Annotated in this window: 64 protein-coding genes and 1 tRNA gene (2 of these 65 running past the window's edge); 41 read left to right on the top strand and 24 right to left on the bottom strand. The window is 72.9% G+C overall.

All coding sequences use genetic code 11. The features are described 5' to 3' along the window. On the top strand, positions 1–779 hold the 3' portion of the coding sequence (locus ACGF4F_RS08030) for a dynamin family protein (RefSeq protein WP_357437330.1). 688 nt of this gene lie to the left of the window's left edge; 779 of the gene's 1,467 nt are visible here — the last part of the coding sequence; its start codon lies off the left edge, out of view; it ends in the stop codon at positions 777–779. Here the strand turns inward: ACGF4F_RS08030 and ACGF4F_RS08035 are convergent. The 3 genes from ACGF4F_RS08035 to trxA form a co-directional block, all read right to left on the bottom strand. Further along, a complete protein-coding gene (locus tag ACGF4F_RS08035; protein WP_357437333.1) occupies positions 693–1,595 on the bottom strand; it encodes an MFS transporter permease in 903 nt (300 codons plus the stop codon). The two genes, ACGF4F_RS08030 and ACGF4F_RS08035, sit on opposite strands and share 87 nt — an antisense overlap. Next, on the bottom strand, positions 1,592–2,032 hold the full coding sequence (locus tag ACGF4F_RS08040) for a hypothetical protein (RefSeq protein ID WP_357437335.1): 441 nt from the start codon (positions 2,030–2,032) through the stop codon (positions 1,592–1,594). Before ACGF4F_RS08040 ends, ACGF4F_RS08035 begins: the two co-directional genes overlap by 4 nt. 159 nt (positions 2,033–2,191) lie before the next feature. Beyond that, on the bottom strand, positions 2,192–2,554 hold the full coding sequence (gene trxA, locus ACGF4F_RS08045; RefSeq protein WP_357437338.1) for a thioredoxin: 363 nt from the start codon (positions 2,552–2,554) through the stop codon (positions 2,192–2,194). A 545-nt stretch (positions 2,555–3,099) separates the two neighbouring features. Here trxA and ACGF4F_RS08050 point away from each other — a divergent pair. From ACGF4F_RS08050 to ACGF4F_RS08100, 11 genes are all read left to right on the top strand, one after another. Continuing rightward, a complete protein-coding gene (locus ACGF4F_RS08050; protein ID WP_073840021.1) occupies positions 3,100–3,615 on the top strand; it encodes a MaoC family dehydratase in 516 nt (171 codons plus the stop codon). Between the two features lie 175 nt (positions 3,616–3,790). Further along, positions 3,791–4,282, top strand: coding sequence for a hypothetical protein (locus ACGF4F_RS08055; RefSeq protein WP_357437341.1), 492 nt, complete (start codon positions 3,791–3,793; stop codon positions 4,280–4,282). 49 nt (positions 4,283–4,331) lie between these two features. Beyond that, the gene (locus tag ACGF4F_RS08060) at positions 4,332–4,955 is read left to right on the top strand and encodes an RNA methyltransferase (RefSeq protein ID WP_357437343.1); all 624 of its coding nucleotides are present in this window, start codon (positions 4,332–4,334) and stop codon (positions 4,953–4,955) included. A gap of 74 nt (positions 4,956–5,029) precedes the next feature. Beyond that, the gene (locus ACGF4F_RS08065; RefSeq protein WP_357437882.1) at positions 5,030–5,716 is read left to right on the top strand and encodes a DUF6758 family protein; all 687 of its coding nucleotides are present in this window, start codon (positions 5,030–5,032) and stop codon (positions 5,714–5,716) included. Between the two features lie 114 nt (positions 5,717–5,830). Continuing rightward, a complete protein-coding gene (locus ACGF4F_RS08070) occupies positions 5,831–5,989 on the top strand; it encodes a hypothetical protein (protein ID WP_007455302.1) in 159 nt (52 codons plus the stop codon). A 6-nt stretch (positions 5,990–5,995) separates the two neighbouring features. Continuing rightward, positions 5,996–6,871: a PH domain-containing protein gene (locus tag ACGF4F_RS08075; protein WP_357437346.1), complete on the top strand. Its 876-nt coding sequence runs from the start codon at positions 5,996–5,998 to the stop codon at positions 6,869–6,871. Between the two features lie 104 nt (positions 6,872–6,975). Continuing rightward, a complete protein-coding gene (locus ACGF4F_RS08080; RefSeq protein WP_357437348.1) occupies positions 6,976–7,668 on the top strand; it encodes a SigE family RNA polymerase sigma factor in 693 nt (230 codons plus the stop codon). A gap of 67 nt (positions 7,669–7,735) precedes the next feature. Next, on the top strand, positions 7,736–9,004 hold the full coding sequence (locus ACGF4F_RS08085) for a hypothetical protein (protein ID WP_357437351.1): 1,269 nt from the start codon (positions 7,736–7,738) through the stop codon (positions 9,002–9,004). Positions 9,005–9,059: 55 nt separating this feature from the next. Beyond that, on the top strand, positions 9,060–9,926 hold the full coding sequence (locus tag ACGF4F_RS08090; RefSeq protein ID WP_357437353.1) for a PHP domain-containing protein: 867 nt from the start codon (positions 9,060–9,062) through the stop codon (positions 9,924–9,926). Between the two features lie 31 nt (positions 9,927–9,957). Further along, positions 9,958–10,572: a MarC family protein gene (locus ACGF4F_RS08095; RefSeq protein ID WP_357437356.1), complete on the top strand. Its 615-nt coding sequence runs from the start codon at positions 9,958–9,960 to the stop codon at positions 10,570–10,572. A gap of 168 nt (positions 10,573–10,740) precedes the next feature. Continuing rightward, positions 10,741–11,568, top strand: a complete 828-nt coding sequence (locus tag ACGF4F_RS08100) for a PD-(D/E)XK nuclease family protein (RefSeq protein WP_357437884.1) — start codon at positions 10,741–10,743, stop codon at positions 11,566–11,568. Positions 11,569–11,603: 35 nt separating this feature from the next. Here ACGF4F_RS08100 and map read toward each other — a convergent pair whose 3' ends face one another. After that, positions 11,604–12,386 (bottom strand): type I methionyl aminopeptidase, encoded by a 783-nt coding sequence (map, locus tag ACGF4F_RS08105; protein ID WP_357437358.1) that lies wholly within the window; start codon positions 12,384–12,386, stop codon positions 11,604–11,606. A 66-nt stretch (positions 12,387–12,452) separates the two neighbouring features. Here map and ACGF4F_RS08110 point away from each other — a divergent pair, with 66 nt between their 5' ends. Continuing rightward, positions 12,453–12,755, top strand: coding sequence for a helix-turn-helix transcriptional regulator (locus tag ACGF4F_RS08110; RefSeq protein ID WP_357437361.1), 303 nt, complete (start codon positions 12,453–12,455; stop codon positions 12,753–12,755). A 129-nt stretch (positions 12,756–12,884) separates the two neighbouring features. Here ACGF4F_RS08110 and ACGF4F_RS08115 read toward each other — a convergent pair whose 3' ends face one another. Together ACGF4F_RS08115 and ACGF4F_RS08120 are read right to left on the bottom strand one after the other, a co-directional pair. Then, entirely contained in the window at positions 12,885–13,739 is an 855-nt protein-coding gene (locus ACGF4F_RS08115) for an oxygenase MpaB family protein (RefSeq protein WP_357437364.1), read from the bottom strand. Between the two features lie 93 nt (positions 13,740–13,832). Next, complete coding sequence (locus ACGF4F_RS08120; protein ID WP_357437366.1) at positions 13,833–14,261, bottom strand: Fur family transcriptional regulator; 429 nt, start codon at positions 14,259–14,261, stop codon at positions 13,833–13,835. Positions 14,262–14,466: 205 nt separating this feature from the next. Between ACGF4F_RS08120 and ACGF4F_RS08125 the strand changes: the two genes are divergently transcribed. The 3 genes from ACGF4F_RS08125 to ACGF4F_RS08135 all read left to right on the top strand — a co-directional run bounded on the left by ACGF4F_RS08125 (position 14,467) and on the right by ACGF4F_RS08135 (position 15,779). Further along, entirely contained in the window at positions 14,467–14,949 is a 483-nt protein-coding gene (locus tag ACGF4F_RS08125) for a DUF2231 domain-containing protein (protein ID WP_357437368.1), read from the top strand. Positions 14,950–15,082: 133 nt separating this feature from the next. Continuing rightward, positions 15,083–15,397: a hypothetical protein gene (locus tag ACGF4F_RS08130; protein ID WP_357437371.1), complete on the top strand. Its 315-nt coding sequence runs from the start codon at positions 15,083–15,085 to the stop codon at positions 15,395–15,397. Positions 15,398–15,617: 220 nt separating this feature from the next. Beyond that, entirely contained in the window at positions 15,618–15,779 is a 162-nt protein-coding gene (locus ACGF4F_RS08135; protein ID WP_357437373.1) for a hypothetical protein, read from the top strand. A 52-nt stretch (positions 15,780–15,831) separates the two neighbouring features. Here the strand turns inward: ACGF4F_RS08135 and ACGF4F_RS08140 are convergent, their stop codons facing one another. The 3 genes from ACGF4F_RS08140 to ACGF4F_RS08150 form a co-directional block, all read right to left on the bottom strand. Then, positions 15,832–16,329: a flagellar biosynthesis protein FlgA gene (locus ACGF4F_RS08140; protein ID WP_357437375.1), complete on the bottom strand. Its 498-nt coding sequence runs from the start codon at positions 16,327–16,329 to the stop codon at positions 15,832–15,834. Positions 16,330–16,604: 275 nt separating this feature from the next. Then, on the bottom strand, positions 16,605–16,937 hold the full coding sequence (locus tag ACGF4F_RS08145) for an FmdB family zinc ribbon protein (RefSeq protein WP_393075857.1): 333 nt from the start codon (positions 16,935–16,937) through the stop codon (positions 16,605–16,607). 97 nt (positions 16,938–17,034) lie between these two features. Next, on the bottom strand, positions 17,035–17,664 hold the full coding sequence (locus ACGF4F_RS08150) for a 5-formyltetrahydrofolate cyclo-ligase (RefSeq protein WP_357437378.1): 630 nt from the start codon (positions 17,662–17,664) through the stop codon (positions 17,035–17,037). A gap of 83 nt (positions 17,665–17,747) precedes the next feature. On the opposite strand from ACGF4F_RS08150, the gene ACGF4F_RS08155 reads away from it, so the two are divergent. The 7 genes from ACGF4F_RS08155 (at position 17,748) to ACGF4F_RS08185 (ending at position 24,979) form a co-directional block, all read left to right on the top strand. Continuing rightward, positions 17,748–19,961, top strand: a complete 2,214-nt coding sequence (locus ACGF4F_RS08155; RefSeq protein WP_393075860.1) for a diguanylate cyclase — start codon at positions 17,748–17,750, stop codon at positions 19,959–19,961. 9 nt (positions 19,962–19,970) lie between these two features. Then, positions 19,971–20,963 (top strand): UTP--glucose-1-phosphate uridylyltransferase, encoded by a 993-nt coding sequence (locus ACGF4F_RS08160; RefSeq protein ID WP_357437384.1) that lies wholly within the window; start codon positions 19,971–19,973, stop codon positions 20,961–20,963. Beyond that, positions 20,960–22,273, top strand: coding sequence for a gephyrin-like molybdotransferase Glp (gene glp, locus ACGF4F_RS08165; RefSeq protein WP_357437387.1), 1,314 nt, complete (start codon positions 20,960–20,962; stop codon positions 22,271–22,273). The genes ACGF4F_RS08160 and glp overlap by 4 nt, the downstream gene beginning before the upstream one ends. Positions 22,274–22,361: 88 nt before the next feature. Then, positions 22,362–22,970, top strand: a complete 609-nt coding sequence (locus ACGF4F_RS08170) for a GNAT family N-acetyltransferase (RefSeq protein ID WP_393076090.1) — start codon at positions 22,362–22,364, stop codon at positions 22,968–22,970. A gap of 180 nt (positions 22,971–23,150) precedes the next feature. Beyond that, the gene (locus tag ACGF4F_RS08175) at positions 23,151–23,945 is read left to right on the top strand and encodes a hypothetical protein (RefSeq protein ID WP_357437887.1); all 795 of its coding nucleotides are present in this window, start codon (positions 23,151–23,153) and stop codon (positions 23,943–23,945) included. Between the two features lie 224 nt (positions 23,946–24,169). Continuing rightward, positions 24,170–24,727: a dihydrofolate reductase family protein gene (locus tag ACGF4F_RS08180; RefSeq protein WP_357437392.1), complete on the top strand. Its 558-nt coding sequence runs from the start codon at positions 24,170–24,172 to the stop codon at positions 24,725–24,727. 178 nt (positions 24,728–24,905) lie between these two features. Further along, positions 24,906–24,979 (top strand) — tRNA-Ala (locus ACGF4F_RS08185). A gap of 227 nt (positions 24,980–25,206) precedes the next feature. On the opposite strand, the gene ACGF4F_RS08190 is transcribed toward ACGF4F_RS08185, so the two are convergent. Then, complete coding sequence (locus ACGF4F_RS08190) at positions 25,207–25,422, bottom strand: GntR family transcriptional regulator (RefSeq protein ID WP_357437396.1); 216 nt, start codon at positions 25,420–25,422, stop codon at positions 25,207–25,209. 179 nt (positions 25,423–25,601) lie between these two features. Between ACGF4F_RS08190 and ACGF4F_RS08195 the strand changes: the two genes are divergently transcribed. The 5 genes from ACGF4F_RS08195 (at position 25,602) to ACGF4F_RS08215 (ending at position 27,827) form a co-directional block, all read left to right on the top strand. Further along, a complete protein-coding gene (locus tag ACGF4F_RS08195) occupies positions 25,602–26,042 on the top strand; it encodes a hypothetical protein (RefSeq protein ID WP_357437398.1) in 441 nt (146 codons plus the stop codon). After that, a complete protein-coding gene (locus ACGF4F_RS08200) occupies positions 26,039–26,257 on the top strand; it encodes a hypothetical protein (protein WP_357437400.1) in 219 nt (72 codons plus the stop codon). The genes ACGF4F_RS08195 and ACGF4F_RS08200 overlap by 4 nt, the downstream gene beginning before the upstream one ends. Then, complete coding sequence (locus tag ACGF4F_RS08205) at positions 26,254–26,427, top strand: hypothetical protein (protein ID WP_357437402.1); 174 nt, start codon at positions 26,254–26,256, stop codon at positions 26,425–26,427. The genes ACGF4F_RS08200 and ACGF4F_RS08205 overlap by 4 nt, the downstream gene beginning before the upstream one ends. An 87-nt stretch (positions 26,428–26,514) precedes the next feature. Further along, a complete protein-coding gene (locus ACGF4F_RS08210; protein ID WP_357437405.1) occupies positions 26,515–27,057 on the top strand; it encodes a DUF4396 domain-containing protein in 543 nt (180 codons plus the stop codon). A gap of 131 nt (positions 27,058–27,188) precedes the next feature. Continuing rightward, a complete protein-coding gene (locus tag ACGF4F_RS08215) occupies positions 27,189–27,827 on the top strand; it encodes a GNAT family N-acetyltransferase (protein WP_393075866.1) in 639 nt (212 codons plus the stop codon). On the opposite strand, the gene ACGF4F_RS08220 is transcribed toward ACGF4F_RS08215, so the two are convergent. Together ACGF4F_RS08220 and ACGF4F_RS08225 are read right to left on the bottom strand one after the other, a co-directional pair. Beyond that, complete coding sequence (locus ACGF4F_RS08220; RefSeq protein WP_357437411.1) at positions 27,793–28,731, bottom strand: aminoglycoside phosphotransferase family protein; 939 nt, start codon at positions 28,729–28,731, stop codon at positions 27,793–27,795. The genes ACGF4F_RS08215 and ACGF4F_RS08220 overlap by 35 nt on opposite strands. Positions 28,732–28,771: 40 nt before the next feature. Continuing rightward, positions 28,772–29,413, bottom strand: a complete 642-nt coding sequence (locus ACGF4F_RS08225) for a hypothetical protein (RefSeq protein ID WP_357437414.1) — start codon at positions 29,411–29,413, stop codon at positions 28,772–28,774. 986 nt (positions 29,414–30,399) lie between these two features. Here ACGF4F_RS08225 and ACGF4F_RS08230 point away from each other — a divergent pair. Both ACGF4F_RS08230 and ACGF4F_RS08235 read left to right on the top strand, forming a co-directional pair. After that, positions 30,400–30,582 carry a hypothetical protein gene (locus tag ACGF4F_RS08230; RefSeq protein ID WP_357437417.1) on the top strand — a complete coding sequence of 61 codons (183 nt, stop codon included), beginning with the start codon at positions 30,400–30,402 and terminating at the stop codon, positions 30,580–30,582. Between the two features lie 91 nt (positions 30,583–30,673). Beyond that, positions 30,674–31,318, top strand: coding sequence for a hypothetical protein (locus tag ACGF4F_RS08235; protein ID WP_357437419.1), 645 nt, complete (start codon positions 30,674–30,676; stop codon positions 31,316–31,318). Between the two features lie 167 nt (positions 31,319–31,485). On the opposite strand, the gene ACGF4F_RS08240 is transcribed toward ACGF4F_RS08235, so the two are convergent. Genes ACGF4F_RS08240 through ACGF4F_RS08250 form a run of 3 tightly spaced genes read right to left on the bottom strand, consistent with a single transcriptional unit; the run spans position 31,486 to position 33,221 of the window. Next, entirely contained in the window at positions 31,486–31,767 is a 282-nt protein-coding gene (locus tag ACGF4F_RS08240) for a GNAT family N-acetyltransferase (protein ID WP_357437421.1), read from the bottom strand. After that, a complete protein-coding gene (locus ACGF4F_RS08245) occupies positions 31,734–32,279 on the bottom strand; it encodes a hypothetical protein (protein ID WP_357437424.1) in 546 nt (181 codons plus the stop codon). Before ACGF4F_RS08245 ends, ACGF4F_RS08240 begins: the two co-directional genes overlap by 34 nt. A gap of 54 nt (positions 32,280–32,333) precedes the next feature. After that, entirely contained in the window at positions 32,334–33,221 is an 888-nt protein-coding gene (locus ACGF4F_RS08250) for a LysR family transcriptional regulator (RefSeq protein WP_357437427.1), read from the bottom strand. Positions 33,222–33,291: 70 nt separating this feature from the next. On the opposite strand from ACGF4F_RS08250, the gene ACGF4F_RS08255 reads away from it, so the two are divergent. Further along, positions 33,292–34,170, top strand: coding sequence for a dihydrodipicolinate synthase family protein (locus tag ACGF4F_RS08255; protein ID WP_357437430.1), 879 nt, complete (start codon positions 33,292–33,294; stop codon positions 34,168–34,170). A 168-nt stretch (positions 34,171–34,338) separates the two neighbouring features. Here ACGF4F_RS08255 and ACGF4F_RS08260 read toward each other — a convergent pair whose 3' ends face one another. Together ACGF4F_RS08260 and ACGF4F_RS08265 are read right to left on the bottom strand one after the other, a co-directional pair. After that, a complete protein-coding gene (locus ACGF4F_RS08260) occupies positions 34,339–35,373 on the bottom strand; it encodes a DUF4352 domain-containing protein (RefSeq protein WP_357437433.1) in 1,035 nt (344 codons plus the stop codon). 75 nt (positions 35,374–35,448) lie between these two features. Next, on the bottom strand, positions 35,449–36,105 hold the full coding sequence (locus tag ACGF4F_RS08265; RefSeq protein ID WP_357437436.1) for a 4'-phosphopantetheinyl transferase superfamily protein: 657 nt from the start codon (positions 36,103–36,105) through the stop codon (positions 35,449–35,451). Positions 36,106–36,294: 189 nt separating this feature from the next. Here ACGF4F_RS08265 and ACGF4F_RS08270 point away from each other — a divergent pair, with 189 nt between their 5' ends. After that, on the top strand, positions 36,295–36,564 hold the full coding sequence (locus ACGF4F_RS08270) for a hypothetical protein (protein ID WP_357437439.1): 270 nt from the start codon (positions 36,295–36,297) through the stop codon (positions 36,562–36,564). A gap of 54 nt (positions 36,565–36,618) precedes the next feature. Here the strand turns inward: ACGF4F_RS08270 and ACGF4F_RS08275 are convergent, their stop codons facing one another. The 3 genes from ACGF4F_RS08275 to ACGF4F_RS08285 form a co-directional block, all read right to left on the bottom strand. Then, on the bottom strand, positions 36,619–37,392 hold the full coding sequence (locus tag ACGF4F_RS08275) for a peptidase (RefSeq protein ID WP_357437442.1): 774 nt from the start codon (positions 37,390–37,392) through the stop codon (positions 36,619–36,621). 2 nt (positions 37,393–37,394) lie between these two features. Further along, positions 37,395–38,672, bottom strand: a complete 1,278-nt coding sequence (locus ACGF4F_RS08280) for a VWA domain-containing protein (protein WP_393075874.1) — start codon at positions 38,670–38,672, stop codon at positions 37,395–37,397. Between the two features lie 556 nt (positions 38,673–39,228). Beyond that, a complete protein-coding gene (locus tag ACGF4F_RS08285; RefSeq protein WP_357437447.1) occupies positions 39,229–40,938 on the bottom strand; it encodes a phospholipid carrier-dependent glycosyltransferase in 1,710 nt (569 codons plus the stop codon). Between the two features lie 92 nt (positions 40,939–41,030). On the opposite strand from ACGF4F_RS08285, the gene rsmI reads away from it, so the two are divergent. Then, positions 41,031–41,870 (top strand): 16S rRNA (cytidine(1402)-2'-O)-methyltransferase, encoded by an 840-nt coding sequence (gene rsmI / locus ACGF4F_RS08290; protein WP_393076094.1) that lies wholly within the window; start codon positions 41,031–41,033, stop codon positions 41,868–41,870. Between the two features lie 83 nt (positions 41,871–41,953). After that, positions 41,954–43,756 carry a methionine--tRNA ligase gene (gene metG, locus ACGF4F_RS08295; RefSeq protein ID WP_393075877.1) on the top strand — a complete coding sequence of 601 codons (1,803 nt, stop codon included), beginning with the start codon at positions 41,954–41,956 and terminating at the stop codon, positions 43,754–43,756. Positions 43,757–43,815: 59 nt separating this feature from the next. Here the strand turns inward: metG and ACGF4F_RS08300 are convergent, their stop codons facing one another. Then, a complete protein-coding gene (locus ACGF4F_RS08300) occupies positions 43,816–44,667 on the bottom strand; it encodes an alpha/beta hydrolase (RefSeq protein WP_357437455.1) in 852 nt (283 codons plus the stop codon). Between the two features lie 58 nt (positions 44,668–44,725). Continuing rightward, positions 44,726–45,964, bottom strand: coding sequence for a hypothetical protein (locus ACGF4F_RS08305; RefSeq protein WP_393075880.1), 1,239 nt, complete (start codon positions 45,962–45,964; stop codon positions 44,726–44,728). 158 nt (positions 45,965–46,122) lie between these two features. On the opposite strand from ACGF4F_RS08305, the gene ACGF4F_RS08310 reads away from it, so the two are divergent. From ACGF4F_RS08310 to ACGF4F_RS08335, 6 genes are all read left to right on the top strand, one after another. Continuing rightward, positions 46,123–47,031 carry a TatD family hydrolase gene (locus ACGF4F_RS08310; protein WP_357437459.1) on the top strand — a complete coding sequence of 303 codons (909 nt, stop codon included), beginning with the start codon at positions 46,123–46,125 and terminating at the stop codon, positions 47,029–47,031. Positions 47,032–47,098: 67 nt separating this feature from the next. Continuing rightward, positions 47,099–47,968: a 16S rRNA (adenine(1518)-N(6)/adenine(1519)-N(6))-dimethyltransferase RsmA gene (gene rsmA / locus ACGF4F_RS08315; protein ID WP_357437461.1), complete on the top strand. Its 870-nt coding sequence runs from the start codon at positions 47,099–47,101 to the stop codon at positions 47,966–47,968. Between the two features lie 84 nt (positions 47,969–48,052). Beyond that, on the top strand, positions 48,053–49,006 hold the full coding sequence (locus ACGF4F_RS08320) for a 4-(cytidine 5'-diphospho)-2-C-methyl-D-erythritol kinase (protein ID WP_357437463.1): 954 nt from the start codon (positions 48,053–48,055) through the stop codon (positions 49,004–49,006). A gap of 338 nt (positions 49,007–49,344) precedes the next feature. Next, positions 49,345–51,144: an ABC-F family ATP-binding cassette domain-containing protein gene (locus ACGF4F_RS08325; RefSeq protein ID WP_357437465.1), complete on the top strand. Its 1,800-nt coding sequence runs from the start codon at positions 49,345–49,347 to the stop codon at positions 51,142–51,144. A gap of 93 nt (positions 51,145–51,237) precedes the next feature. Beyond that, a complete protein-coding gene (locus tag ACGF4F_RS08330) occupies positions 51,238–51,693 on the top strand; it encodes a DUF4383 domain-containing protein (protein WP_357437467.1) in 456 nt (151 codons plus the stop codon). A gap of 113 nt (positions 51,694–51,806) precedes the next feature. Continuing rightward, a complete protein-coding gene (locus ACGF4F_RS08335; protein WP_357437469.1) occupies positions 51,807–52,280 on the top strand; it encodes a DUF4383 domain-containing protein in 474 nt (157 codons plus the stop codon). Between the two features lie 12 nt (positions 52,281–52,292). On the opposite strand, the gene ACGF4F_RS08340 is transcribed toward ACGF4F_RS08335, so the two are convergent. Beyond that, entirely contained in the window at positions 52,293–52,979 is a 687-nt protein-coding gene (locus tag ACGF4F_RS08340) for a TetR/AcrR family transcriptional regulator (protein WP_357437890.1), read from the bottom strand. 189 nt (positions 52,980–53,168) lie between these two features. Further along, positions 53,169–54,149: an acyl-CoA desaturase gene (locus ACGF4F_RS08345; protein ID WP_357437471.1), complete on the bottom strand. Its 981-nt coding sequence runs from the start codon at positions 54,147–54,149 to the stop codon at positions 53,169–53,171. A 121-nt stretch (positions 54,150–54,270) separates the two neighbouring features. Here ACGF4F_RS08345 and ACGF4F_RS08350 point away from each other — a divergent pair, with 121 nt between their 5' ends. Next, positions 54,271–54,339 carry the 5' end (the start) of a helix-turn-helix domain-containing protein gene (locus ACGF4F_RS08350; protein WP_357437473.1) on the top strand. The gene runs 783 nt beyond the window's last position, so the window shows 69 of its 852 coding nt (coding positions 1–69); the start codon lies at positions 54,271–54,273; the stop codon falls past the right edge of the window.

The following is a 54,339-nucleotide window of genomic DNA, read 5'->3' on the forward strand; positions in this document are numbered from 1 at the left end:
CGCGGGTGAACGCGCTCTGCGTGCAGGTCGTCCCGTGCAGCGGCCTGCTCGGCCTGGCCGGTCGGATCCTCAGCGAGTCGGACTACGCCGTGCTCGCGGCGCTGGCCCGGGTGGCTCGTCCGGAGCTGGACCCGCACCTGCTCTCCGCCGACCGCTTCGTCCGCGGCGAGCTGCCGATCCGGCTGGACCCGGGGGTACGCGCCGCGCTGCTGGACCGGCTCGGGCTCTTCGGGCTCCGGCTGGCCACCACGCTGGTCCGTACCGGCTGCGACAGCCGGGCGAAGCTCTCCGCCGAGCTGATCCGGCGTAGCGGCCTGACCGAGCTGCGCGAGTCGATGGCCCGCTCCCTCATCGACCGCCGGGACACGCTCAAGGCGCGCTCGGCGCTGGCCGCCGTGGAGGCGCTGCTGCGGGCCGAGCCCGTCCGGGGCGCGGACGAGCTGCTCGGCCGGGTCGAGCAGATCCTCGCCGGGGCGCACGAGTTCCGTGAGCTGCGCCTGCTCGCCGCGCTGCGCACCAACCGGCTCGGCTTCGACACCGAGCTGGCGGCCGAGGCGCAGCGGCTGGTCGGCGGCGACGGGGTCGGGCTGGCGGCCCGGCTCGGCGTCGAGCACGACGCGACCGTGCAGCGGCTCTGGGAGGTCGCCGCCGAGGCGCAGTGGCGGTGGCGGAAACGCGCGGAGGACCCGCTGCTACGACTGGGCCAGCGGCGCGGCGCTCAGGTCGTCGTCCGTAGCTGCGAGGGGATGATCGCCGAGCTGGCTGAGGGGGGCCGGTGACCGCCGGCGGCGCAGCAGGCTGAGCGGGCGGACCCGCTCCAGCGGCAGGAAGCTGGTCATCGCCACCAGGTGCGGCGCGAACGAGATGGTGATCGTCGCGATGGTCACCAGGTGGAACGAGTAGAAGAAGCCGACCACGGCCAGCCGCCACCGCTGCGGCAGCACGAAGACCAGCGGGCTGAGCAGCTCGAAGGCGAGGATGCCGAACTGGGCGACGATCAGCAGGTGCGGCACCTGGGCGATCAGGTCGGCCAGGTCGGTGCCGCGTCGGATGATCGCCCGGGCCAGCACCGAGCCGGTCGCCCAGTCGAGGCCGCCGAAGCGGAACTTGGCCCAGGCGGCCAGGAAGTACGTGCAGATCACCGCGATCTGGGTGACCCGCAGCGCCCAGCCGCCCGCCTGGGTACGCGTGGGGTCGCCGTGCCGGGCCCGGCCGGCGGTGGGCAGGGCGGCCAGCGCGACGAGGAGCCCGAACCGGTCGTGGTCGACCTTGCCGTAGCTCATCGCCACGATCATCCACTCGAAGTAGAGGGCGAAGACCGTCCAGCCGAGCAGGCGCGGCGCCCGCCCGGTCGCGGCGAGCAGGGAGACCACCAGCAGCACCCAGAAGATCACGCCGACCAGGGCCGGGGTGGGGGTGGGCAGCGGGAGCAGCCGGCCGATCAGCAGCGGCTGGTAGAGGTCGTCGGGCACGTCGACGCGCGTGCGTACCCAGGGGGTGAAGACGACCAGGTCGGCGGCGACGAAGAGGTAGACGAGGGTCCGGAAGGCGGCGACCCGGCCGCGCGGGACCGCCTCGGTCAGCCAGCGGGTCACGGGTTGGCCTGCCAGCGGACGGCGGTCTGGTCGGTCCAGCGGCCGGTCGGGCGGCCGCCCTGGATGTCGTACCAGCGGATCACGATGCGGACCTCGACCACCGCGGGGGCGGCCGGGTGCCGCTCGGCGTACGCGTCGGCGACCCGGCGCAGCAGACTCGGGTCGGCGGCGTAGCGGTCCTGCTGGCCCTCGATCTCGGCGCGGCGGATGCCCGTGGCGTCCTGGCCGAGCGGGACCACCGCGCCGGTGCGGTCGACCCCCTCGACCCGGGTGTCCGGGGCGGGTGCGTCCGGCGGGTCGGAGGTGGAGTACATCCGGAACGGCCCGAACGGAAAGTCGTCGTCGGTGCCCCGGACGGTGCCGGCGAGGAGCAGCGCCAACCCGAGCACGGTGGCGCCCAGCCGGACGGCGCTGCCGCGGGTGGTCAAGGTCTCCATCGGCTGGTCACGATACGGGACCGGACCCTCCCGGGGCCTCCATCCGTCGTCCAGTCCTCGCTGGCCGTGTCGCTGCCTGTCGTACCCGCTCTAGGGCGTGTGACGGCGACGGCCGGGCCCCGGGAGCGGGACCCGGCCGTCGCCGGAGTCAGCGGTGGGTCAGTGCTTGTGCTCGGCCATCTGCTTGCGGACCTCGTCCATGTCCAGCTTCTCGACCTGCTCGATCAGGTTCTCCAAGGCGGACTCCGGCAGTGCGCCCGGCTGGGCGAAGACGATCACGCCGTCCTTGATCGCCATCACCGTGGGGATCGAGCGGATGTTGAACTTGGCGCCGAGCTCCGGCTGCGCCTCGGTGTCGACCTTGCCGAAGACGATGTCCGGGTGCTTCTCGGACGAGCGCTCGTAGACGGGGGCGAAGCGCTTGCACGGACCGCACCAGTCTGCCCAGAAGTCGAGCAGGACGATGCCGTCGCTCTCGGTCACCTCGTCGAAGTTGGCTGTGGTCAGCTCAACCGTTGCCATTGCACTCTCCGATCAGCGCGGATTGCCTACGTCCGGTGGAACCAGGGCGGACGTCCTTCCATTCCCGTGACGTACGCGACGAAACGCAGCGCAGTGCCTCGGTGACCCTGGGGGTATCGAACCGAATCTCTTCCATCGGGCGTGCGGATCGCAAGTGCACGTCGCATTTGCGTGACCACGCGTGATGGGAGCGCTTCCAAAGGAATCGACGCGATCGAGCTTCGCAGATCAGCAATTTGCCGCTTGACAAGGAGCTATCCGACGTGCAGAGATCGCTTCCGGAGCGTACGTCGGTCACGCACGGTGTTGTTACAAAAAGGTAAATGTGACCTCCATCTCTGTCGGCGCGGCATTGCCGTACGGCAGAATCTTGGGCATCAGAGCGTGGGCGGCGGGTGCCGGGGAGGGCCCCGCCGCTCATTGCGTCTCCCCCCGGGCGGAGCCCGGTGTGACATTTCCTCGCCGCCAGCGCCCCTGTCGCCGCCTTAACAAGCGGTAAGGCATGCTGTGCCGAACTCCATCGCCGCCCGTCGAAGGGGACAAGGATGCAGTTCGGCCGCTACTACGAGGAGTTCGAGGTCGGTGCGGTCTACCGGCACTGGCCGGGCAAGACGGTCACCGAATACGACGACCACCTCTTCTGCCTGCTCACCATGAACCACCATCCGCTGCACCTGGACGCCCACTACGCGGAGTCGGCGACCCAGTTCAAGCGGAACGTGGTGGTCGGCAACTACATCTACTCGCTGCTGCTGGGCATGTCGGTGCCGGACGTCAGCGGCAAGGCGATCGCCAACCTGGAGATCGAGTCGCTGCGGCACGTCGCCCCGACCTTCCACGGCGACACCATCTACGGCGAGACCACGGTGCTGGACAAGCGGGAGTCCTCCTCGAAGCCGGACCGCGGCGTGGTCGCGGTGGAGACCCGGGGCTACAACCAGGACGGCACCCTGGTCTGCGTCTTCCGCCGCAAGGTCATGGTCCCCAAGAAGGAGTACGCAGCCGCGGCCGTGCCCGAGGGCGTCGATCCGGAGCGGCCCAGCTTCCCTGAGCCGCGCTGACCTGCCGACGTATGGCGCGAAGGACCCCTTTCCGATCCGTGGGGAAGGGGTCCTTTTCCCGTTCCGGGGCATATGCTGGCGCCGGAGGTCCCCCGATGAGCGAGCGCAGCGAGCGAATCATTTGGCTCAGCGCGTCGGTGCCTCATGGTGCCGCGGAGCGGAGCGGAGCAGCGGCATGAGGCCCTCCGTCGCCGGAGAGCCCCCCTCCTCCGGACGTCGGGTCGCCCCGCTGACCACCGCCGTCTACTCCACGGCGGAGTGGGACCTGTTGACCGACCTGCCGGGTCGGGTCCTCGTCGCCGCCGCCTCGCCCGGGCCCGGACGCCCGCCGCGCGGGGTCGCCGCCGGGCTCGCCGGCCTGGACGCCGTGGCCGCCGGCCGGGCCTTCGACAGCGACCTGGTCCGGGCCGTGGTCTCCGCGATCTACGCCCGCCACGACGGTGCCGCCGACCGCGACGAACGCCTCACCGACCTGGTCGACCTGCTCGCCGCCTGCCGGGCCGCGGTCCGGGTGCTCCGGCGGCGCGCCGATCCCGCCGACGGGGCGGCCTACCGGCAGTGGGTGGAGTCCGTCGCGGCCCGGGTCTGCCGGGCCGGGGACGCCGGGGCGAGCCCCGCCGACCGGCGCTTCCTCGACCGGCTCGCCGGCGCGCTCGACCTGCGCTGACCGGGGTCACCGGCGGCGCGGCCGGTCCGGGCCGTACGCTCTGGAAACCGTGACCGACGACCAGCTCGACGTGGGTGTGGGGCCGTGGCCCGGCGACCCGCCGGACGACCCGCGGTACGACCCGGAGCTGCTCGCCGAGGGCGACCGGCGCAACGTGGTGGACCGCTACCGCTACTGGCGGCGGGAGGCCGTGGTGGCCGACCTGGACCGGCGCCGGCACGACTTCCACGTGGCCATCGAGAACTGGCAGCACGACTTCAACATCGGCACGGTGGTCCGCAACGCCAACGCCTTCCTCGCCGCCGAGGTGCACATCGTCGGGCGGCGGCGGTGGAACCGGCGCGGGGCCATGGTGACCGACCGCTACCAGCACGTCCGGCACCACTCGACGATCGACGAGTTCGTCGGGTGGGCGGCGGCGCAGCGCCTGCCGGTGGTCGGCATCGACAACCTGCCCGGCTCGAAGCCGCTGGAGAGCAGCACCCTGCCGCGCCGCTGCGTCCTCCTCTTCGGCCAGGAGGGACCGGGGTTGTCCGACGTCGCCCGTGCCGCCTGCGACCAGCTCTTCTCCATCGCCCAGTACGGCTCGACCCGGTCGATCAACGCCGGAGTGGCCAGCGGCATCGCCATGCACGCGTGGATCCGCTCGTACGCCGGACCACCGCCGGACTGACCGGTTTCCCGGATCCCGCCGCTCCGCTTGACGCCCCGCCGCCCTGGGGTGACGGTGGGAACGTGAGTGTCGCGGTGAGTTGTCCGAGGTGCGCGGGCCCAGTCCGGGAGCCGGACCTGATGCACGGTGAGTCCCGGTGCCTGCGCTGCGGTCCCGTGCCGCCGCTGCACGTTCCCGAGCGCATCGGCGCCGGGATCCTGACCAGCGTGGTGGAGCGGGTGGCCGCCGACGGTGAGTCGACCGACCGGCGGGGGGTGCCGCTGTGGTGCCCGTGGCCGCTGCCCGCCGGGTGGACGTTGACCGGGGTGGCCTGGGCGGGGGACGACCGGAGCGGGGTGCGTGCCACGGCGGTGGCCTGCGCCGGACCGGCTCCCCTCGACGGTGGACCGGCCGACCTGCTCTTCGTGGCCGAGGAGCCGGGCGTCGGGCTCGGGTCCCGGTTCGCCGGGCTGCCCGGTCCCGATCCGGGGCCGCAGGTCGCGGAGGCGCTCACGGACCCGGGCCCTGGCCACCCCGAACGCGTGCCGCACGCCAAGATCCGGGTGGGCGGCCATCCCACTCCACTGTGGCTCGTGAATTCCCCCACGGATCGAAGTGCGTACGCCGGCGAGGCTCGGGGAATGTGGCTGCATGCGATAGCCTGGCCGGCGAGTGCGGGTCACCTCCTCGCGGAAGAAGTCGTGCTGCGCGACCTCACCGAGTGGACTCCGCCCGAACTCGTGTACGGCGCACCATCCCCGTACCTGCACGGGCGGGCCTGACCGGCCAGCACGGACGGGTCGGGGAACGTACGCAGATATTCACTGTACGACACCATACTGATACTCTGGGTGCCACTGCGGTAAACCCGGCGCCGCGCGAGAGGATGGCCCGCCATGGTCAAGAAGGTCCTCACCTGGGCCGGCATCGCATTCTTGATCTTCTTTGTTGCCTACCGGCCGAACTCCGCCGCCGACGTCTTCAAGTCCCTCGGCGGCGGCATCATGGACATCGCCCAGGGCTTCGGCGACTTCTTCACCAGCCTGGTCGCCTAGCCACCGATGGGAAGCCCCTCCGGTCCGCCCTACGACCCCGACGACCCCGATCGGGAGCGCCGGGAACGCGACACCGAGCCCATCCCCCGAATCGACCCCGACGACGGTCCCGGCTTCGCCGCGGGGGCCGGCTACGGCGAGGGTCCCTCCCTTTCGGAGGACGCCGCCTTCGGTGACGGCCCCGGCTACGCCGGCGAAGGCCGCTCCGGCCGCGCCTGGATCCGCGACCCCGAGGGTGGCTACCAGCCGCCCCCGATCAGCGAGGAGGAGTTGGCCGGCCTGCGGGGCGACGCCTCCGGCGGGGCACCCCGCCGGGTGCTGCCACTGGAGGACGAGCCGAGCCCGCTGGCCGCGCGCTACCTGTTCCCCACCGAGCGGTTCCGGGGCGAGTGGAAGCGGCACTGGGTCTACATCGCCAAGCCGCTGATCATCGGCATCCTGGCCACCTTCATCCTCGGCTACCTCTCCGGCTTCCTCGCCGGGCGGCAGACCGGGGCGCTGACCACCGTCGCCGTGCTGCTCTGGTTCCTCGTGATCGGCTGGGTCGCCTGGCAGGTCGCCGAATGGTGGTACAACCGCTTCATCCTGACCAACAAACGGGTGATGGTGGTGGACGGCATCGTCACCCGGCGGGTGGCCATGATGCCGCTGGTCCGGGTGACCGACATGAAGTACGAGCAGTCCCCGGCCGGCCGGGCGCTCAACTACGGCACCTTCGTGCTGGAGTCGGCCGGTCAGGAGCAGGCGCTCCGTGAGATCAAGAGCCTGCCCAACCCGAACGAGCTCTATCTGCGCGTCGTCGAGGAGATGTACGAGCCGCAGGCCGTCGAGGCCCGGTTGGGCAAGGAGGCGGACGAGGCCAAGGCCGACGACGGCGCCTGAAACTTTTCGTCCGAACATCGGATGAACTGCAACACCATTTGCCGTCGACCCGGCACCCCGACACGTGGCAACCTGCCAGGCAGGACGGGGGCGCGGAGGTGAGCGTGGCGAGCAGGGACCCGCTGGAGGAGGAGTTCCGCGAGTTCGTCGCGGCCCGCTCCGGCGCTCTGCTGCGCACCGCGTACCTGCTGACCGGGGACTGGGCGACGGCCGAGGACCTGCTCCAGACCGCGCTGACCAAGACGTACCTGGCCTGGAAGCGGCTCGGCGGGATCGAGGCCATCGAGCCGTACGCCCGCCGGGTCATGGTCAACACCTCGACGAGCTGGTGGCGGCGCCGGTGGCACGGTGAGCGCCCGACCGAGGTGCTGCCCGAACGGGCCGGGGCCGACGAGATCGAGCAGCAGCTCGACCGGGACGCGCTCTGGCGGCACCTCCAGGCGCTGCCGGCCCGGCAGCGGGCCGTGCTGGTGCTCCGCTTCTACGAGGACATGTCCGAGGCGCAGACCGCCGCACTGCTGGAGATCTCGCCGGGCACCGTGAAGAGCCAGACCTCCCGCGCGTTGAACACCCTGCGCCGCCGGCTGGGCTCCGAGGCGGCCCTGGGCCTGCCCGCCGAGCCGGCGGAGGCGGCGCCGGTCCGGCCCGCGCCGCGTACCGCCGCCGCACCGGTGCGGCCGTCGCCGCCGGTCGAAGCACCGGCGGCCAGCCGCCCGCCGGTGGTCCGGCCGGCCCCGCTCTCCGGCGGCCCGGCCGCCGTCCGCCGTGCCGCCACCGTCCCGGTGGAGACCCGATGAGCGAGCGATCCATCAGGCTCAGCGCGGTGATGCCGCACGGCGCTCCCCAGCGCGGCGAGGAAAAGTCATGAGCAGTACGCCGAACTCCTGCGACAACCGGACGGGCGGCCCGGAGCGTTCATTCCCCGTGAGCGAGGACGAGCTGGAGCGGGCGCTGCGGGAGACGTTCACCCGTCGCGCCGAGACGCCGCGCCCGCTCGCCGCCGATCCGGCCGGGTTGGCCATCCGGCGGGCCCGCCGGACCGGCCGGCGTCGCGCGCTGACCGGCCTCGCCCTGGCCGGGATGGCCACGGTGCTGGTCACCACCGGCATGGCCCAGCTCGGCGGGCCGGCCGGCCAGGGGACCACCCCCACCGTGGTGCTCGGCGACCCGCGCGGCTTCACACCCTCCCCGCTGTCCACCGCGTCCACCGCCGTGCCGGCCCCGCCGGATCCGGTCCGCGCCGAACTGGACCTGCTCGTCGGCTCCTGGCTGCACACCAGCGGGGGCGAGCGCCGCGAGCTGACCGGCGCGGGCCCGATCGAACGGGCGCAACGCGTCCCCGACTACGGCGGCTGGCTGATCACCTCGGCGGCCACCGCGGCCGGCCGTACCCTCTGGTGGGTGCCGCCCAACGGCAGCCCTCCGCAGGTGCTGCTGGCCGGCGCGGACGCCGTCGCGGTCGCGGTGGACGGGCGGCAGGTGGCCTGGCGCGACGGCGCCGAACTCCGCGCCGCCGGCCTGGTCGGTGGCCAGCTCGTCGCGACCACCGGGGCGGCGGCCCCGGACGGGGCGGTGCCGGTCGGCTTCGCCGGCGACGCGGTCCTGATCCGGCAGCCCGGCACGGGCGGATTCAACGTCTGGCGCCGGGCGGCGGGCGGCGTGCCGGGCGCCGCGAACCGGGACGTGCTGAACGTCTACGGCGCGCTGCCCGACGGCCGGGTGGTCGGGCAGGTCTCCGCCGGTACGCCCCGACGCCCCTGCCTGGCCCTGCTCGACCCGGCCCGCGCCCTCAGCACCGTCCGCACCGGCTGCGGGCCGGCACTCGCCACCGACGGCCTCGGCGGGGTCTCCGCCGACGGGCGGTGGCTGCTGGTGAACGGCACGCGGAAGAACGCCCTCCTGGTCGACCTGAACACCCTGGGCGCGACCGTGTCGGCCCGCCCGGCCGGGCCGGCGGTGGCCGGCGCGGTGGCGTGGAGCCGTGCCGGGGTGGCCCTGCACGTCGACGCCGCCGGCCAACTGGTCCGGGTACGCCCGGACCGGGTGCTGGCCGGCGAGCGCCCCACCGGGTTGCCGGTCGACGGGGTCGCCGCGGGCGAGCGCCCGGTGGTGGTGGCCGACACCCGCTCCTGACCCGGCTTACCGCCCGCAGCGGCGGGTGGCGTGGTCGGGCGGTAGCGTCGGCGGGGTGACCTCGGCCGCCCGGATCGACCTGCACGCGCACTCCACCGCCAGCGACGGCACCCTCAGCCCCGCCGAGTTGGTCCGGGCCGCCGCCGAGGCCGGTCTCGACGTCGTGGCGATCACCGACCACGACACCACGGCCGGCTGGGACGCCGCGGCTCGCGCGCTGCCGTCCGGGCTCACCCTGGTCCGGGGCGCGGAGGTCTCCTGCCGCTGGCACGGCGTCGAGCCGGCGCTCCCGCTGCACCTGCTCGCGTACCTCTTCGACCCGGCGGAGCCGGAACTGGTCGCGGAGCTGGCCCGGGTCCGGCGCGCCCGGGAGGAGCGCGGCGAGCGGATCGTCCGGCTGCTGCAGGCCGACGGGATCAACGTGAGCTGGCGGGAGATCCTGGCCGGCGCGGCCGGCGGGGCCGTCGGCCGCCCGCACATCGCCCAGGCGCTGATCCGGGCCGGGCTGGTCGCCACCACCAGCGAGGCGTTCGGGCCGGACTGGTTGGGGGAGCGGTACCGGCTGCCCAAGGAGGACATCGACGTGTTCCGGGCGGTGGCGCTGGTCCGGGCGGCCGGCGGGGTGCCGGTCTTCGCCCACCCCCGGGCCAGCCGGCGCGGCCGGATCGTGCCGGACGAACTGGTCGCGGAGCTGGCCGCGGCCGGGCTGGCCGGCCTGGAGGCCGACCACGAGGACCACACGCCGGCCGAGCGCGCCCACGTCCGCGGGCTCGCCGCCGAGCTGGGACTGCTGGTCACCGGGTCGTCGGACTTCCACGGGACGCACAAGACCGTCCGGCTCGGCGCGCACACCACCGATCCCGAGGCGTACGAGCGGATCGTGGCCGCTGCCACCGGAGTGACCCCGATCGCTTCAGGCTGAAGCCGCCGGGCGGCGCGGCTACCGTGTCCGCGTGGATCTCAAGCTCTTCGGCGAGGTCTTCGTGACCCTGCTGGTGATCGTCGACCCGCCCGGCATGTTGCCGATCTTCCTGGCGCTCACCGGTCCGCTCGCCGCCCGGGACCGGAACCGGGCCGCCTGGCAGGCCGTGGCGCTGGCGCTCGGGGTGATCGTGGTGTTCGCCGTGGCCGGGCAGACGCTCCTGGCCTACCTGCACGTCTCCCTGCCGGCATTGCAGGCCGCCGGCGGGCTGCTGCTGGTGCTGGTCGCGTTGGAACTGCTGACCGGCAAGGCCGACGACCCGAGCCAGCCGGCCACGTCCAATATCGCCCTGGTTCCGCTGGGCACCCCGCTGCTGGCCGGACCGGGCGCCATCGTCGCCACCATGCTCTTCGTGCAGCGGTCCGGCGGGCCCACCGACTACCTCGCGATCGCCCTCGCGATCGTCGCGGTGATGGTCACGGTCTGGCTGGCGCTGCGCTTCTCCGGCGTGATCGTCAAGATCCTGCGGCCGGGTGGCATCGAGGTGCTCACCCGGATCGCCGGCCTGCTGCTGGCCGCCATCGCGGTGCAGCTCATCGCCGACGCGATCGCCGCGTTCGTGACCCACTTCATCACCACGGGCTGACCCCCGAGGCCTTGCTGCCGGCTGCGTCGCCGGCCCGCCGGCGGCGGGCTGTCGTACCGGGATGGCAGGATCGCAGGCGTGCGACGACCCTCCCCGACCGGACGACCGACCGGTGGCCACCCGCCCCGGCCCCGCGCCGAGCAGGCCGAGCAACTCGGCTTCGAGGGCATGCCGGAGCGGCTCTTCGTCTGCACCCCCAGCAAGCTCGGGGCGTATGTGGACTGTCCCCGGCGCTACCGCTACGCGTACGTCGACCGGCCCGCGCCGCCCAAGGGCCCGCCGTGGGCGCACAACTCGCTGGGCGCCAGCGTCCACACCGCCCTGAAGAACTGGTACGCGCTCGCGCCGGAGCGCCGCCGCCCCGAGGTGCTGGCCACCCTGCTCAAGGGCACCTGGGTGCGCGAGGGCTACCGCGACGAGGAGCAGGAGCGGGACGCCTTCCGCCGGGCGCTGGCCTGGCTGGAGTCGTACGTCGCCGGCCTCGACCCGACTGACGAGCCCGTCGGGGTGGAGCGGGTCGTCGCCGTGAAGACCGCCGTGCTCGCGCTCAACGGCCGCGCCGACCGGATCGACTCGCGTCCCGGCCCCGACGGGCGACCCGAGCTGGTCATCGTCGACTACAAGACCGGCCGCACCGGGCTGGACGCCGACGACGCCCGCGGCTCGCAGGCCCTGGCCCTCTACGCGTACGCGGCCGAGCGGGTGTTCCGCCGGCCGTGCCACCGGGTCGAGCTGCACCACCTGCCCACCGGCACGGTCGCCGCGCACGAGCACACGCCCGAGTCGCTGCAGCGGCAGCTGACCCGGGCCGAAGAGACCGCGCGGGACATCATGGCCGCCGAGCGGGCGGTCGCCGACGGCGCCGACGCCGACGAGGAGTTCCCGGCCACCCCGGGGCCCCGCTGCGGCTGGTGCGACTACCGGCGCACCTGCCCAGCCGGCGCGCAGACCCCGGGCAAGGACCCCTGGGCGGCCATGGACCGCCATTCCAGCTGAACTTTTGGGAGCGGGGGACGCGGATGGCCGTCACCTCACGGTCGCGCCTGCTTCGGCAAGGTGAGGACTTCGGCGCCGTCGTTGGTGATAGCGATCGTGTGCTCACTGTGCGCTGTCCGGCAGCCTGTCGCGCTTCGGAGCGTCCAGCCATCGGCATCGGTGACGAGCTCGGCGGTGTCCGCCATGACCCAGGGCTCCAATGCCAGCAACAGCCCAGGGCGCAGCCGGTATCCGCGACCGGGCCGCCCCTTGTTCGGGACGTGCGGGTCCTGGTGCATCGTCGACCCGACGCCATGACCGCCGAACTCGGTGTTGATCGAATATCCCGCCTCGCTGAGGACCGAGCCGATGGCATGGGAGATGTCACCGATGTGGGCCCCTGGTCCGGCCGCGGCAATCCCTGCGCTCAATGCGCGTTCGGTCGCGCTGATCATCGCAACGCTCTCCGGGGGGTTCGAGTCGCCCACGATGAAGCTGATGGCGGAGTCAGCGACGACTCCGCCTTTGCAGACGGCGAGGTCGAGCGTGAGCAGGTCGCCGTCGGCAAGCGGGTAGTCGTACGGCAGTCCGTGGAGCACGGCGTCGTTGACTGACGTGCAGATGTAGTGGCCGAACGGCCCACGTCCGAAGGACGGCTCGTAGTCGACGTAACAGGACTGTGCTCCGGCCTCGGTGATCATGGCCTGGGCCCACCGGTTGATGTCCCGGAGGTTCGTGCCTACCTCGCAGCGACTCCTCAGCGTCTGCAAGATGTCGGCGACCAGGGCGCCTGCCTCTCTGGCTCGGGGCAGTTCGGTGGGGTTCAGGATCTCGATCATGCGGTGCCCTTACTCGTGCAACCAATAAATATCCCGGCCATATTATCCCGGTACTAGAATCGGGCCATGGTCAGGTTGCCGCTCACTCCCGCGGAGGTCGAACGCGGACAGCGCCTCGGCGCCCTCCTGCGTCGAGCCAGGGGAGAGCGTTCGATGCTCGGCACCGCGCTGGACGCAGGTGTCTCGCCGGAGACTCTTCGGAAGATCGAGTCCGGTCGCGTAGCCACCCCTGCCTTCCCCACCATCGCTGCGATCGCCGACGTCCTCGGCCTTTCCCTCGATGCGGTGTGGTCGGAGATCAACCAGTCAGACGGCGGGGTCGGGCTCGCAAGATCAGGGCGATACGAAGGTGAGCGGTTGGCCTCGTGAGTCTCGATCCCGCAGCTTCGTTGCCGTTGCCGACGATGGAGATCACCTGGCGAACGCCTGCGAGGACTCGCCGTCGAGGCGCCGGCCGAGCGCGACGCCGTTCTCGACCAACGTCCCCGGTCCGGACAACTAGGCGGCGAGGCCGAGGCGGGCGGCGCGTTCCTTCGCGGCCTGCTGCAACGGCCCCACCCGGTAGCGGCGCGGCAATGCCGCCAGGGCGAGCCGCAGCGCGCGGACGCTGAGATCCGCCGAGAGCGCGGTGGTGGGCAGGCCCAGGCCGCCGTACAGCCGGCGGGCCCACGCCGGCAGCAGCGCCATCGCGGTGCCGGCGATCCCCAGGTACGCCCAGCGCGCCGGGCCGAGATGCAGGCCGAGCTTCACCGGCCGGCTGAGCTTCCACGGGATCGGCGGAGCGGTCAGGAAGAGGGCCGTCTCCGCCGCCTCCCTGGTCATCCGCAGGTCGGCACGGATCCGCCGGTAGTAGTCGGCCACCTCGGCGGCGGTGCCCGGCACGTCGGCCGGGTCCAGCCCGACCAGGGCCGCCGCCCGGCGCTGCTCGGTGTAGTAGCCGTCGATCTCGGCGTCGGTCAGGGCGAGGCCGGCTCGCCGGGCGGTGCTGACGAACGACTCGACCTCGGTGACGTGCACCCAGCGCAGCAGCTCCGGGTCGTCGATCCGGAACTCCTCCCCGGTGGACGGGTCGGTGGCTCGCATCCGGGCGTGCAGCGTACGCAGCCGCCGGCCGGCGGCCTCCGCCTCGGCGGTGGTGCCGTAGATCGTCGTCGCCACGTAGGTGGCGGTACGCACCAGCCGGCCCCACGCGTCGGTGCGGTAGTTGCTGTTCTGGGCGACCCCGGCCATCGCCCGGGGGTGCAGCGCCTGGAGGTAGAGCGAGCGCAGGCCGGCGACGATCAGGACCGGCTCCTCGTGCACCTTCCACGTGACCGATCCGGGACCGAAGAGGCCGAGGTCATCCGAGTCCACCGCCCAAGAGTGCCACGCTCCGGGCCACCCTCGCGGTCCCGGGCCGCAGTCGCCGAGCAGCAGGGACGGCGGCCCGACGAGCGTGCATCTCTGTCAGTCGTCGGCGGAGCGGCGGCCCTGGCAGGCGGGGCAGAGCCCCCAGAAGGTCACTTCCGCCTCGTCCACCTCGAAACCGTGCGCGGGGCTCGGGTCCAGGCAGGGTGCCAGGCCGGTCGCGCAGTCGACGTCGGCGATCTCGCCGCAGCCCCGGCACACCACGTGGTGGTGGTTGTCGCCGGCGCGGGCCTCGTACCGGGCCGGGCTGCCGGCCGGCTCGATCCGGCGGGAGAGCCCCGCGCGGGAGAGCGCGCCGAGCACGTCGTAGACGGCCTGGGTGGACACCGAGTCGAGCCGCTCGCGGACCCGACGGGTGATCTCGTCGACCTCCAGGTGACCGCCGGCGGCGAGCACCTCCAGCACGGCGAGCCGCGGTCGGGTGACCCGCAGGCCCTTCGACCGGAGCAGTTCCTCACCGCTGGACATGCAGCAATGACAGCACGGGCCCCGACGGCCGACAAGTGAAGTCCGGTAGGGGGTGGCCGCGACCACAGGCCGGGCGGGGACGTCGCCGGGGTGGACTGAACCGGTCGGACGGGTTGCGCGTGTACCGGTTCGTCAGCTCCGTCACGCGCATTTGATCGACGTACGCTGGCTGCCGCGGAAGCCGCATCCATTGCCGGAGGTGTCGGTGTTCAAGGAAATCAACGGTCTGCCGGGCCACGTCCTGATCGTGCACGCCGTCGTGGTGTTCGTCCCGCTGTTGGCGCTGCTGGCCGCCGCCTACGGGCTGTTGCCCCGGTGGCGGCCCCGCTTCGGGTGGGCGGTCGCGGTCCTCGCCGTGGTGGCCCCGATCGCGACCTTCCTCGCCACCGAATCGGGCGAGGCGTTCGAGGAAGTCCAGCGGAAGAGGGGCGTGGGTGGCGAATTCCTCCAGAAGATCCACGAGCATTCCGAGTACGGCGACACGCTGCTCTGGTTCACGCTGGGCCTCGCGGTGGCGGCCCTGGTGCTGTTGGCAGTGACCTGGAACACCCCCTGGGTGGCCCGGCTGCCTTCCTGGCTCAGCTGGCCGGTGACCGGTGTCGTGATCGTGCTGTCCGTGTTCGCGCTGGTGTATGTCTATCTGACCGGCGACAGCGGTGCCCAACTGGTGTGGAGCGGCCAGGTCTGACACCGGACGGCCGGGTCAGAAGATCACCCGCGAGCAGAGCAGGCACATGAGGATCACCAGCACGACCCCGGCGACCGTCCCGATGCCGTAGGTGAGTCGCTGGGCCTGCTGCTCCCCCTGATCCATGGCGGCCATGTCCTGGGGAGGCAGCCGCCGGGGCGGCGGGGGCTGCACGTGCACCGGGGGTCGCCAGCCGGGCGGGGGTGGCGTGGTCGGCGGCGGGCCCGGGTATCCGCCGGCCGGCGCGTTGCTCGCGGGCCGGCCACCTGCACCTGGCTGGCCGCTGCTGCCGGCCGGCGCCGGGCCTGTTTCGCCGGTCGCGGCCGGCCTGGACCACGGACTTGCCGACGCGCCGGACCAGGGACTGTCGTCCGGGCTCGCGCCGGTCAACTCGGGGGTGCCCGCCCCGGCGGACGGCCCGGAACTCGACGCCGGCTCGCCGGACTGACCGCCGTTGACCTCGCCAACTGTTTGGTCCGGTGTCGGGCGTCGCCAGAACTCGTCCTCGGGGCTGCCACCGCTCGGCGTCGTCACGCCGTCCGACGCTACCAACGCCCCGGCCGCTCGGCCCGCCGGACGCGACGGGCGAGCCACGCCCGGGTGGTGCGCGGGCTGGTCGAGCCGTGCCGATTTCGCCGGTATCCTTGCCGCTCGTGGAGGATCCCGGGATGCGTGGCGCGCGGGGCGACGACGACCGTGTGGTCGACCTCAGCGACGACTTCGTGGTGCTGCCCGAGCAGACCACCGACGACACGGACCGTGGCTGGGGCGAGCGGCCCAGCGGCAACGACGACTGGCTGCTGGCCGAGCGGCCGCCGCACTGGGGCTGACCGGCCTCTTCGAGGACCGGCGCCGTGACGTCCGGCACGGGTTGCCGACCGGTCATCCGCGTACCACCACCGCGAAGCGGCTGCCCTCGGGCACGCCGACGGCCTGCTGCGCCTGCTCCGGGCGGAGCGCCAGGTAGAGCGCGGAGGAGCCGTCGACCGACCCGGCACCGACCACGTCGAGCACCAGCGCCCGCGGCGCGAGGAGGGTCGCCTCCCTGCCGGCCCCATCGGCGGGTACGACCAGCAGGTCCACCCGGGCACCCGGGCGGAGCACGGCGAGGGCGGCCGGCTCGGCCAGCCGGACCGGTACGCCGACCGACCCGCTGGGCAGGGGCAGCGCGACGCTCGGCGGCCTTGCGGCAGGGCTCGCGGGACTCACGGCCGGGGTGGGGCCGGCCGGGGCGGTGCCGGGCGGACAGCCGGCGGGTGTCTGGAGGACCGCGGCGGCCAGGCCGAGCAGCACCGCGACCAGCGCCACCCGGAGCAGGGTCCGGCCGCGCGGCAGCCCACGCCAGCGCACCGGCTGCAGTGATCCCTCGCCCGTCGCCACCCGCGCCCCTCCCACCCGCACGACACCCGATCAGATGCCAGCAGGCTAGGAACTCGATGTGCGCAGCGGCCGTCTCCGCAGGCCGCCCTGTGGAAAACCCACCCGCCTGTGGATAACCCCCAAACCCGGCCCGGCTCTGCTAGCGCCCGGCCGAGCCACCACCCACCCCGGCGGCCTCAGTCACGAAAGAGTGGCCATTCCCGCAGGAACAGCCACTCTTTCGGGGAACTTGCGGATCTTGGGTCCGCGGCGCCCCCACGCGAGGGCGCCTCGGGTCAGGAGGAGGAAGAAGAGGTGCTCGCGGCCGGGGTCTTGGCGGACGAGCCGTTGCTCGAGCCGTTCGACGTGCTCGACGAGCTGGTCGAGCTGCTGGACGACGACTCGGACGTGGCCGGCTTGCTCGTGCTGCTCGTGCTGCTGTCGGAACCCGACGAGCGCGAGTCGGTGCGGTAGAAGCCGGAGCCCTTGAACACGATGCCGACCGAGTTGAAGAGCTTGCGCAGCTGCCCCTCACACGCCGGGCACTCGGTCAGCGGCTCGTCAGAGAAGGACTGCACCGCCTCGAGCTGGTGGCCGCACGCGGTGCAGGCGTACTGGTACGTGGGCACGTTCTCCTCCGGATCTTGGCACGGTCGGTTGGCACTCGACGCTTCCGAGTGCCAATGGTGCGTCATCGGCGAGGATTCGTCCAGCGGAAGTGTGCCGTCAGACAACCGTCGCCCGGGCCAGGGTACGCAGGCCGTCGGTGGGGGTGATCACGGCGCGGACCGGTCGGTCGTGCGGCTGCGCGGGCAGCGCCTCGACCAGCTCACCGTCGTGCAGCAGCGCCACGGTCAGGGTGTCCGCCGGCACCCGGGCGAGCGCCCGGTCGTACGAGCCGCCACCCCGGCCCAGCCGGATCCCCCGGCGGTCCACCGCCAGAGCCGGGACGATCACCAGCGCGGCCTCGGCCACCGCGTCCGGGCCGCGGCGGGGCCCGGCCGGCTCCCGCAGGCCCCGCCCGGCGGCCCGCAGCGACCCCGGGTCGGTGTAGCTGGCCCAGTCCAGGTCCAGGTCGTCGCGGAGCACCGGGAGCAGCAGCTCCGCCTCGGGCGGCAGCGCCGCGCGCAGCACCGCCGGCAGATCGCTCCCGCCCGGCTCCGAGCCGACCGGCACGTAGGCGGTCATCCAGGCCGGGCGGAGCCGGCGTACCAGGGAGGTCAGCTCGGCCTGGACGCGCGCCGCCGCTGCCGCCCGCGCCGGCGCCGGCAGCGACCGGCGGTGGGCGAGCAGGGTGACCCGCAACTCCCGCTTCGCAGCATGCGTCGCATCCACTTCATCCGAAAATTCCGGCACGCAACACTCCTGACGCAACGCTTGTCTCCCCGTCGCTCTGTGTCAGCATCGCAGCAAGGGGCGCAGAACTTCCGGGAGGAAGCTTGACGCTACGCGGGCGGTTGACGGCGGCCTTCCTCGCGGTGGTGCTCGGCCCCGTCCTGCTCGGCGCCTTCTTCGTCGGGGCCACGATGGCAGCGGTCGATGACAGCCGGGCCACCGAGCGGCTGGGCCTGGCCGCCGCCGGGGTGCGTACCTCGGTGGACGCCCTCTGCCAGCAGTTGCGCGCCGCGGCCGACGCGGTCGCGCTGGTCACCGACCCCGCCGCCCGCCACCGCGCGGCCGACCAGGTGGTGGGCCGCGGCCTGGCCGCCGCCGTGCTGACCATCGACAGCGCTGGCACGACCAACTACGCCACCCCCGGCGGCCCGGCGCGGCCCTGGCAGGAGTGCTCCAGCGACCCGCCCGCCACCGGTCCGGTCCGCGCCCTCGCCGCCGAGGTTCAGCTCCGTGACCCGGCCGGCGCCGACCTGGGCACGGTCACCGCCGCGCAGTCCGTCGACCCGGCCTTCGTCGCGCGGCTCGCCGCGGTGACCGGGGTCGCGGTCACCCTCCTCGACGACCCCGCCGGCACCGACCCGGTCACCCTCACCACCGAGACCCGGGAGGTACGCGCCGCGGTGCTCGCCGCCGCCCGCACGGTCGACGGGGACCGGGTCACGGAGACCGTCGACGGGCGGTACGTGCGCCGGGTCGGCCCGTCCCCCGGGCAGCCGCTGCCGCTGGTGCTCTCGGTGCCCGCGGAGCGCCCCCCGGGCCTGCACGTCGCCCTGGTCGGCGCGGTGGTGCTGGCCGCCCTGCTGGCCGTGCTGGCCGCCTGGCGGCTGGCCCGGGTGACCACGCGGCCCCTGATGGAGCTGGCCGGCGCGGTCGATCGGGTGGCGCACGGCGACCTGACCGCCCGGGTGCCGGTACGCAGCCGGGACGAGATCGGGCGGCTGGCCGGCGCGTTCAACCGGATGACCCGGGAGACCGGCAGCTACGTGGCTGCCCTGACCAGCAGCCGGGACCAGTTGCGCGGGCACCTGGCGGTGCTCGGCGACACCCTGGCCAGCACCCACGACCTGCAACGCATCCTGCGGGTGATCCTGCACAGCGCGATCGCCGCGACCGGCGCCAGGGCCGGTGCGGTGCTGCTGCTCGACGGCGACGGCGTGCTCGTCGGCCAGTGCGTCGAGGGGCTGGACGGGCGCCGGCCCGGCGACGACGGGTCCGACCCGGCGACGCTGCGGGTGCCGGCCGGCACGGGGGTGGTCGGCACGGTGGCCGCGACCGGGGAGCCGCTGTGCGGCCGGTGGGAGCCGGCGGACCCGCCAACCGGGGAACCGACCTGCGAGACGTACATCGCGGTGCCCTTCGCCGCGCCGGGGGCGGCGGAGCTGGCCGGGCGCGGCGACCCGGACCGGCCCGGGCACCCGCCGGCCGACGACGACGCGACTCCGGCGGCTTCCGGCGCGCTCGGCGTGCTGGCACTCTACGACCGGCTGGGGGCCGAGGAGTTCGCCGACGACGACCTGGTGACCCTGCGGACCTTCGCGGCCCACGCGGCGGTGGCGGTGGAGAACGTCCGGGTGCACGAGGAGACCCAGCGGCTCTCCCTGACCGACCCGCTCACCGGGTTGTGGAACTACCGCTACCTGCGCGAGTCGATCCGGCGGGAGGTGGAACGGGCCAACCGGTTCGGCCGGATGCTCAGCGTCCTCGCGCTCGACCTGGACCGGTTCAAGGACGTCAACGACACCTGGGGGCACGCCGCCGGGGACGCCGTCCTGGTGGAGTTCGCCCGCCGGGTACGCGGCGAGATCCGCGAGGTGGACCTGGCGTTCCGGCAGGGCGGCGAGGAGTTCGTGGTGCTGCTGCCGGAGACGGACGCCCGGGGCGCGACGATCGTCGCCGAGCGGCTCGGCGCGGTGGTCCGGGACCAGCCGGTGCCGGTGGACGGGCACGGCGGCGAGCCGGTCCGGGTGGCGGTGACCGTCTCCATCGGCATCGCCGTCTACCCCGACCACGCCGCCGGCGGGCAGCAGGTGCTCGACGCCGCCGACGACGCCCTCTACGCGGCCAAGGCGGCCGGCCGGGACGGCTACCGGCTGGCCCAGCCGCCCGACCCGCCACCCACCCGGGAGATCCCCGTGGTGGTCGCCACGGTCAGCCCGCCCGACGGACTGCCCCGGGCCGGCACCCCGGACACCTCCGGCGGAGGGCAGGGCGGCGCGTCTTCCGGTCCTCACCCGCCGCGGCAGAGCCGTGGCCGATAGTCTCGCGACATGTCGGAGCACTCAGCGAACCCCTCAGCGGCCGCGACCGGTCGCCCCCGTGCGGTCAAGGCCGTGATCCCGGCGGCCGGCCTGGCCACCCGGTTCCTGCCGGCCACCAAGGCGGTCCCGAAGGAGCTGCTGCCGGTCGTGGACCGGCCGGTGTTGCAGTACATCGTCGAGGAGGCCACCCAGGCCGGGCTCAACGACGTCCTGCTGATCACCGGGCGCGGCAAGACCGCCATGGTGGACCACTTCGACCGCCGGCCCGACCTGGAGGAGCGGCTGGCGAACAAGCCCGAGCTGCTGGCCGCCGTCAAGCGCACCGAGGACCTGGCCGAGATCTACACCTGCCGGCAGCCCGAGCAGCTCGGCCTCGGTCACGCCGTCGGATACGCCGAGTCCCACGTCGGCGACCAGCCCTTCGCGGTGCTGCTCGGCGACGAGTTCGTCAAGATGGACGAGCCGCTGCTGCCGGCCATGCTGGAGCTTCAGGCCCGCACCGGCGGCATCGTGCTGGCGTTCTTCGAGGTCGACCCGGCCGAGACCAAGCGGTACGGCATCGCCTCGGTCGAGCCGGCCGAGCCGGAGTACAACGACATCGCCGACATCGTCAGGGTCACCGGCATGGTGGAGAAGCCCAAGCCGGAGGACGCCCCGAGCAACCTCGCCGTCCTCGGCCGGTACGTGCTCCCGGGGCGGATCTTCGACGCGATCCGGCGTACCGAGCCGGGCAGTGGCGGGGAGATCCAGCTGACCGACGCGATGGAGATCCTGCGCACCGAGGGGGTGCCGGTGCACGCCATCGTCTACCGGGGCACCCGCTACGACACCGGCATGCCGCTCGGCTATCTCCAGACCGTCGTCCAGATCGCCGCCGAGCGGGAGGACCTGGGCGCCGAGTTCCGCAAGTGGCTGGCCGAGTTCGTCAACCAGGGCGACGAGACCGTCACCTCGGCGATCCTGGACCGGGTGCGCGACGCGTCGGGCGGTCCCAATACATGACCGCGACGGCCGACGCCGAGGCGGCCGCGAACGAGCTGACGCCGCTCGCCGACTACCTGGGCAGCGTGCTGCGCAGGTTACGCGCGCTGCCTCCGCTCGACCTCGACCTCACCCAGGCCTACGGCAACGTCCTCGCCGAGGATGTCGTCGCGCCGCACTCGTTCCCCGCCTTCGACCAGGCGGCGGTGGACGGGTACGCCGCGCGCTGGGAGGACATCTCCGGAGGAAGCCGGGGGCCGGGCTACGTCCCGGCCCCCTCCGGTACGCGTGGTGGGCGCAGCATCCGCCTGAACGTGGTCGGCGACCTGGGCGCGGCGAGCTGGCGGCCGGTCCGGCTGACCCCCGGCTCGTGTTTCTCGGTGGCGGCCGGTGCGCCGCTGCCCATCGGCGCCGACGTGGTGGTCCCGGTGGAGTGGACCGACCAGGGCATGGCCGCCGTGGAGATCTTCCGCGCCCCCAAGCGCGGGTACGGCGTCCGCCGCGCCGGTGAGGAACTCCCCGCCGGCACTCTGCTCGCCCGCGCCGGCACGTACGTCTCGCCGGCCCTGGTCGCCGTCTTCGCCGCCACCGGCATCGGGCACGTGGTGGTCCGGCCCAGCCCGCGGGTGGTCATCGTGGCCACCGGCGACGAACTGGTCGACGTCGGCCGGGGCAGCCAGCCCGGCCAGGTGGTGGATACCAACTCGCACGCGCTGACCGCCGCCGCGGCCGAGGCGGGCGCGCTCGCGTACCGGGTGGGGATCTGCGACGACGACCCGGAAGGGCTGCGCGGCCTGCTGGAGGACCAGACCCTGCGGGCCGACCTGATCATCACCACCGGCGGCACCGGCACCGGCCCCGGCGACATGGTCCGCCGGATCATGTCCCGCCGCGAGGGCGGCCGCGCCGGACCGGTGACCTTCACAGAGGTGGCCCTCTATCCCGGAACGGCCCTCGGATTCGGTACGGTCGGCGCCGAGGAGGTGCCGGTGGTCTGTCTTCCCGGTGAGCCCGGCGCGGCGCTGATCGGCTTCGAGGTGCTGGCCCGCCCGGCCATCCAGCTGCTCGCCGGCGCCGAGCCGGTGTTCCGGCCCAGCGTCCGGGCCCACCTGCTGGAGACGGTCTCGTCCCCGGGTGGGCTGCGCGAATTCCGCCCCGCCCACGTGGCCGAGCGGCGCGGCGGCGGCTACACGGTCCAGCCGCTGGCCGGCGGGCCGTTCACCCTCTCCGGCCTGGCCGAGGCGAACGGCCTGCTGGTCCTCGGCGAGCGGGTCACCACCGCCGCCGCGGGCTCCACGGTGGACGTCCTCCTGCTGGATCGCCGTAGGTGAGCGCGAGGAGTGAGCTTGCGAGCCCCGCGATCGCGAGCGCAAGGCTAGCCCGGTGAGCCTGTTTCGGCGGTCGCCCGGGTGGCCGGCGGTGCTGGTGGACGGTCCGGTGGTGCTGCGGCCCTACCGGCGTTCCGACGCGACCGCCTGGTCGGAGATCCGGCGCGCCAACCGGGCCTGGCTGTCCCCGTGGGAGTCCCACCTGCCGGGAAGCTGGGACGAGATGAACTCGCCGGCCGCGTTCCGCCTGGTCCATGCCGACCAGCGCCGTTCGGCGCGGATCGGCGAGGGCATGCCGTTCGCGGTCTGCCTGCGCGAGGACGGGCAGGAGCGGCTGGTCGGCCACCTCAACGTGGGCAGCATCGTACGCCGCGCGTTCTGCTCCGGCTACGTCGGCTACTGGGTGGACTCCCGGGTGGCCGGTCGCGGCGTGATCCCCACGGCGGTGGCGCTGGCCGTGGACCACGCGTTCGGGCCCGGCGGGCTGCACCGGATCGAGGTGAACATCCGGCCGGAGAACCGGCCGTCCCGGCGGGTGGTGGAGAAGCTGGGCTTCCGCGAGGAGGCGTACCACGTCCGCTACATGCACATCGACGGCGCCTGGCGGGACCACATCGGATACGCGATGACCAGCGAGGAAGTGGCGGCCGAGGGTGGGCTGCTGGTCCGCTGGCACCGCGTACGTGACAGCCGCGGGTGAAGCGTCCCACCCGGCGCGCCCGGCGCGGCGCACGGTCAACTCGGTCGGCGGCCCGTAACCTCAAGTAACTGCAAGCTGTGGGCAAGCGCGGCGGGCCTCGCACGATCTGCGTCGTGAACGACGTACGGCGGAACAAGGTGCGGTCGAGTGGCGCTCGCCTCGAATCTGGTGACGGGAGGGGTGAGGGTGCCGACCTCGGTGCTCCTCGCCGTCCTCGCCGCCGCCGGCCTGCTCGCCCTCGCGCCGGCGCTGGTCCGTCGGTACGACGCCACCGAGCGGTTGGTGGCGGAGCGGGCGCAGTCGACGGCGCGGGTGCTCCAGCGCCGCCGGCGGCAGCGCACCGTGCCCGGGCGGCGGCCCATCCACCCGCCCCGACACCTCGTCGTCACACTCAGTGAGAATGCCGACACGGGGAGTCTGACCAAGCCGGTCTCCGCGCCGCCCGCTCCGCGCCGGTCGAGCCGGCTCCGGTCGGTGCCGCCCGCCCCGGCGAAGTCCCGCCGGCGGCACCCCCCGAAGCGTCGCCGGCACACCCCGGCGATCTACCGCCGGCGCCGGGTGCTGGCCGCGCTGCTGCTGCTCAACTTCGTCGAGCTGATCGGCGTGGTGGCGGTCGGCCCCGGGTTCTGGATCAGCTTCTCGGTGACCGGCACCCTGCTCGTGACGTACGTCGTACACCTGCGGAAGCTCGCCCTGGCCGACCAGCGGCGGCGGCGCCGGGAGGCCCGGGAGGCGGCCTGGCTGGCCGCCCGCCAGGCCGAGGTGCGCCGCGAGCAGGCGAGGCGCGCCGCGGCCCGCCGGGAGGCGCAGCGGCGCCTGGCCGCCCAGCGCGAGGCGGTCCGGCGTACGGCGATGGGGCTGGACCGACCGACGGACCTGCCGCCGGCGGCCAGCGGCGGCTCGGTCTCCTACCGCCGGGCGGGCGGCCTCCGGGGCCGCGCCTACGAGGCCGGCCGCGGCTCGCACAGCGCCTGATCCCCTTCGGCCCCCACCTCGGGGGCGATGGTCGGCCCCACTTCGGGGGCGATGTTTGCCCCACTTCGGGGACGTTGCGGTATCCGGGTGGCCGGGACACCGCAACTTCCCCGACCTGGAGCGGAAAATCTTGGACCGGGTTGTCGAATCCGGCGGGGGTCGTCCGACGGGATGGTGAAGGCCGGCACAGGGCCGGCTGCCACCGACGCACAGGAGCGCCCATCATGGCCAAGATCGTGTCGAACTTCTTCATCTCGCTGGACGGCGTCGTGGAGCGGCCCGACCAGTGGCACTTCCCCTACTTCGACGACGACATGGGTGCCGCCGTCAGCCGTGGGGTGGATCAGGCGAGGGCGTTCCTGATGGGGCGCCGGCAGTACCAGGAGTGGGCGGAATACTGGCCGAACCACTCCGGCGACGGCTTCGACGCCGACTTCGCGAACTTCATCAACTCGGTGCCGAAGTACGTGCTGTCCAACACCCTCACCGAGGCGACCTGGCAGAACTCGACCCTGCTGTCGGGCGACTCGTCGCAGGTCGCCGCCCGGCTGCGGGAGGTCAAGGAGCAGACCGACGGGGAGATCGCCATGTCGGGCAGCCCCACCACCGTCCGATGGCTGCTGGCCAACGGGCTGCTGGACGAGTTGCGGCTGCTGGTCCACCCGATCGCCGTGGGACGCGGGCAGCGGCTGTTCGAGGAGACGCCGACGTACCCGTTGCGGCTGCTGAGCCAGGAGACGTTCAAGAGCGGAGTGCTGAACCTGGCATACGCCCCGGCCTAGCTCGCCGGTCGCGGCCGGCATGGAGATCTTGGTAGGTTTCGGCCCCTCTGAGGGCCTCTTCCTGCCAAGATCTCCTCGTCCCGTGGGGCGATTCGCACCGGGGGCCGGTGACCTGTTAGCCTTGTCGCCGGCCCGCCCGGTGCAAGCCGGGTGGGACCGACGCTGGTACGCCAGCGGAGGGGCTGTGGCGCAGACCGGTAGCGCACCTCGTTCGCATCGAGGGGGTCAGGGGTTCAAATCCCCTCAGCTCCACCCCAGATCAAAGGCCGTTTCCCGTAGTGGGAGACGGCCTTTTCCAATCTTGCGCAGGATTTGGTTGCAGGGGACCTGCTCCGGCTCACATGGAGAGCTGGGCGTACAAGTCGAGGGCGTTGCGGACGAACCTGGCACCCATCCGTTCCGCCACTGGACCATCCAAGCTCTGGGTAGCTAGATTGGACGAGGGTAGGTGCTCCCCTCCCGTGATGCGGGATGGTGAGCTACTCGGCGACGAAGACGCCCACACCTGGCAGGGTTTCGGTCATCCCCTTGATCCGTAGGACCTGCATGGCTCGGTCGATCACCGGCTCGGTGACCCCGTAATGCTCGATCAGTTCTCGCCGGCTGGGCAGCTTGGAACCGGGCGGGAACTCCCCTGACGCGATGCGTCCGGCGAGGTCATCGGCGATCTGCTCGTAGCGGTAACGCGGTGGCACTGGGTTCCCCTCGGTTGGCAACACGAGTAGACCACCTATGCCAGCCCTTGACTACCCAACGGTACCTATGGGAGGTTGCCGAGGAGGTCGATTCCCTCGGTTGGCGCTGTTGGGTCGTCCTCGCCGGCGTGGATGTTCGACGCATCCCCTTGATCGGGCATCCACGCCTCCGGACAGCTGTGGCACGAGGAGGAAGCAGTGCGGCAAGCGCGGCGGGCTCTCGACTCAGTCAGCACCGGTGGGCCGATGAAGCGCGTCTCGTATGCGGAGTACCTCCTGGCGGTCGCGCTCACTTTCGCTCGGCGGCACCGGCCGGTCTGGTGCTGGCGGCGCTGGCGGCGGGTCTGCCGGTGTGGCGCCGACCTGCCCTGCCGTGCCCGCCACCGCATCCCGATCCGGCGCGACCACTGGCCGAGCGAGCCGGTCGAGTCGACAGGAGCGGACGAGTGAGCCAGGAGCAGCGCATCCTCGGCGTACATCGGCGTGGGCCGGACGGGATGTGCACAGGGTGCCGGGTGTGGTGGGCGCTGCTGCTGCCGTACCCGTGCTGGCAGGTGGAGTGGGCGACGAGCCGGCAGGCCCGGACGCGGACCGCGCGCTTCCTGGGCGATGGGCGGTGACCACACACGGGCCGGTGTTGCCGATCTGGATCTGCGGCGGCTGCGGCGGGCCGTGGCCGTGCGGGACGCGGCGGCGGGAGCTGAGGGCGGAGTACGCGGACGCGCCGGTGTCACTGGCGCTGTATCTGGGGGCGCAGTTGGTGCGCGCCTCCGCGGATCTGCACTGGGTGCCGGCTGGCGCGCTCCACCGCCGGTTCCTCGGTTGGCTGCGGTGAGCATCCTGCGGGCCGGGGACGAGAAGTTTCACTACAGCGACGGCTCGCACCGGTGGATCCCGCCGGACCCGGACTACGAACAGGAGGTCTGGGACGAGCAGGTACGCCAGCACAAGCATCAGCATCTGCGGAACGAGCGACCCAAGGTGCGGCTGCGGCGCCTCGTCTGACGACAGCAGTCAGGCCGAGTGGCGGCGCACACCTTGATGCCCATACCCCCTAGGGGTATGGTGAGGTCGACTCAGGGAGGTGCGGACATGGATCTTCACAATCACCAGCAGCACGACCCGGCGGGCGTGAGCCCCGCGGTGACAGCGGGCCACCCACACGCTCACCACGGCCAGCGCGAGAAGACGACTGCGACGTGGGCGATGGCGGCGGCGGCGACGCTGCACTGCCTCACCGGCTGCGCGATCGGTGAGGTGCTCGGCATGGTCATCGGCACCAGCCTGGGACTGCACAACGCCGCCACCGTGGTGCTGTCGATCGCCTTGGCTTTCGTGTTCGGTTACGGGCTGACCATGCGTGGGGTGCTGCGCGCCGGGGTCGGCGTTCGTACCGCGCTGAAGGTCGCCCTGGCCGCCGACACGATCTCCATCGCCGTGATGGAGTTGCTGGACAACGCGTTCATGGTGGCCGTGCCCGGCGCCATGGATGCCGGCCTGACCAGCCTGCTGTTCTGGACCGCGCTGGCCGCGTCACTGCTGGTCGCGTTCCTGCTCACCACCCCGATCAACCGGTGGTTGATCTCGCGGGGCAAGGGCCACGCCGTGGTGCACCACTACCACCACGCCCACTGACCGCTACCCCAAAGGCGGCCGGGCGTCGCCGCGCTCGTGGCGCCCGGCCGGAATCGGCGTCTGCACGGGTGCCGTCATCGTGGCGGGGATGGCCGAGAGCGGCCGGGGTCTGGAAGCATCATCCGGGTCAGGTGGTCGCGATTGACGTCGCCGGTTGGGCAGCGCTGCTGTTGATCGGCACCAGGGCTGCAACTCCAGAAGGGCTGGCCAGCATGAACGGCTCACTCTTGGTGCGTGAGGCCACGCTCGCGGATCTCGACGTCGTCGTAGCTGTGCACAGCCAGGCCCGCGCCGCCTACTACGGTGCCGGAGGCATCGCGCTCGACGTCATCAGGGATCCGGCCGTCGAGCAGCAGCAGCGGTCGGGGTGGACCACATCGCTGCAGTCGTCGGAGAAGCGGGTGCTGTGCGCGGTCACTGACGATCAGGTCGTGGGTATCGCTGCCATGGGCCCTCCGCTGTCATCCGACGTGGACGCGCGGGCAGTGGGCCAGCTCTACCAGATCCACGTGGTCCCCAACAGGTGGCGCAGTGGCATCGGGAGCGCCTTGCACTCTGCCTTCGTGATTTTTCTGGCGGACGCATCTCTTCGCACTGGCTTGCTCGAAGTCTGGGAGCGCAACACGCGGGCCCGGGCCTTTTATGCGAAGCATGGCTGGAAGCCTGATGGGCAGCGCCGAGCCGGCGGCCCGGACAATTCCGATTACCTCTACTTCCGGCTTGAGGCAGAACCCTCTACGGTGACCAGTCGGACCACAGCGCCTCGGTGATGTCCGGCCGGTTGAGCGCCGCCGCGCACCAGGCGAAATGCCCGTCCTTTCCCTCCGCGTCGTAGGAGTTGCTGGTCAGCAGCGCGTAGATCGCGCGATAGACGAGCAGCTCGTGAGGGGTGTGGCCGAACAGCCGGCACAGGGTCTCGACCCATTCGTCGTCCAGGCTGCGGGCGGCCGGCCCGTACATGTCGAAGACGCCCGCGGCGATGCTCGCCTCGAAGGCCGGGTCCGCCTCGGTGGACAGGAAGCCCCAGTCGAGCAGGGCCGCCGGCTCGCCGGCCGGCGTGACCAGGACGTTTGCCGGTACCAGATCGCCGTGGATGGTGATGGTGCGGGACGGACGGAGGCCGTCGATCAGGTGGCGGACGCGGGCGACCTTCTCGTCGAACCGGTCGACGGCGTCCCGCAGGTAGGGGTGGGAATTGGCGACCCGTCGGTCCACGAGGGCGCGTAGCGCAGCGGCCCAGGTGTCGTGGCCGTGCCACATCGACGCGGGCTCGTCGAGTACGGTCAGCCGGCGGGCCTTCTCGCTGCCCGTCGTCTCCGCTAGCGCCGTGACCACCGCCAGCATGCAGGTGGCCGCTGTGTCGACCGAGACGGCACCCGCCCCCACGGCCTCCCTCAGGTTGCGGCCGGCCAGCTCCCGCTCGATGGTCACCCCGCGGCCGTGCAGCTCGTCCACGTCGACCATCCGGGGTACGGCGAAGGGGAGGCCCTGCGACCCGAGGTGCTCGTAGAAGTCTTTGATGACCAGCAACTCGGCCGGCTGTCGGCGGAACCACAGCTTGCCGACGTGCCCGTCGCCGAGGGCGAAAACGACCCCTTCCATGCCCTCGCCGAGCAGGTCGAACCGGCGGTAGCCCAGCTTCGCGACGTGGTCCTTCAGCTGGTCGGTCGTCATGGGCGGCAACTCTGACCTCGACAGGTGATCGTCATGCGACTCAACGCGGGAGTTGTTCGCACATTCCATTGAATGCGAACTGCCAGGGCGTGGCTGCCATTCTGGAGGTGACCTGACGGGTCGTTCCGTCCTCGGTGCGGACCGATATCACGACCGGGACCGGTTCGTTCGGCACTCTGGCCGTGCAATTTAGCGTCAGCCGCACGCTGAAGGATTGTGCCCCTGGCCGCACCACATCGGGTCTGACCGAGGAGAGGCCGAGGTCGCCCTTCGACGCGCGAATGTCGGTGACCTCCACCGGCAAGGGGCCGTGGTTCACCACGATCACCGATGATTCCGCCCGGACCTGAGAACCCTCGCGCTCGCCGCCCGCCACCTCGTTCTTCCCGAGCACCAGCACCGCGGCAGCCGACTCATCCGCCAGGCGTTGTTGCCGCGCCTGCCACTGGTAGGTGCCGACGCCAGCCACGGCTCCCGCGCCGGCAAGCAGCGCCAGGACCAGTGGCAGCGGGACATGCGCCGATCGGAAGCTGTGCCAGGGGTGCCGTAGCCGGTCCTGGCGGGAAAGCGGAGGCTGCGCCTGCCTGGACGGCGCGTCCAGGTCGATCACGGGCGCGTCGCCCGTGCCGGGCGGCTGGCCGGCCGACCCAGACACCTGCTGCCCGCCCGTCTCCTCGCGCACGATGCGCACGCTACCGGTGTCCGGCAATCTTCGCGGTCCCGGTCGCGGATGCCCGCTATCCCTGGCTGCAATGCCGGGCGATTGCGGGCGGGGTCGGTGAGCTGCCGGCCGGCTAGGCCGCGCAGAGTTGGCGGTGCAGGGTGAGGCCGCTGACGGGTACGGCGGTGGGATGGCGGTGGGATTGGGCCGCCCGGACGGGGGCGGCCGCCGCGGAGGAATTCCGCTGCTATGAACTCAAGCGGCGCTCCAGCGCAGCCGGCCGTCCTTGGCCGACCTCTGGCACCGCATCAGCCTGCCCTTGTCGGTGAGCCCGTAAGCGCCCTCGGGACTGCAGAACGCGCCGGAACGGACGCCGACTTGAATTGGTGGCGTCGTCGGCTTGGTCGTGCGGGACGTGCTGGGGGTCGGCGTCGGCGCCGGTTTGGGGCTGCTCCGCGTCGGCTTCGGCGTCGGGCTGGGCTTGCTGGTCGTAGCCCTGGGGCTCGGCGACCTGGTGGTGGCCGTCGGGCTCGGCGACTCGGTCGTGGGCGCGGCGCTCAGCGAGTCGGACACAGCAGGGTCAACCATGGCCTGCTCGGCCGAAGCGGACGGCTTCGTGGCTGGCTTGTCGTCGCCGGGACTGCCGATGGTGGCCAGGCCGCCACCGCAGCAGCACAGCAGGGCCAGCCCGAGGAAGCCCAAGGCGACCTTCTGCCCGGAGGTGACGCGTCGCTTCGGCCCGTTGTCAGGAACGGCCTCGGTCGGACCTGGGGCCGCTAGCCAGCCCTGCTGCTCGTTCCCGCCAGCAGCCGGATGCTGCGCCGTCGGGTCAGGCGGGATTGCCTCGAACTGGGCGGTTGGCGCCTGGTAGGGCGGGGGCGGCGGCAGTTGCCGGTACCCGGGGTCCTGCGGGGGTTGGTGCGTCACCGACTCAGTGTGCTTGCGGACGAAACAATCGGCAGCGGCCGATCGGACAGCATCTGCGTTCGCGCTCCGACCGGAGCGGCATGCCGGCCAGCCGGCTGCGCGTCGCGGTGGGCCTGACTCAGGCCGGGCGCGATGCGGAGTTCACGCTCCACGGCTACACCTTCACCGACCATGCCTGTCTGGAGACGGTGCTGACCGACGTGGCGGGCGACGATCCGGCCTGGTTGTTCGCGGCCTGGCGATCGGTGACCCGGTCTGAATGACGAAAGAGGCCGTCCCCTAACGGGAACGGCCTCCGTAAACGAAACCGGACTCTGCACAGCTCAGGCGGCACGCCAGCGCAGCCGGCTGTCCGTGGCCGACGTCTTGCACTGCATCAGTTTTCCGGTGCTGGTATACCCGTATGCGCCGGCTGGCTTGCAGAAAGCGCCGGGATGGACGCCCTTCTGGGTTGATGACGTCGTCGGCTTGGTGGTGCGCGGGGCGCTGGTGGTGCGCTTCGGCGTCGGCTTGGGGCTGCTCCGCGTCGGTTTCGGCGCCGGGCTCGGCCGGCTGGTCGTGGCCGTGGGACTCGGCGATCCGGTCGTGGGCGCCACGCTCGGCGACTCGGTCGAGGGCAGGGGGCTTTCCGGCTGGGAGACGGCGGGCTCGGCCAGCGCTCGCGCCGCTGCTGCCGACTCCTTGGCGGCCGGCTTGTCGTCACCGGAGCTGCCGACGGCGGCGAGGCCGCCACCGCAGCAGCAGAGCAGGACCAGTCCCAGGACGCCACCGGCGATCTTCTGCCCACGGGTGACGCGTCGCTTCGGACCGTTGCCAGGAGCGCCGTTGACGCCAACCGGAACCGTTGCCCAGCCGTGCACCTCGTGCCGGCCGGCAGCCGAGGTCTGCGCCGTCGGGCGCGGCGGAACCGGTCCGAACTGGGCGGTCGGCTGCCACGGTGAGGGAGGCGGCGGCGGGGGAGGCGGCACCGGTTGCCAGGGGTCCTGCGGGGGCTGGTAGGTCACCCCTCTCAGTGTGCTTGCGGCCTCAATTATTGCCAGAGGCTAATCGGACACCACCTGTGTCGGCGCTTCGGCGCCGGGTGATATCCGGATTGCCAGATGAGCTGACCGACCGTGGGAGTGCCGGTCGGGCAGCGGGAGGAACGATCGGCAGGCCGAGCCGATCTACGACGGCTTCCAGCCGAGCAGGCGTTCGTCGTGCTGGAAGCCCAGGCGCTCGTAGAAGCGCACCGCCCGGTCACTCGCGTGGACGGTCACGTGCTCCAGCGCCAACCCGCCCGCCTCGGCCAGCACGGCCTCCAGCAGCGCCGCACCGATCCCGCTGTCGCGCAGCTCAGGCACCACGTACACCGACTGGACATCGCCGCTGCGCCGATGTCGCCGCGCCGGAGTGGGTACCCGGTCGGCCACCATCAGCCAGGCCATACCCACCGCCTCATCGTCCACTTCGGCGAGGAACGGCCGGTGGGCCGACAGATGATCGGCGATCCAGGCGGAGAACGCCGCCAGGAACGCCCGTACGAGCAGTGGTACCGCTCCCTGGTCCGTTCCGCTCCCAGCGCCCGTGCGAATAGAGAGCCTTTGGTCGCGCTGACCACGCATTCGTCGCCGCCGACGGAACACGACAGCGGAACCAGCACGTCCTCCTCCGCCAGGCCGGCCACGTCGGTGGCGAACTCGGTGACCGCCAACTGCATCCCGCCGCAGGTGCCCAGCAGGGGGATGCCGGCCCGGCGGGCGATGCCGGCGGCGGCCGTGATCCCGGTCTCGCTCTGGTAGGGACTGCCAGTCAGCCACACCCCGTCGAAGCCCGCCAGGGACTCGTCGACCCTGGTGGTCGGGATCCAGGTTGCCTCGACGTCCGGCCCGAGCCCGGCGATGGCGCGGGCGACCGGAGCCTGTCCCGCGGCATCGAGCAGGTGATCTCCGACCAGCGCGAGACGAGCGGGGGAAGCCATTCGGCAATCATGCTCGAATCGGACGCACCCACTGCCCCGCCGGCCGCCTGTTCGTCACGTGTGCCTGACGGCCCGCAGTGCCGCGACGCAGGCAGCCACCGCGGGGTGGCCGCCCGCGCCCCTCCGGTACGCGACCCGGGTGCGTCGTTTGATGGCGAGGGGTACGAGGCGGACCCCGGCGGGCGGTTGCCCGACGGCGAGCTGGGGCACCAGCCCGACGCCCTGGCCGGCGGCCACCAGGGCGAGCATGGCGGCGAAGTCGTCGGCGTGGTGGCGCACGGTCGGGTGGAAGCCGGCCAGCTCGCAGGCGTGCAGGGCAAGCGAGTGGCACAGCGTTCCCTGGCTACCCACGATCCACTCCGCGTCGCGCACCGAGTGCATCGGGTCGCCGTCCGGGTCGCGGTCCATTTCGGCCGGTAGGGCGAGGAACACCAGCTCGTCGAGGAGCGGCGCCGAATCCAGCGCCGGGTCCGGCTCGACCGGCACGATGTCGTAGTCGTGCAGGAGGGCCACGTCGAGGCGGCGGTCGCGCAGCGCGTCGGGCACGGCGACCGGGTCCAGCTCGGTGACCATCAGGTCGAGCGCGGGATGGTCGCGGGCCAGCGCGACCAGGGCCGGCAGCAGCAGAGTACGCACGGCGCTCGGATACGCGCCGATGCGTACCGTGCCGGAGAGCCCGCCGCGGGCGGCAGCGAGGGTGGCGTCGGCCGCCTCGAGAGCGGCGAGGACAACCTCGGTGTGCCGGACCAGCGCCTCGCCGGTCGGGGTGAGGTTGACCCGGCGGCCGGCGCGTTCCAGCAGCTGGACGCCGGTCTCCCGTTGCAGCGTGGCGAGCTGCTGGGAGACGGCCGACGGCGTGTAGGTGTGCGCCTCCGCGACGGCGGCGATCGTGCCGAGCCGGGCCAGGTCACGCAGCAGGCGCAGGCGGCGGACGTCGAGCATAAGCTCAGCTTACGTATCCGTTGAGTAACCGGAACTGGTTCTTCACTGTCCACGGTCGCACGCTGGAGGCATGAGACCGACGGGACTGTACGTACCGCTGATCACGCCGTTCGACGAGCGAGGCGCCGTCGCCGTCGACGTGCTGACCGCCCTCGCCCACGAGGTGCTGGCAGCCGGGGCCGCCGGCCTCGTCGCCCTGGGCACCACCGGCGAGCCGCACGCGCTCGATGACGCCGAACGGCGTCGCGTGGTCGACGCCGTCGCCGCGGTCTGCCGGGAGCGCCCGGCCGGCCTCCTCGTCGGCGCGCACACCATCGACGCGCTGCGGGCGCTCGCCGAACGGCCCGAGGTCACGGCGGCGCTCTGCCTGGTGCCACCGTTCCTGCGGCCCGGCGAGGAGGCCGTGCTCGCCCACCTCGCCCGGCTGGCCGAGGCGTCCCCGCTGCCGCTGGTCGTCTACCACGTCCCGTACCGCACCGGGCAGCAGCTCTCCGCCGGCGTGCTGCACCGGCTGGCCGGACTGCCCGGGGTGGTGGGGATCAAGCATGCGGTCGGCGGCATCGACGCGGACACCGTCGCCTTCCTCGCCGACGTACCGCCGGGCTGCGCGGTGCTCGGCGGCGAGGACGCGTACATCTCGCCGTTGCTCGCCCTCGGCGGACACGGCGGCATCCTCGCCTCGGCGCACGTCGCCACCGCCGACTACGCCGCGCTGATCGCGGCCTGGCAGGCCGGGGACGTCGCCCGCGCCCGGCCGCTCGGCCACCGGCTCGCCACCCTCTCGGCGGCGCTCTTCGCCGAACCCAACCCGTCGGTGATCAAGGCGGTACTGCACGCCCGAGGACGCATCCCGACGCCGGCGGTCCGCCCGCCGCTGCTGCCGGCGACGCCGGCGGCCACGGCGCGGGCCCTGCGGTGCGTGGACGAGCTGACCGGGGTGCCGGCGTGACCGCGATCGACGGCACCGGCGCTGGTCCGGGCCCTGGTGCGCCGGATTGCCGACGAGGCGGCGGTCGTGCTCAGCGGGCTGGCTCCCGCCCGGCTGGACGTGCCGCGGGGGGACGGCGACGGGGGCCGGTCCCAGGATGGGACCGGCCCCCGTGCGGGGCGTCGCGGCTTAGGGCTTCCAGGAGCCGGCCGTCTCCAGCCGGTGCTCGTACTCCAGGGTGCCGTTCTTGTCCTTGACGTCGAAGACGAGCTGGCCGGTGCGCTTGCTGCCGCTCGCCAGGTCGTTGCCCGAGCCGAGCAGCTTGCCGCACCCGGAGAGCGCCCCCGCCACGCCGTTCGCCTCGCTGCCGTCGGCGCCGATCCACTTGAAGTAGAACGGGTTGATCGAGCCGGTGCCCTTGGTGACCTCGGCGGTCACGTCGGCGATCAGGTACATGCCGTTCTTCGGCCCCGGCATGTACGCCTGGCAGGCCTTGTCCTTGGTCCGGAAGTTGCTGACAGTGATCTCGACCGTGCCGTCGTCGTCGTTGATGATCAGTGTGTCGCCCGGCTTCATGTTGAACGTCTCGCCGTCGGTCTGCCCGGCCTCCGGCGTCGGCTCCGACCCACGCGTGGGCGCGTCGTAGGACACCGCCGGGGTGGGCAGGCTCTCGACCGCGTCCTGGGCCTTCTTGGCGCCGCTGTAGATCGCGAAGATGCCGCCGCCGCAGCAGAGCAGCAACAGGACCGCCGCGATGATGCCGACGATGATCCAGACGTTCTTGTTGGACTTCTTGGCCGGCGGCGCGCCGAACGGCTGGCCGGGCGCCGGCGGGTACGCCCCACCCGCCGGGTAGGCCCCACCCGGCGGGTACGGCGTCCCGGAGCCCGGCGGCTGCGGCGGGTAGGGCGTCCCGGAGGTCGGCGGGTACGGCGGTTGCGGCGTGCCGGCGACCGGCGGGAACGGCGTGGTCGGCGGCTGCGGGGCGGCCGGCGGCGGGTACGGTGCCCCCGACATCGGCGGCTGTGGTGCCCCGGAGACGGGCGGCTGCGGTGCTCCGGAGACCGGCGGCTGTTGTGCCCACGGGCTGTCCGGCGCGGGCGGGGGCGCGTACGGGCTGTCCGGCACCGGCGGCATCGGCGCGGTGGGGAACGGCTGGGTCGGCGGTTCCGGGGGCTGCTGGTTCGGGTCGTGCGGCCCGAACGGAGGCTGAGGGTGGCTCACCGGTCTCCTTGGCGCCTTCGAAGCTCTTCAGTCGGGAAGACGGTACAAGCCGCCGCCAAGCTGTCCGTCAGGACGTCACCGGGGTCCCAGGACGGCGGCGCTGCGGACCAGTTCGGCGTCCACCGCGAACCGGCCGGTGACCGATGCCGGTGGATCGGTGGCCGGGGCCGCGGCGAGCCGCGCCGGGGCGATCCGGGCGGTGAACGTCCTGGCCTCGGGGTCGATCGTGACCCGGGCGTCGTGGAAGTCCAGCCAGGTCCCGACGACCGGGTGCCAGACCTTGTAGACGGTCTCCTTGATGCTGAACAGCACGGTCGGCCAGGGGACGCCGGCCGGCAGCCGGGCCAGGTCGGCCTCCTCCTCGGGCAGGCAGATCGCCCGGCGTACCCCCGGGTTGAGCTCCCGGTGGCGCTCGGCGTCCATGCCCACCGAGCGGACCTCGGTGGCCCGGGCGGCGGCCGCCGCGCAGTAACCCCGGGTGTGGGTGATGGTGCCGACCACCCCGGCCGGCCACACCGGGGACCGGTCGGGTGCCGACGGGACCGGGGCGGCCGGCAGCCCGAGTCCGGCCAGGGCCCGGCGGGCGCACATCCGGCCGGCGGTGAAGTCCCGGCGCCGGCTCTCCACCGCGTGGTCGCTGAGGCAGGCCGACTCGGCGGGGAGCAGTGTGCCGGACCAGTCCCCGGGGCCGGCCACGGCCACCGCGACCGCCGGTGGCAGGAGGTCACGCATCGTTCGCCCCCGATGCGCGTTGGCACAGGTAGGGAGGGACTTCTGCCCCCTCGGGGAAGTTGACGGCGGCCATGGACGGTGAACGTACCGCAACGATGTAACGCCGGAGCGTCCCGGGACGCTGTAGGGGAGTCAACGGGGCGGGGAACCTCTCAGGAGCAAATACGTCCACATGGGAAGGAACAGCCGATGACGCCTGGTGCGGAGGCGTCGGGACCACAGCCGGACGAGCACACGCCGGTGACCCCCGACTGGACTTGCAACTCCTGCGGCGACGACTGGCCGTGCACCACCAAGCGGAGCCGGCTGCTGGCCGAATACCGGGTGGACCGCGCCTCGTTGACCGTCTATCTCGGCTCCTGCCTGGCCGCCGCCACGCGGGACCTGCGGGCCGTGCCGGTGTCGTCGCTTCAGGACCGGTTCATCGGCTGGGTGCCGCGGAGCCCGCGCACCACCTGACCGTCGCCTCCGGTAGCCGCCGCGTTCGGGTCCGCGGCGGCCACCGGGTGCGGGTCAGGGTCGGCGGGGTCGCCGGGTGAGCGCGAAGCCGACCACGCCCGCCACGGCGGCGAGCACGCCACCGGCGGTGGTCCAGACCCAGCGCGAGCCGGCCTCGGGGAGCCAACCGGTGAGGCTGAGCTCCTCCTCGGCGACCGGCTCGGGTGTCGGCTCGGCGGTGAGCAGCGTCCCGGCCCGGGTGTTGGGCACCAGCGGTGCCGCCAACTTCCCGTCGTCGCCGGACGTGCCGCCATCGCCGTCGACGCTGATCAGCAGGTCCACGTCGATCGGCAGGCCCAGGTCGGGCTCGGGCAGCTCGGTCACGGAGAGCCGGACGTAGTAGGTGCCCGGCAGCGGGTCGCCGGACCACGGCTCGGCCCAGGGCCGGACCCGGCGCAGCGTGCAGCCGAGGGTGACGCCGGTCGCGGTCGCGTCGGCGGTCGGGGTCTGCGCGCCGGCCGTGCAGGCCTGCCTGCGGCGCAGCCCGTCGAAGACCTCGACGGTCCAGGTGGACGGGCCGGTGCGGCCCTTCGGGAAGGCGACGTTGGCGCCGATCTCGTGGGTCTGCCCGGCCTCCGCGCGGAACGACCAGTAGAGGTGGTCGCCGGTCGACGCGCCGACCTGGACCGGCTGGCCGGCGGCGATGGCGGTGGCGGTCAGGAACGAGGTGCCGGCCTTGGTGACCGTGGCGGCGCCCGGCGACGGGGTGGGCTCGGCCGAGGCGGCGGCCGGGGTGAGGGTCAGCCCGATGGCGGCCAGCGCCGCCGCGGAGCGGATCAGGGTACGCATCCTCAGTTCTCCCTCCAGGTGGCGACCCACCAGCGGGTGAGCAGCCCGGCGACCAGCCCGGTGACCAGCCCGGCCAGGGTGAGCAGGAGCAGCAGTGTCCAGCCGCGGCCGAGGTCCGGCCCGTCCGGGGCGGGGGACGCGGCGACCACGTCGACGGTCAGCTCCACCGGCATGCCGGGGGTGACCTGGGTGCCGGGGCGTGCGGCGAAGGAGTTGCTGACCACGAGGCACACCGTCTCGGCGGTCTGCGTACCGCTGGGGCTCGGGGTGGGGGTGTCCTCGGCCGCGGACCAGCGCAGGCCGGTGGAGATCACGTCGGTCCGTCCGCTGCCGGCGTCCACGCCCCGGACGAGTTCCCGTCCGTCCGGGGCGGTGGCCCGCAGCAGTACGCCGTAGTCGGGGTTGACCGGCCGGTCCAGTGCGACGCTGACCGAGGCTCGCAGTTCCTGGCCGGGACGCACCGGCACCCGGTACCAGCGGTGCTCGGAGAACGCCTCCCGGTCGGTGTAGACGCCGGGGCCGAGCAGCGGCGCGTTGGCACACTCGGCCGACCCGCCGACCACCGTCGGGGTGGCGGTGTAGGTGTCCCGGGCCCGGTCCACGAGCTGCTTGATCCGGCCGGTCAGTTCGTCCGCGCTCTGCGCCGCCGTGTAGGTGCCGCCGGTCGCGCCGGCGATGCAGAGCAGCTGCCGGCGTACCTTCTCGTCGGGGGCGAGGCCGAGGGTGTCGACGACCAGCTTGGTGCCTTGGGCGGCCAGCTCGCGGGCCACCTCGCAGGGGTCGGGCGGGGCGCAGGTGTCCTCGCCGTCGGTGATCAGCACGATCCGGCGGGCGGTGCTGCCGGTGCCGAGGTCCTGCGCGGCGGAGCGGAGCGCCAGCCCGACCGGGGTGAAGCCGGTCGGCCGGAGGGTGGCCACGGCCGCCTTGGCCTGCGTACGGTCCACCGGGCCGACCGGCACGATCTGTTGGGTGTCCAGGCAGCCCTGCTTCTTGTCCTTGCCCCGGTAGGTGGCCCCGAGCACCCGGATGCCGAGCTGGGTCTCGTCCGGCAGCGCGTCCACGACTTCGTTGAACGCCTGCTGGGCGACCGAGATCCGGCTGCGCCCGTCGATGTCGCGGGCCCGCATCGAGCCGCTGACGTCGAGGACCAGCTCGACCTTGGGCGGCTCGGCGGGGGTTTCGGGGGTGTCGTCGCCGGCCCGGGCGGGCGCCGGACCGATCAGCGCGGTCGTCGCAAGCAGTCCAATGAGGACAGCTGCCGATCTGCTCTTGTTGATCACCGGCCGAAGTGTAGTGAGATCCACTTTGGATGATCATCCGGGTGGTGGCACCCGGATGATCACCCAGCTGGTCATTGGCTGTCGGTCATCGCTGGGACATCACCCCTCCCGTGGCTAGCCGACGACGAATATTTCATCATTCGCATATCCGGATTGCAGGCCATAGAGCCGACTTAACAGACAAGCGGGAAGTTTCAGCCCTATAAGCCGTCAACGATGACGAAAGCTCCGGAGATCAACACCGGCCACGGGCCCGAGCGGTCTGGAAAGCGCTCCCCTCGGCGGGTCGGCCGGGCGGGCGCCCCCTCGGCCGGCGCGGAACGAAGCCGTAAGGCTCTCGTAAGGTCTTCGCGCCAGGCCCGTCGGCGCCACCTGCGGGCGAATCATCCTCGTGGGGGCTCGCCGGTCGGGAATCTGACCGGAGACGACCAGTTGTGCCGCTGATCCGGGGTGGTTAAGCTTCTTCTGCGCGCCCCAATCGCCCGCTTCCCCCGTGGCAGGCGATCGGGGCGCGCTTCTTTGTGTTCTCCAGCCCACCGCCGGTAGCGCCAGGGCGTCAGATCCAGCGCCCGTCCAGCCACATCCGGGCGGACCAGTCCGCGTATGTGATCAGGCGGCCCACGAAGACCGGGTAGAAGTAGGCGAAGCAGAGGCCCACCAGCAGCACGTACGCGCCCGCGATGATCCCGCCCACCAGCCGGCGGTCGGCGACGTCCGGCCCGCCCGGTGGCGCCCCCGTGCTCAGGGCGGCGGCCGGTGCCGGCGAGATGATCGCGCCCAGCACGTAGGTCACCGCCAGCACCAGGAACGGCAGCGCCGGCGCGGCGTAGAAGGAGAACATCGTCCGGCCGTCCAGCGCGAACCAGAACCAGGGCAGCAGGCCGGCGGCCACGCTCAGCAGGATCGCCCCGGCCCGCCAGTCCCGCCGGGCCAGTCCGAGCCAGGCCAGCGCCGCCAGCGCGGGCAGGAACGACCACCAGAGCAGCGGGGTGCCCAGCAGCAGGATCTCGCTCGCGCACTGCGGCGCGCCGCAGTTGCCGTCGCCGGACCAGTAGAAGGCCACCGGCCGGCCCAGCAGCAGCCACTGCCACGGCCAGGACTGGTACTTGTGCGGCTCGTCGAGCTGGGTGTGGAAGCCGTACGCGGCCTTGTGGTATTCCCACAGGTTGATCAGCGGCCCGATCACCGGGGTGTCGCTCAGCCCCGGCGTGTTCGGGTAGCGGCTGGCGAGCCGGTAGTAGCCGTCGTCGGTGAACAGCCAGCCTGACCACGTGGCGACGTAGGTGGCCACCATCAGCACCCCGGCCAGCAGCAGCCAGGGCAGCTCGTCCAGCAGGGCGTCCCGCCACGGGTGGCGTACCCCCGCCGAGCGCCGGACGCCGACCTCCCAGAAGATCACCAGCAGCGCGAAGGCCGGCACGAAGTACACGCCGCTCCACTTGACCGCGCAGGCGCAGCCGAGCAGCACCCCGGCGGCCAGCCGCCACCACGGCCAGTTCCGCCAGCCCGACGGCGGCCGGCCGGCCCGCCCCGGTGTCGACGGGTCGAGCCCCGCCGCCAGCGCCCGGGCCCAGCGGCGGCGCCGGGCGTCCCGGTCCAGCACCAGCGCGCCGAACGCGGCCAGCACGAACAGCAGCAGGAAGATGTCGAGCAGCGCGGTGCGGGAGAGCACCAGGTGGAAGCCGTCCAGGGCGAGCAGCAGGCCGGCCGCGCAGCCCAGCGCGGTGGAGCGGAACATCCGCCGGGCGATCCGGACCAGCAGCAGCACCGACAGAGTGCCGGCGACGGCCGCCGCGATCCGCCAGCCGAACTCGGGGGCGGTGGTGGTCAGGTGCCCCGGCACGGAGATCTTCGTCTCCGCGTCCTGATAGCCGAAGGCCCACTCACCGAACCCGATCAGCCACTTGCCCAGCGGCGGATGCACCACGTACGACGGGCCGTTGTCCTTGTAGTTCCACTCGACGCCCTTGTCGACCAGCCCGTAGGCGTCCCGGGCGTAGTAGATCTCGTCGAAGATCTTGCCCTTGGGGCCGCTCAGCCCGACGAGGCGCAGGATTGCCGCGATCGCCACCACGACGGCGGTGGCCAGCCAGGCGTGCCCGTCGAGGCGGGCGTCGACGGTGGCGAGCCGCCGCCGGACGACGGCCGGGACCCCACCGCCACCGGTCGTCGCTGCGGCCTGATCGGTGGCCGGCTGACCGGCGGCCGTCCGGTCCGATCCGGCCCGGCCGGCGTCCGCGCTCTGTGCTGTCGAGGCACTCGTCACCCGGCGATCGTAGGCTGCGAAGGTGCCCGGTGGCGCCCGTCGTCCCCGAGATTGGTACGGCTGTCGATGAAGGAGCGCACTCCGTGGGTGAAATGTCCGAGGTCGGACGGGTCGTGCTGCTCGGCGCCCCGCTGGGCAACCCGGCCGACGCGTCGGCCCGGTTCCGCGAGGTGCTCGCCACCGCCGACGTGGTCGCCGCCGAGGACACCCGGCGGCTCACCCGGTTGGCCCGGGACCTCGGCGTCACCGTGGCCGGCCGGATCGTCTCCTACTTCGAGGGGAACGAGGAACGGCGTACCCCGGAGCTGGTCGAGGTGCTCGCCGCCGGCTACACCGTCGCGCTGGTCACCGACGGCGGCATGCCCAGCGTCTCCGACCCCGGCTACCGGCTGGTCCGGGCCGCCCTCGACGCCGGCTTCCCGGTCACCGCGGCCCCCGGGCCGAGCGCGGTGACCACCGCACTGGCGCTCTCCGGGCTGCCCTGCGACCGGTTCTGCTTCGAAGGCTTCCTGCCCCGCACACCGGCCGCCCGCCGGTCCCGGCTGCGCGCTCTCGCCGCCGAGGAGCGCACCCTGGTCCTCTTCGAGGCCCCGCACCGGATCGCCGGCGCGCTGGCCGACCTGGCCGCCGCGTTCGGCCCGGACCGGCCGGCCGCGCTCTGCCGCGAGCTGACCAAGACCTACGAGGAGGTGGTCCGCCGGCCGCTGGGCGAGCTGGCCGAGTGGGCCGCGGCGGGCGAGCCGCGCGGCGAGATCACCCTGGTCGTGGCGGGTGCGCCGCCGGCCGCTGCGGTCCGCCCCGACGACGACACGCTGCGCGCCGCGGTGGCCGCGCGGGAGGCGGCCGGCCTGTCCCGGCGGGACGCCATCACCGAGGTGGCCGCCGAGTACGGGCTGCGCCGGCGCGAGGTCTACACCGTCGTGCACAGCTGACGGAGCCCGGTGTCTGAGTCGATGCGTGGGACGCGTCCTATTGGTTCGCGGCTGCCCTCGGGCACTCACTAGGCTTGCTGCTCATGAGTCACGTTCTCGCCGCGGTCGCCTGGCCCTACGCCAACGGTCCGCGCCACATCGGCCACGTATCCGGATTCGGCGTTCCCTCCGACGTCTTCGCCCGGTACATGCGAATGGCCGGTCACGACGTGCTCATGGTCTCCGGCACCGACGAGCACGGCACCCCGATCCAGGTGCAGGCCGACGCCGAGGGGGTCACCCCGCGCGAGCTGGCCGACCGGTACAACCGGGTGATCGCCGAGGACCTGCGGGCGCTGGGGCTGTCGTACGACCTGTTCACCCGTACCACCACCCGCAACCACTACGCCGTGGTGCAGGAGCTGTTCCTCGGGCTGCACCGTAACGGCTACATCGTCCCGAAGGTCACCACCGGGGCGATTTCCCCGTCCACCGGCCGCACCCTGCCCGACCGCTACATCGAGGGCACCTGCCCGATCTGCGGGTACGACAGCGCCCGCGGCGACCAGTGCGACAACTGCGGCAACCAGCTCGACCCGATCGACCTGATCAACCCCCGCTCGAAGATCAACGGCGAGACGCCGGAGTTCGTCGAGACCGAGCACTTCTTCCTCGACCTGCCCGCCCTGGCCGAGGCGCTGCGGCAGTGGCTGGACACCCGGGAGGGCTGGCGCCCCAATGTGCTCCGGTTCTCCCGGAACCTGCTGGACGACCTGCAGCCCCGGGCCATCACCCGGGACCTGGAGTGGGGCGTGCCGATCCCGCTCGACGGCTGGCGCGACCGGGCCGACAAGCGGATCTACGTCTGGTTCGACGCGGTCATCGGCTACCTGTCCGCCTCCATCGAGTGGGCCCGCCGCACCGGCGACCCCGAGGCCTGGCGGAAGTGGTGGTCCGCCGACGCGGAGGGCAAGGACGCCCGTGGCTACTACTTCATGGGCAAGGACAACATCGTCTTCCACTCGGTGATCTGGCCGGCGCTGCTCGGCGGCTACTCCGGCGAGGGGTCGCGCGACGGCGAGCCGGGCGAGCTGGGCCGGCTCAACCTGCCCACCGAGGTGGTCTCCAGCGAATACCTGACCATGGAGGGCCGGAAGTTCTCCTCCTCCCGCAAGGTGGTCATCTACGTCCGGGACTTCCTCGAGCGGTACGACGCCGACGCGCTGCGCTACTTCATCGCGGTCGCCGGCCCGGAGAGCAACGACACCGACTTCACCTGGTCGGAGTTCCTCCGCCGCAACAACGACGAGTTGGTCGCCGGCTGGGGCAACCTGGTCAACCGGTCCGTCTCGATGGCGGCGAAGAACTTCGGGGCGATCCCGCCGGTCGACCCGGCCGGCCTCACCGAGGCCGACGAGGCGCTGCTCGCCACCGCCCGGGCCGGCTTCGCCGTCGTCGGTGACCTGATCGCCAAGCACCGGCAGAAGCAGGCCATCGGCGAGGCGATGAAGGTGGTCGCCGAGGCCAACAAGTACCTCTCCGAGCAGGCCCCGTGGAAGCTCAAGGGCGAGGACGACAAGCCCCGGATGGGCACCATCCTGCACGTCGCCCTCCAGGTGGTCAGCGACGCCAACACGCTGCTCACCCCGTTCCTGCCGCACGCCGCCCAGAAGATCCACGAGCTGCTCGGCGGCACCGGCGTGCACGCGCCGATGCCGGTGATCGAGGAGGTGCGGGACCTCGACGGTGGGCCGGCGTACCCGGTGCTGACCGGCGACTACACGGTCGGTGCGCGCTGGGAGTCCGTACCCCTGGCGGTGGGTCGGCCGCTCGCGGCGCCGAAGCCGGTGTTCCGCAAGCTCGACCCGTCCATCGTCGACGAGGAGCTGGCCCGCCTCGCCGGCTGAGCCCGACGGACGACCGCGGCCCCGGGGACACCTCCCCGGGGCCGCGCCGTCCGCGCCGGTCAGGCGCGCGCCATCGACGGCGCGCCGATGAACTCCATGATCGCCTTGTTCACCTCGGCGGCGTTGGTCCACGGAATGCCGTGCGGGGCGCCCCGCAGAGTGATCAACTGGCTGCCCGGCAGCATCGGCTGCAACCGCTGCCCGGTCACCGGATACGGCAGCACCGCGTCCTTGTCGCCCTGCACGATCAGCACCGGCACGTCGATCCGGCCCAGGTCGCCCCGGAAGTCCGTCAGCCAGGCGTCGACACAGTCGTGGGTGCCCTTCGCCGACGCCCGGGTGCCGATCTCCCAGTGCGCCCGGAACGCCTCCTCGCTGACCGACTTCCCCTTGTTCTCGTCGTAGTTGAAGAAGCTGTTGCAGAACTGGGTCAGGTAGGCGAAGCGGTCGTTGAGGATGGCCTGCTGGAAACCGTCGAAGAGGCTCTTGTCCACGCCCTCCGGGTTGTCCGGCGTCTTCAGCAGGAACGGCGCGATCGGGGCCAGCAGCACCGCCCGGTCCACCCGGCTCGACCCGTACGTGCCCAGGTAGCGGGTCACCTCGCCGGTGCCCATCGAGTGTCCGACCAGGATCGCGTTGCGCAGGTCGAGCTCCGTCATCAGCACGTCCAGGTCGGCCGCGAAGGTGTCGTAGTCGTACCCCGCGGTCGGTTGGGCGGAACTGCCGAAACCGCGCCGGTCGTAGGTGATCGTCCGGTATCCGGCGTTCAACAGCGGGATGGACACCTTCTCCCAGGTCGCCCCGTTGAACGGGAAACCGTGGATGAGCACGACCGGCTGCCCGGTGCCGTGGTCCTCGTAGTACAGGTCGATGGGCGCGGAGTTCTCCGTGCCGACGGTGATGAAGGGCATCTCGGGTCTCCTGAGCTGGGGTGCATCGGACCCCGGCGGATTCCCGCGCCGACGGCGGTTATGCCGCGCGGTACGGCAGGTCGACCACCCGGTCGTCGGTCACCTCGGTGCCCGGCGCCCACGCCTCGTAGACGCCCCGCTCGTGGCACTGCGCCCCGGTGGTGGCCACCGAGTCCGGATCCGGCCGGCACAGCCGCAGCCGCAGCCAGCCCGACTCCTCGCGCAGCACCAGGCAGGGCACCCCGCGCCAGGTGGCGTACCGCAGCCGCCGGGCCGCCGACTCCACCGGGTACCGGGCCGCCCGGGTCATCGCCAGGACGCGGAAGCCGCCCGGCTGGTCGGCCACCGCCTCGTACTCGTTGCCGCCGTACGCGCCGACGAGCCGGGTGGAGCGCGGCGCGTCACCGGTCGGCACGTACTCCTGGTCGGGGGAGAGCCCGGGCACCGCCGCGAGCAGGTGCCGCCACTGCCGGCCGACCAGGCGCAGCCAGCCCCGCTGCTCCGCCTGGTAGGTGTAGAGCACCACCTCCACCCCGTCCGCCGGATAGGCGAGCAGGGTGGCGTTCGCCGGCATCGGCAGGTCGGCGAAGTCCCGGGTGACGAACTCCGGGACGAGTTGGCCGTTGCTCGGCACGAAGCCGGTACCCAGCACCGGCGGCCCCAGCCGGTCCCGCGGCGGCAGCGCGGTGAGCCCCTGGTGCGCCGGGCCGACCGGCACGTCGAAGTCGGTAGGGTCGGCGGCCCGCCAGCGCAGCGCGTAGGCCACGTCGCCGCCCTCGCCGTCGCCGCGCAGCACCGCCATCCCGGCCGGGGTACGCAGGTGCGCCACGTCGTGCTCCCGGTAGCAGAAGCCGTGCGGCAGCCAACCCCGCACATAGCCGGCGAGCTGGCGGGCGGAGAGCACCTTCACCATCCGGGTGCCCGGCCGGATCACCGCCGAGGCGCGTACCGCGGCGAGCGTCGGGTCGCCGGCCGCGGCCGGCTGCTGGCTGAGCTGGTGCAGGTGGGCCCAGCCGTGCGTGCGGTGCACCGGCATCAGCAGCGGCGGGTCCGCGTCCTCGGTCGGCTCGGCCGCCCCGTGCACCGCGCTCACCTCGCTGACGTGCACGAACTTCCGCCACGGGTACGCCACACCCGGCCGGGGCGCCCACTCGAAGCCGGGCACCTCCTCGGCGCTGAACAGCTCGTACGCCGCGCCCCGCGCGATCTCCTCCGCCGGGTGCACCCGGCCCTCGTACGTGACGTGCAGGCCGGTCCGCTCGGAGGCGGCCCCGCCAGCCTGAGGGGTCACACTCATGGCGTCACGATCGCTGCACGGATCGTCCGCCCGCTCCGGTGCCCGATGGTTCGCGCGTTCCGCTCAGTCACGCTGCGACGGTAGGTTCGCGCTGGGTAGTGGAGATGAACACGAGGTGGCGGGCGGGTGGACCCGGCCAGTGTGTGATCCTTTGGTTGATGACCGAGCCAACCGAACAGCTGAGCGAGCGGACCGAGACCCGCAAGCAACGGGCCGCCCGCCGGGCCGGGGAGTTCCCGCCCGCCCCCGAGGCGCTGCCCCGTCCCGTGCTGGACAGCCACACCCACCTCGACATCACCGTCAGCGAGGCCGGCGTACCCGGGGGTGGACCCGCCGACGACCCGGTCGGCGCGGTCATCGCGGTGGCCGCGGGCGTCGGCGTGGACCGGCTGGTCCAGGTCGGCGTGGACGTCGAGTCGTCCCGTTGGGGCGCCGACGTCGCCGAGCGCTACGGAGCCGTGCTGGCCACCGTCGCGCTGCACCCGAACGAGGCGCCCCGCCTGGCCGACCTGGACGAGGCGCTGCGCGAGATCGAGGCCCTGGCCGCCCGCGACCGGGTACGCGGCGTCGGCGAGACCGGGATGGACTTCTTCCGTACCGGGGACGAGGGGCGGGCCGCCCAGGAGGAGAGCTTCCGCGCGCACATCGCCATCGCCAAGCGGTACGGCAAGGCCCTCGTCATCCACGACCGGGACGCGCACGCCGACGTGCTGCGCATCCTCGACGACGAGGGCGCCCCGGACACGGTGGTGCTGCACTGCTTCTCCGGCGACGCCGACTTCGCCCGCGAGTGTGTCCGCCGGGGCTACCTGCTCAGCTTCGCCGGCACGGTCACCTTCGGCAGTGCCGGCGCGCTGCGCGAGGCCGCCACGGTGACCCCGGTCGACCAGCTGCTGGTGGAGACCGACGCCCCGTACCTGACCCCGATGCCGCATCGGGGGCGGCCGAACGCGTCGTACCTGATCCCGCTGACGGTCCGGTTCCTGGCCGCGACCACCGAGACCGACGTCGACGAGCTCTGCGCCGCGATCTCCGCGACCGGCGATCGCGTCTTCGGCCCGTGGTGACCGGAGGGGCCCGTTCTTGACCGGGGCCCCTCCTTGCCACCCGGCAAGGCCGCATACGCTACGGGGCGTGACCGGCCTCCTCGGCCCGGCGGAGATCCGGGAGCTCGCCGCGCGCCTCGGCGTGACGCCGACCAAGAAGCTCGGCCAGAATTTCGTGCACGATCCGAACACCGTCCGCCGGATCGTCACCACCGCCGGGCTCGCCCCGGACGACGTGGCGCTGGAGGTCGGCCCCGGGCTCGGCTCGCTCACCCTGGCCCTGCTCCCGGTCGCCGCGCACGTGCACGTCGTGGAGATCGACCCGGCGCTGGCCGCCGCGCTGCCGGAGACCGCCGCCCGGTTCGCCGGCCCGGACGCCGCCCGGCTCACCGTCCACCCCGCCGACGCGCTCCGGGTCAGCGCCGCCGACCTGGCGGAACCCGCCCCCACCGCGCTGGTGGCGAACCTGCCGTACAACGTCGCCGTGCCGGTGGTGCTGCACCTGCTCGCCGAGCTGCCCACCCTGCGGCACGGCCTGGTCATGGTGCAGAAGGAGGTCGCCGACCGGCTCGTCGCCGGTCCCGGCTCCAAGGTGTACGGCGTCCCGTCGGTCAAGCTCGCCTGGTACGCCAGGGCCCGGGCCGCCGGCAAGGTCCCGCCGAACGTGTTCTGGCCGGTGCCGAACGTCGACTCCGGGCTGGTCGCCTTCACCCGCCGGGAGCCGCCCCGCGCCGACGTCCGCCGGGAGGCGGTCTTCGCGGTGGTCGACGCGGCGTTCGCGCAGCGCCGCAAGACTCTGCGCGCCGCCCTGGCCGGCTGGGCCGGCGGCGCCGACCGGGCGGCCGCGGTGCTCACCGCCGCCGGCGTCGACCCGGGTGCCCGTGGCGAGTCGCTGACCGTGGAGCAGTTCGCCGCCATCGCCGCGTCGGCCCCGGCCGTCCCCGCCGTCGCCCAGTAGGCTGGGCGCCGTTGCCCGACCCGCCGAGGAGTTGATCGTGGAGAAGCCGTTCGACATCCGCCTGCGCCCACGGGACATCGCCCCGTGACCGAGGCCTGGCGACCGGACGACGAGGACGGGCAGCGGCGCGGGGCCAGCGGGCCGGTGAAGGTCCGGGTGCCCGCCAAGATCAACCTGCATCTCGGGGTGGGGCCGCTGCGCCGGGACGGCTTCCACGAGCTGAACACCGTCTACCACGCGATCTCGATCCACGACGAGTTGACCGCCCGCCGGGGCGACACGCTCACCCTCACCATGGAGGGCGAGGGCGCCGGCGAGCTGGCCCTGGACGACACGAATCTGGTGATCCGAGCCGCCCACGCCCTCGCCGGGTACGCGGGCGTCCCGCCGCACGCCCGGCTGCACCTGCGCAAGCAGATCCCGCTCGCCGGCGGGCTGGCCGGCGGCAGCGCCGACGCGGCGGCCACCCTGGTCGCCTGCGACGCGCTCTGGGGCACCGGGCTGTCCCGCGACGAGCTGGCCGGCATCGCCGCCGACCTCGGCTCGGACGTGCCGTTCCTGATCCACGGCGGCACCGCGCTGGGCACCGGTCGGGGCGAGGCGGTCAGCCCGGTGCTGGCCCGCCCCACGTCGTGGCACTGGGTGGTGGCGATCGCCGAGGGCGGCCTCTCCACCCCCGCCGCCTACCGGGAACTGGACCGGCTGCGCGACACCGGCAGCGCCGGGGAGCCGCTGGGCAGCACCGACACGCTGCTCGCCGCGCTGCGCCAGCGCGACCCCCGGGTGCTGGCCGCCGCGCTCGGCAACGACCTTCAGGCCGCCGCGCTCACCATGCGCCCCACGCTCGCCGAGACCCTCAAGGCCGGCGAGGCGGCCGGCGCGCTCGCCGGAATCGTCTCCGGCTCCGGGCCGACCTGCGTCTTCCTCACCGCGAACGAGACCGACGCCGGGCGGATCGCCGCCGAGCTGGCGGCCGCCGGGGTCTGCCGGGAGGCCCGGGTGGCCCACGGCCCGGTGGCCGGCGCCCGCACCGTCTGAACCTGCCGGACGTCCGACCCGGCCTGGCCCGACCCGGCCTGGCCCGACCCGGCCTGGCCAGGTCCGGCCCGTTCGGTTCGGCCCGTTCGGTCCGGCCCGCCCGGTCGAGCAAGATCGACTTGGCGTCGCCGATGTGGCGGTGTCCCGGCGGCCCGGACACCGCCGGGTCGGCGACCTCGTGCACCGGACCATCCGGCGGCCGGAACAAACCGGGCGGCAGCGGTCGTTGACCCGCGTCGGGGCCTGACGTCCGTCGGGCGGACCCGCGTACCCTGAGGGGCCAGGCGTCCCGAGGTGCCCGCCCGCACCGGGACGCCTTGATCATGGAAGGTGGGGAAGTGGCCAACATCGTCAACCTGGACCGGGTGTCCAAGGGGTACGGCGCTGCCGGGCCGCTGCTCACCGACGTCTCGCTCGGTCTCGACGACGCCGACCGGGTCGGCGTGGTCGGCCTCAACGGGGCCGGCAAGTCCACCCTGCTGCGGCTGCTCACCCGCACCGAGGAACCCGACGACGGCCGGGTCACCCACCGTCGCGACCTGCGCGTGTCCTGGCTGCCGCAGAGCCTGAACCTGGCCCCCGAGGCCACCGTCCGGGACGTCGTCCTCGGCACCGCCTGGCTCGGCGAGAGCATGGGCGCCGAGCACGAGTGGGCCGGCGACGCCGGCGTGCGGGCCATCCTCGACGGCCTCGGCATGCCCCACCTCGGCCTCGACGCGCCCGTCGGCCCGATGTCCGGCGGCGAGCGCCGCCGCGTCGCGCTCGCCGCGCTGCTGGTCCGCGACGCCGACCTGCTCATCCTCGACGAGCCCACCAACCACCTCGACGTCGGCGGCGTCGACTGGCTGGCCCGGCACCTGGTCACCCGCAAGGGCGCCCTCGTCGTGGTCACCCACGACCGGTGGTTCCTCGACGCCGTCTGCACCACCACCTGGGAGGTCGCCGACCAGACCGTCCGGGCGTACGAGGGCGGCTTCGCCGCCTGGATCCTCGCCCGGGCCGAGCGGCAGCGGGTCGCCGCCGCCACCGAGGCCCGCCGGCAGAACCTGCTCCGCAAGGAGATCGCCTGGCTGCGCCGCGGCGCGCCCGCCCGGACCTCCAAGCCGAAGTTCCGGATCGACGCGGCCAACGCGCTCATCGCCGACGTCCCGCCGCCGCGCGACACCATGTCGCTGCAACGGCTCGCCACCGCCCGGCTCGGCAAGCAGGTGTACGACCTGGACCAGGTCACCCTGCACGCCGGCCCGAAGGAGATCCTGCACGACGCCACCTGGCAGGTCGGCCCCGGCGACCGGATCGCCATCCTCGGCCGCAACGGCGCCGGCAAGACCACCCTGCTGCGGATGCTGGCCGGCGTCACCCGGCCCGACGGCGGGCGCCTCACCACCGGGCAGACCGTGCGGCCCGCCTTCCTCTCCCAGGAACTCGCCGAACTCCCCGGTCACCTGCGCGTCCTCGAGGCCGTCGAGGAGGTGGCCCGGCGCGTCCAGTTCGGCGACCGGGAGATCAGCGCCGCCCAGCTCGCCGAGATCTTCGGCTTCGACGACCGCCGGCTCTGGACCCCGGTCAGCGACCTCTCCGGCGGTGAGCGCCGCCGCCTGCAGATGCTCCGCCTGCTCGCCGGGGAACCCAATGTGCTCCTCTTCGACGAGCCCACCAACGACCTGGACACCGACACCCTCGCCGCGCTGGAGGATCTGCTCGACTCCTGGCCCGGCACGATCGTGGTGGCCAGCCACGACCGGTACCTGATCGAGCGGGTCGCCGACGTCGCGTACGGGATGTTCGGCGACGGGCGGCTCGTGCACCTGCCCGGCGGGGTCGACGAGTATCTGGCCCGGGCCGCCGCGGGCAACGGACCGGCCCCCGCCGACCTCACCCCGGCCGGGGCCGCCCCAGCCCGCGAGGGCATGTCGGCCGCGGAGGTGCGCACCGCGAAGAAGGAACTCGGCAAGCTGGAACGGCAGATCGCCAAGCTGGAGCAGAAGGAGGCCGACCTGCTCGACCAACTCGCCGCGCACGCCACCGACTACGCCCGGGTCGCCGACCTGGACGCCCAGCTGAAGGAGCTGCGGGCCGAGCGGGAACGCACCGAGGAGGCCTGGCTGACCCTCGCCGAGGAACTGCCGACCGGCTGACCTCGACACGGGTGGGGGGTGTGCGGCGTCACAGTTCGCCGTGCGGGACAATCACCCCCGACCCCTTTTCCGTTCGGTCTTGGAGACGCAGAGATGGCCCACACCCCCGTCAACCACCCCGCGCGGCCGATCTACCGGGCGATCGGCGGGCTCGTTGGTCTGTACTTCGTCGTCTTCGGCGGGCTCGGCGTCATCGTCAGCCTCGGCAACGACTTCCTCGCCCAGGACGACACCACGGTCCTCGGCCAGGGCACCAACCTCGGCTTCTCGCTCGTCTCGATCATCGTCGGCGCGCTGATCCTGCTCGGCACGGTGATCGGCCGGAACCTCGACGTGATGATCAACCAGTGGCTGTCGTACGCCCTGATGGCCCTCGGCCTGGCCGCACTGGCGTTCCTGCGCACCGACGCGAACATCCTCAACTTCAGCGTCGCGACGGTCATCGTGGTGCTGGTCCTCGCCCTGGTGCTGCTGATGGCCGGCATGTACGGCAAGGTCGGCACCGACGAGGAGCGGGAGGCCTTCGAGAAGGCTCGGCTCGTGCTCTGAGCCCCACCTGTGAAAAGGCCCGGCTCCGGCCGGGCCTTTTGCGTTTCCGGGGACGAGGTCGAACGGCGCGGGTGACAATTGCCGGAAATCGGTCACCTTGGCGGGAGGATCCCATGCCGCACCTACCGGTGAACCATCCCGCCCGGCAGTTCTACCGGGTCCTCTCCGGGGTCATCGGGCTGTACATCCTGGTCTTCGGCGTGTACGGCGTCTTCCTGACCGCGGGCGAGTCGCTCTTCGCCCGCGGCAGCCACTGGGCGCTCGGACTCCGGACCAACCTCGCGTTCTCGATCGTGTCGGTGCTGTTCGGCGCCTTCCTCCTGATCGGGGCGTCCCGCCGCACCAACCTCGGCCACTACATGAACCTGACCGCCGGGGTGGTCTTCCTGGTCACCAGCATCATCATGATGTCCGTGCTGCAGACCACGGCGAACATCCTCAACTTCTCGATGTCGACCGTCATCGTGTCGATGCTGTTCGGGCTGATCCTGCTCGCCACCGGCCTCTACGACAAGATCGGCCCGCCCGAGCACGCCGAGGCGGAGATGCGCCGCCGCCGCCACGCGGTCGCAGAGGGCAACCACTGACCCCCCGCCGGCTCAGCCCGGCTTGCGGGACGTGATCAGGCCGGGCTTCGCCTCCAGATGCGACAGGCCGTTCCAGGCCAGGTTCACCAGGTGCGCCGCCACCGTCTCCTTGCGCGGCTTGCGCACCTCCAACCACCAGCGGCCGGTCAACGCCACCATCCCCACCAGCGCCTGCGAGTACAACTCGGCCAGCTTCGGGTCGTACCCCCGGCTGGAGAACTCCGCGCCCAGGATGTGCTCCACCTGATGCGCGACGTCGTTCATCACACTGCTGAAGTTGCCCGTCGCCGACATCAGCGGCGACTCCCGGACCAGCACCCGGAACCCGCTGGTCTCCTCCTCGATGTACGTCAGCAGCGTCAACGCCGCCTGCTCCAGCAACTCCCGCGGATGCCCCGCGGTCAACGCCGTGGTGATCCGGTCCAGCAGCGAGCGGACCTCCCGGTCCACCACCACCGCGTACAGCCCCTCCTTGCCGCCGAAGTGCTCGTAGACCACCGGCTTGGAGACCTTGGCCCGGGCGGCCACCTCCTCGATCGAGGTGGCGTCGAAACCGCGCTCCGCGAAGATCTGCCGGGCGATCGAGATCAACTGCTCGCGGCGCTGCGTCGCGGACATCCGTACCCGGGAGGATGGCTTCGCCGCCGGCACCGCCCGCCGCCGGGCGGCGCCGGCGTCCTTGCCGGGAACCTCGGTCATCTCGTCACCTCGCCGGCGCTCGGTGCCGCCCTGGCGGGGGAGTTGCGCGCTCATGTCGTCCCCCCGCGGACCCGCGGCCCGGCGTCGCGGCCGCTGCGGATCCGGCCGCCGGGCGGGCCGGCCGGTCGGCGGCGCTGAAGGTCGGTCATCCGGCCATCCTGCCAGGCCGCGACGCGCCCGACCGACCGGTTATCGCTCCCGCCCCGCCGACCGGGCCCGGATCCGCTCCGGCTCCACCAGCTTCGCCGTGATCCGCTCCGGCTTCGGCCACCGCACCGCCCAGACGACCCCGGCCTTCTCCAGCAGCCAGATCGCCCGCGCCGACGGGTCGAGCTGACCCCGCAGCACCCCGTGCCGCGCGCTGGTCGGATCGGCGTGGTGCAGGTTGTGCCAGCTCTCCCCGAACGACAGCAGTGCCAGCGGCCAGAAGTTCGCCGCCCGGTCACCCTGCCGCACCGCGAACGGGCGCTCCCCGTAGACGTGGCAGACCGAGTTGATCGCCCAGGTGACGTGATGCAGCAGCGCGATCCGGACCAGCCCGCCCCAGAAGAGCGCGGTCAACGCGCCCTGCCACGACCAGGTGAGCAGCCCGCCCATCGCCGCCGGCCCGAGCAACGAGACCGCCACCAGCACCGGGAACAGCCGATCGACGCGGCGGGTGGCCGGATCGGCGAGCAGGTCCGGGGCGAACCGCTCCCGGTTGGACAACTCCCGGTTGAACAGCCAGCCCACGTGCGCGTGGAACAGCCCCCGGGTGAGCCCCCCGACGCTCTCCCCGAACCGCCACGGCGAGTGCGGATCGCCCTCCAGATCCGAGAAGGCGTGGTGCCGGCGGTGGTCGGCCACCCACTGGATGACCTCGCCCTGCACGGCGAACGAACCCGCCACCGCGAGCGCCGTCCGCACCCACGGCTTCGCCTTGAACGAGCCGTGGGTGAAGTAGCGGTGGTAGCCGACGGTGACGCCGAGTCCGGACAGCATGTACCAGAAGCCGGCCACGAGCACGTCACTCCAGCCCAGCCAGCCGCCCCAGGCCATCGGCACGGCAGCGAGCAGAGCGAGGAACGGTACGACCACGAAGGCCCAGAGGGCGATCAGGATGCCCCGGGACTGGTGGCCCTGGGTCAGCGGCTTGGGTCCGGTCTCCGGGCCGGTCAGGGCGGTCGACATGGCACCTCCCAGCGGAACGGGTTACGCCTACGTCACCGTAACCAGCGGCGGCCTAGATCGCAGTGGACAGTTCCGTCTGTGAATGGACTTCCTTGTCGTACGCGCGTTCTAACCTGCGACCGTGACCGATCCGCTCGCCGACGAGGCGCGCCGTCTGCGCGTCCAGGAGCAGCTCTCCGTCCGTGCGATA

Origin of the sequence: Micromonospora sp. NPDC047740 (assembly GCF_043204735.1) — a bacterium.
Classification (GTDB): domain Bacteria; phylum Actinomycetota; class Actinomycetes; order Mycobacteriales; family Micromonosporaceae; genus Micromonospora.

Excerpts from the sequence above, each read along its gene's own strand:
- map (WP_357437358.1), bottom strand. The coding sequence starts at position 12,386 with ATGATCGAGATCCTGAACCCCACCGAACTGCCCCGAGCCAGAGAGGCA.
- ACGF4F_RS08135 (WP_357437373.1), top strand. The coding sequence starts at position 15,618 with ATGCGTGGCGCGCGGGGCGACGACGACCGTGTGGTCGACCTCAGCGAC.
- ACGF4F_RS08220 (WP_357437411.1), bottom strand. The coding sequence starts at position 28,731 with ATGACGACCGACCAGCTGAAGGACCACGTCGCGAAGCTGGGCTACCGC.
- ACGF4F_RS08110 (WP_357437361.1), top strand. The coding sequence starts at position 12,453 with ATGGTCAGGTTGCCGCTCACTCCCGCGGAGGTCGAACGCGGACAGCGC.
- ACGF4F_RS08275 (WP_357437442.1), bottom strand. The coding sequence starts at position 37,392 with ATGCGTACCCTGATCCGCTCCGCGGCGGCGCTGGCCGCCATCGGGCTG.
- metG (WP_393075877.1), top strand. The coding sequence starts at position 41,954 with ATGAGTCACGTTCTCGCCGCGGTCGCCTGGCCCTACGCCAACGGTCCG.
- ACGF4F_RS08270 (WP_357437439.1), top strand. The coding sequence starts at position 36,295 with ATGACGCCTGGTGCGGAGGCGTCGGGACCACAGCCGGACGAGCACACG.
- ACGF4F_RS08265 (WP_357437436.1), bottom strand. The coding sequence starts at position 36,105 with ATGCGTGACCTCCTGCCACCGGCGGTCGCGGTGGCCGTGGCCGGCCCC.
- ACGF4F_RS08075 (WP_357437346.1), top strand. The coding sequence starts at position 5,996 with ATGGGAAGCCCCTCCGGTCCGCCCTACGACCCCGACGACCCCGATCGG.
- ACGF4F_RS08070 (WP_007455302.1), top strand. The coding sequence starts at position 5,831 with ATGGTCAAGAAGGTCCTCACCTGGGCCGGCATCGCATTCTTGATCTTC.
- ACGF4F_RS08160 (WP_357437384.1), top strand. The coding sequence starts at position 19,971 with ATGTCGGAGCACTCAGCGAACCCCTCAGCGGCCGCGACCGGTCGCCCC.
- trxA (WP_357437338.1), bottom strand. The coding sequence starts at position 2,554 with ATGGCAACGGTTGAGCTGACCACAGCCAACTTCGACGAGGTGACCGAG.
- ACGF4F_RS08100 (WP_357437884.1), top strand. The coding sequence starts at position 10,741 with ATGCCGGAGCGGCTCTTCGTCTGCACCCCCAGCAAGCTCGGGGCGTAT.
- ACGF4F_RS08130 (WP_357437371.1), top strand. The coding sequence starts at position 15,083 with ATGTCCTGGGGAGGCAGCCGCCGGGGCGGCGGGGGCTGCACGTGCACC.
- ACGF4F_RS08210 (WP_357437405.1), top strand. The coding sequence starts at position 26,515 with ATGGATCTTCACAATCACCAGCAGCACGACCCGGCGGGCGTGAGCCCC.
- ACGF4F_RS08055 (WP_357437341.1), top strand. The coding sequence starts at position 3,791 with ATGAGGCCCTCCGTCGCCGGAGAGCCCCCCTCCTCCGGACGTCGGGTC.
- ACGF4F_RS08050 (WP_073840021.1), top strand. The coding sequence starts at position 3,100 with ATGCAGTTCGGCCGCTACTACGAGGAGTTCGAGGTCGGTGCGGTCTAC.
- ACGF4F_RS08345 (WP_357437471.1), bottom strand. The coding sequence starts at position 54,149 with ATGTCGACCGCCCTGACCGGCCCGGAGACCGGACCCAAGCCGCTGACC.
- ACGF4F_RS08255 (WP_357437430.1), top strand. The coding sequence starts at position 33,292 with ATGAGACCGACGGGACTGTACGTACCGCTGATCACGCCGTTCGACGAG.
- ACGF4F_RS08310 (WP_357437459.1), top strand. The coding sequence starts at position 46,123 with ATGACCGAGCCAACCGAACAGCTGAGCGAGCGGACCGAGACCCGCAAG.
- ACGF4F_RS08120 (WP_357437366.1), bottom strand. The coding sequence starts at position 14,261 with ATGTCCAGCGGTGAGGAACTGCTCCGGTCGAAGGGCCTGCGGGTCACC.
- ACGF4F_RS08040 (WP_357437335.1), bottom strand. The coding sequence starts at position 2,032 with ATGGAGACCTTGACCACCCGCGGCAGCGCCGTCCGGCTGGGCGCCACC.
- glp (WP_357437387.1), top strand. The coding sequence starts at position 20,960 with ATGACCGCGACGGCCGACGCCGAGGCGGCCGCGAACGAGCTGACGCCG.
- ACGF4F_RS08330 (WP_357437467.1), top strand. The coding sequence starts at position 51,238 with ATGGCCCACACCCCCGTCAACCACCCCGCGCGGCCGATCTACCGGGCG.
- ACGF4F_RS08085 (WP_357437351.1), top strand. The coding sequence starts at position 7,736 with ATGAGCAGTACGCCGAACTCCTGCGACAACCGGACGGGCGGCCCGGAG.
- ACGF4F_RS08335 (WP_357437469.1), top strand. The coding sequence starts at position 51,807 with ATGCCGCACCTACCGGTGAACCATCCCGCCCGGCAGTTCTACCGGGTC.
- ACGF4F_RS08250 (WP_357437427.1), bottom strand. The coding sequence starts at position 33,221 with ATGCTCGACGTCCGCCGCCTGCGCCTGCTGCGTGACCTGGCCCGGCTC.
- ACGF4F_RS08340 (WP_357437890.1), bottom strand. The coding sequence starts at position 52,979 with ATGACCGAGGTTCCCGGCAAGGACGCCGGCGCCGCCCGGCGGCGGGCG.
- ACGF4F_RS08245 (WP_357437424.1), bottom strand. The coding sequence starts at position 32,279 with ATGGCTTCCCCCGCTCGTCTCGCGCTGGTCGGAGATCACCTGCTCGAT.
- ACGF4F_RS08300 (WP_357437455.1), bottom strand. The coding sequence starts at position 44,667 with ATGCCCTTCATCACCGTCGGCACGGAGAACTCCGCGCCCATCGACCTG.
- ACGF4F_RS08305 (WP_393075880.1), bottom strand. The coding sequence starts at position 45,964 with ATGAGTGTGACCCCTCAGGCTGGCGGGGCCGCCTCCGAGCGGACCGGC.
- rsmI (WP_393076094.1), top strand. The coding sequence starts at position 41,031 with ATGTCCGAGGTCGGACGGGTCGTGCTGCTCGGCGCCCCGCTGGGCAAC.
- ACGF4F_RS08230 (WP_357437417.1), top strand. The coding sequence starts at position 30,400 with ATGCCGGCCAGCCGGCTGCGCGTCGCGGTGGGCCTGACTCAGGCCGGG.
- ACGF4F_RS08180 (WP_357437392.1), top strand. The coding sequence starts at position 24,170 with ATGGCCAAGATCGTGTCGAACTTCTTCATCTCGCTGGACGGCGTCGTG.